Genomic DNA, 57671 nt, shown 5'->3' with positions numbered 1-57671 from the left:
TGGACAAGACATCCCTGACCGAGCTCGCCGAGAAGAATCTCACCGAGGCTCGCAACGCTCACAGCGGGCGTAGCGCGCACACCGTGCACGGCGGGCACGCCAGCACGTTGCGCCAGACGCTGATCGCATTGATCGCCGGGCAACGGCTGGACGAGCACGAGAACCCGGGCGAGGCGACGCTGTACGTGCTGACCGGGCGGGTGCGGCTGACCTCGGGCGACGACGGCCAGGACGCGGGCGCCGGTGACCTGCTCATCATTCCGGACGCGCGGCACGCGCTCGAAGCCCTTCAGGACAGCGTCGTGCTGCTGACGGTGGCCAAACTGCCCTGATTAGGGTGGTGGGGTGACCCCATCGGAGGCCCTTCGGGTGGCGGCGGCGCTCGGGCCCTACTTCGCTTGGGAGCCGTGGGACGGCGGTAAGGAATGGCGTCCGCTGAGCGAGTTGCTCGACGCCGACGTCGTGGCGGAGCGGGTGGGGGTCGCCCGGCGGACGCTGGTGCGGATGTCTGGGCTGAGCGTGGACGAGATCGGCGAGCGTGAGGTCGCGTCGATCACGTTTCTCGGCTGGGCGTCGCGGCTGGTGTCGCCGCCGCTGGGGGCGGTGGCTCGCACGGGGGTGCTGCCCCGGGCGGAAATCGGGCAGCTGTGGTGGCGGCCGGTCGAAGGCGGGCCGCTGCCCGTCGCGTACGAGTCGGCCGGTGTCGGGGATTTTGATTTTTCCGCTGTCGAGGCGCTGCTGCAGGTGGTGAGCAAGCGGTTCTCGTTGCCGGAACACCTGCTCTGGGGAAACGTCGCGTCGGCCCTGGGCGGGGCCGCGGGGATGATCGCGGACGCGGCGCCGGAGCATGCGGGGCGCGCGGCGGCGGTGGTGGAGGCGCTGCTGGAAAAGGTGCCCCTCCACGGAACCGCGGTGTTGGAACGGCCCGACCCGGAGTGGGAGCGGTGGTTCCTGGTGCGGCGGAACTGCTGTTTGTACTACCGGATTCCCGGTGGCGGGAAATGCGGGGACTGCGTGCTGACGCCGGAAGAGGTCCGGCGTCAGCACTGGGATCGCCTGCTCAGAAATCGTCGTCGAAGCTGACCGAGCCGGTCACTCCCACCTGGTACGCCGAGACGCGGCGCTCGAAGAAGTTGGAAAGCTCCTGGACGTCCTGCAGCTCCATGAAGGCGAACGGGTTCTTGCTGCCGTAGAGCGGCTCGATGCCCAGGACGGCCAGGCGGCGGTCGGCCACGTGCTGCAGGTATTCGCGCATGTCGGCGAGGGACATGCCGGAGACGCCCTGCTCCAGAAGGTCCGCGGCGAACTGGACCTCGCAGTCGACGGCCTCGGCCAGCATGTTCCGCACCTGGGTTTCCAGGTCGGCGTCGAAAAGGTCGGGCTCCTCGGCGCGTACCTGGTCGACCACGTCGAAGGCGAAGGCCATGTGCATGGACTCGTCGCGGAAAACCCAGTTGGTGCCGCTCGCCAGGCCGTTCAGCAGGCCCCGGGAGCGCAGGAAGTAGACGTACGCGAAAGCGCCGTAGAAGAACAGGCCCTCGATGCACGCGGCGAAACAGATCAGGTTGAGCAGGAAAGCCCGGCGGTCGTCCTTCGACGACAGCGAGCGCAGCTCGAAGATCGAGTCGATCCACGTGAAGCAGAACTCGGCCTTGCGGGCGATCGACGGGATGTTCTCGACGGCGGCGAAAGCCTCGAATCTTTCGGATTCCGACGGGACGTAGGTGTCGAGCAGGTTCAGATAGAACTGGACGTGCACGGCCTCCTCGAAAAGTTGCCGCGAAAGGTAGAGGCGGCCCTCGGGCGAGTTGACGTGCTGGTAGAGGTTGAGCACCAGGTTGTTCGTCACGATCGTGTCGCCGGTCGCGAAGAACGCGACCAGGCGCGAAACCAGGTGCTGCTCGGCGGAGGAGAGGCGGGAGAGGTCGGCCAGGTCGGAGTGCAGGTCGACCTCCTCCACGGTCCAGGTGTTCTTGATGGCGTCCTTGTAGCGGTCGAAGAAGTGCGGGTACTTCATCGGCCGCAGGGTCAGGTCCATTCCGGGGTCGAGCAGCATTACTGGCAGGCCTCACATGACTCGGGGTTTTCCAGGGAACAGGCGACCGCCTCGACCGGCGCGATGGACACCGTCGCCTGCTGTATGCGCGTCGCGGGGCGCGAGCGCAGGTAGTACGTGGTTTTCAGGCCGGATTTCCAGGCGTGCAGGTACATCGACGAAAGACGGCCGATGGTGGGCGCGCTCAGGAACAGGTTCAGCGACTGCGACTGGTCGATGTAGGGGGCGCGGGCGGCGGCCAGGTCGATCAGGGCACGCTGCGGAAGCTCCCACGCGGTGCGGAAAATTTCGCGTACGTCGGCCGGCAGATCGGCGATGCCCTGCACGGAACCCTCGGCCCGCTTGATCTGCTCTCGGATCGGCGCCGTCCACAGGTTGCGCGTCTTCAGCTCGCGTACCAGATAGGTGTTGATCTGGAGAAACTCGCCGGACATGGTTTCGCGTTTGAACAGGTTGGACACCTGCGGCTCGATGCATTCGTAGCAGCCGGCGATCGAGGCGATGGTCGCGGTCGGGGCGATCGCGACCAGCAGGGAGTTTCGCAGGCCGGTCTCGGCAACTTTCGCTTTCAGCGCCGCCCACCGGTCGGTTTGGACGGGCGAGACTCCCCACAGGTCCGGGTGCAGATCACCCTGGGCGGCGCGGGTTTTCTCGTACGCGGGGTTGGCGCCGAATTCCGTGGCCAGAGCCGCCGAGGTTTCCAGGGCGGTGAGGAAAATTTCCTCCTGCACCCGGGTCGAAAGCTCGTTCGCATCCGCGGAGTCGAACGGCAGGCGCAGCGTGAAGAACGCGTCCTGCAGGCCCATGAGGCCGAGGCCGACCGGGCGCCAGCGGGGGTTCGAGGCGGCGGCCTGCGGCGACGGGTAGTAGTTGATGTCGATGACCCGGTCGAGAAAGACAACCGCGGTCCGGACCGTCGAACGCAACCTTTCCCAGTCGACGCCGTCGGCGGTCACGTGGGCGCCGAGGTTGATCGAGCCGAGGTTGCAGACCGCGGTCTCGTCGTCGCTGTTCACCTCGAGAATCTCGGTGCACAGGTTGGAAAGGTGGATGGTGTTGCCCGGCGCGCCCGTCTGGTTGGACAGCGCGTTGGAGCGGTCCTTGAAGGTCATCCAGCCGTTGCCGGTCTGGGCCAGGGTGCGCATCATCCGGCCGTACAGATCTCGGGCCTTGACGGTTTTTACGGCCTTTTTCTCGGCGTTGCGGTAGGCGAGGTCGAACTCCTCGCCGAACAGGTCGGGGAGCTCGGGCGCGTCGGAGGGGTCGATCAGCGACCAGTCCTCGTCGGCCTCGACCCGGCGCATGAACTCGTCGGGGATCCAGTTGGCCAGGTTCAGGTTGTGCGTGCGGCGGGAGTCCTCGCCGGTGTTGTCGCGCAGCTCCAGAAACTCCTCGATGTCCGGGTGCCACGGCTCGAGGTAGACGCAGGCCGCGCCCTTGCGGCGGCCGCCCTGGTTGACCGCGGCCACGCCGGCGTCGAGCGTCTTGAGGAACGGGACGATGCCGTTGGACTTGCCGTTCGTGCCGCGGATCAGCGCGCCCCGGCCCCGCACGCGGGTCCAGGAGATGCCGATGCCGCCGGAGAACTTGGAAAGTTTCGCGACCTGGTGGTAGCGCTCGTAGATCGAGTCGAGCTCGTCGCGCGGCGAGTCGACCAGGAAGCAGGACGACATCTGGGTGTGCCGGGTGCCGGCGTTGAACAACGTCGGTGAGCTGGGCAGATACGCCAGCGACGACATGAGGCGGTAGAAGCCGATCGCCTCGGCCGGTGTCTCGGACAGGCCGCAGGCGACGCGCAGCAGCCAGTACTGCGGCGTCTCGACGACGGTGCGCAGCTGGGGATGGCGCAGCAGGTAGCGGTCGGCCACGGTGCGCAGGCCGAAGTATTCGAACCTCCGATCCGCTGCCGGGTCGATCGCGTCGTCGAGCTTTCGCGCGTTGCGGGCCACGAACTCAGCGGTCGCGTCGCCGATCAGGCCCAGGCCGTGGCCGTAGCGGATCGACTGGCTGAAGCTGGCCACGCCTTGCAGCCGCACTTCCTTGTCGACGTACGCCGAAAGCAGGCGCGCCGCGAGCCGCGAGTACTGTGGCTCCTCGCCGATCAGCTCGGCGGCCGTCTGGATGGAAAGTTTGTCGAGCTCGGCGGTGGTGGCGCCGTCGTAGAGCCCGCTGATCGTCTTGGTCGCGACCCGCAGCGGATCGACCTCGTCCAGGCCGGCCACCCACCGCTCGACCGCCCGCACGATCTTGTTGACGTCGACCGGTTCCAGGTCGCCGTTGCGCTTGCGCACCTGCATGTCCGTCCCCCTCGTCGTGGTGAAGGACGCGCAGGAGGACGCCACCGGCAACGAAAGCCGGCTGATGGCGTCGGCCGTCCCGCGCGGCCTTCGACCGCCGCATACCGGGCGGCATGCGGCGCGCTGGCAGGTCTTCGGACTCGTGGGCATGACACGTACGCCTACCGGCCGTCGCTTCCCAGGCCCGGGCCCAGTGCTCGTGACGGCTTTCGTTCCCACTTACCGCTGCGGGGCAGTCCCGGATTTCCACCGGGTTCCCTCTTGCCTCGACCCTCCGCATCGGAGGGCCGAACCAGCTGCGAGAGACACCATATATGGGTACGGGGGTGCCAGTGCAACCCCAGATGATGTGTCGGCGTGTCGCGTCATGGAGATCACCGCGCGTGTGCGAAGCTCGGGCATCCGGTAACTGGGGGAGGGCACGACGTGACCGACGAGAGGCCTCCGCTGAGGAGATCGGCCGTCATCTCGCGGGGGCGGGCGGCAGGGTCGAAACGGTACAGTTTCACCCGTCGTTCTCCTACGAGGACTTCATCGAAGGGCTGCGGCCGGTGCCGGGCGATGGTGGCCTGCCGTACCTGACCGAGTACTGGTTCGAGCATCGGTCGCGGCTGAACGACCTCGACGCGAGCGTCGCCAAGATGCTGTCCGAGGAAGCCTGACCGTGGAGGTGGTGGAGTACCGGGCGGCGGCCCTGCCGTTGGCGCCGGCTGAGCTCGACTACCTGCTCGGTCTCGTGCGCGCTGCCTCCGGGCAGCGCGTTCTGCAGAGCATCGCGCCCACCCGCGAGCCGGGCATCTTCGAGGTGACACCCGGGCCGTTCGTCGGCCGGCTCGGCCTGCCCTCTGGGCGATGGATCGACTTCCGGAGCCGGTTTCCGCTGACCGACGTCGTCGAGCTCATCCGCCAGTCCGGCCGGCGGCCCGTCCTGGCCGGCACCTTGCCCGCGGACGCCGTCGCGAGCCGGTTCCTCGCCGACGCCATCGCGCTCGCGTTCGCCCGGGAGGTCGAGCACCTGGTCGGCCGGGGCCTGGCCAAGGGGTACGTTCCGGTGCGCCACGTGCGCCCGCCGTACCCGGGGCGCCTCGATGTCGCCCATCACCTCGGGAGGCTGGGCGCCAGGCCGGACAAACTCGCCACGATCGCCCGGCGTCTCACCGTCGACGTCAAGGAGAACCGGGCGCTCGCGGCGGCGCTGGACGTTCTCGTGCGGGTCCCCCTCGCCCGGGAGTCCGCGACGCGGCTGGCCGCGCTCGGGCCGGCGTTCGGCCGGGTCTCGCGCGAGCCATGGCGGGCGGACGACGTCGGCCGTATGCATTTGACGAACCTGACCGCGCACTACCGGAACGCGCTCGCGCTGGCCGAGACGATTCTGCGGTCCCAGTCGATGGCGCCCGCGTCGTCGGGGCTCGCGGGCGGCTCGCTGCTGTTCCACATGCCCAAAGTCTGGGAGACCTACGTCGCGCAGTGGCTTCGCCGGAAATGGCCGCACCACGATGTGCGCGCACCGTATTCGTTCCCGCTGACGAAAGACGGGCAGAATGCGGAGGCCGACGCGACGGTCTGGGATGGCGACCGGCTCGTCGCGCTCTACGACGCCAAGTACAAGTGGCCCGACCACGCGCCCGACCGGGCCGACGTCTACCAGATGGTCACCTACTGCGAGCGGCTCGCTCTCGCCGAGTGCACGCTGGTCTATCCGGTCGAGGCGGCCCGGCCGGCCGTGACCGTCGGCTCGCGGACGGTTCACGTGCTCGGGCTGATGCCGAGCCTGGAGCACGGCCTAGCTCAGCCGGACCCGCACACCGGCGGTGAGGAACGAGTCGCGTAGCTCGACCGCGGTCAGTTTCGTGCCGGTCGGGACGTCGAAGACCAGCGTTCCCTTCGCCGAGCGTCCGGGGCCGATCTGTTCCAGGAACGCCTGGACGCCCGGGTTGACCGGGAACTCGGCGCTGTCGTCGTTCGGGTACGCGACGTTCTTCGCGTCCAGCGCTGTCTGCGAGCCGCCGGCGAACGTTCGCGCCTCGATTCCGAGGTTCTTGACCGTCACGCCCACCAGGCAGTACTCGCCACGCGCTCGCCGCACGACGGCGTCATCGCCCAGGGTCCTGCTGCCGCAGGCGGCCTGGGTGACGGTGAACTCGAGTTTTCCGTCCCGGACCGGGGTGTTCATGCCGGCCGACTTCGGCTCGGGCCTCGGCGCGGAGACCGGCTCGGAAAGTGAATGGAAATTCGCCAGCGCTACGCCAGACACGCTCAGGGCGAAAAGGACGGCGACGGCGACGATCAGGAGCGGGTCCCTCTTCCGCTTCGGCTGCGGCTCTTGCGACACGACGATGGCTCCATGCGGGCCGGTGCAGGGCTGGTGAGCGCGGCCGGCCACCAGCCCTGGAGACCGGCCGCACATACGCCCAACGGCGTTCGTCGCTGCCGGGGAGTCGCCCTAACGGCTGACTTCGCGTGCCGTCTGTCGGAGGCGGGCGTGAATGCCCTCGTACGCGTCCACGCCGCCGAGATACTTCTTCCGGACCTTCGCCAGCATCGTGTAGTTCGGGTCGCACACGTTTCCGACGGGAGCGGTGCCGGCCTGGCTGATCAGTTGATAGGCGTCGAGGGTGTCGAGGCCGGTCATCTCCGCGGTCCAGGTGATCAGGTCGTGCTGGCTCATGCGGTAGGCGTCCTCCAGCGGGCGTGCGGAGCCGGCCGACATCAGCGCATCGTCGGTTTCGAAACGCGGCGTCGGTGTGGCCGCGCCCTTGATGACGTCGAGGATCACCACCGTGTTCATGGCGGCCTCGACGGCCGTGCCGCACACCTCGCCGTCGCCCTGGCGGCAATGGCCGTCGCCGAGGGCGAACAACGCGCCGGGCACGTTGACGCCGAAATACGCGGTGGTGCCCGCCCGTAGCTCCGGCGTGTCCATGTTTCCGCCGTGCACGTCGGGGACGATCGTCATCCTCGACTCGAACGCGGCCGGCGCCACTCCCGCCGTACCGTGCATGGGATCCAGCGGAAGCTCCATGCTGAAGTCGCCGCGCCGGGCGTGATAGCGCACCCAGCCGGCGTCGACGTCCACGTCGTAGCGCCAGACCACCTCGTCGAGCGGCGGATGCAACGTGGCCGTGGTGTGGGTGCCGGTGAGCGCGCCGAAATGCGGAAATGTCGACGAGACCGCCCAGTCCCGGGCCGGCGTGATGGCGACGAAATGCACCGCGAGGGTGTCGCCGGGCTCGGCGCCCTCGACGAAGAACGGGCCGGTCACCGGGTTGAGATAGGGAAACTCGCAGACCACCGACGGCAGGTCGGTGACGTCCCGGACGAGGCCGCCGAAGCAGTCCTCGGTGTACAGCTCGACGATCGTGCCGGGCTTCACGCTGCGGACCGGCTCGCGCCCACCGAACGTGTACGACAACTCTGAAACATCGGGTACGTACTTCACGACTCGCTCCCTTGCGAGAGACCGGCGAGCTGCGGGCGCCGGCCGCTGACGTAGAACGAGATCAGCACTATCACGCCGATGCCCAGCCAGATGAAACCGAGCGTCTGCGCCGCGATGTCCGCGTTGATCACCACGTAGAGCAGGATCAGGAAGCCGAGCACCGGGACGACCAGGTGCCGCAGCCAGTCGCGGCTGTGCTGCCGCACCACGTAGTGCACCACCACGGCGACGTGCAGCGCCAGGAAAGCCGTCATCGCGCCGAAATTCACCAGGGTGGACAGCAGCGAGATGCCGTCGTCGCGCGACGCCATGTAGAGGCCAAGCGCCAGGGAGACCGCGGCCACCAGCAGCGTGGCGTTGGCGGGAACCTTGTGACGCTCGTTGATTTTCGCGAGGAAACGCGGCATCTGGCGGTCGCGGGCCATCGCGTAGAGCAGGCGGCTCGTGGCGGCCTGCGCGACCAGTGAGTTGGCGAAACCCCAGGCTATCGCGGTGGCCAGGGCGGTCAGGCTGGCAAGCCAGCCACCGCCGGCGGCACGGGCCGCGTCGTAGAAAGCGGTCCCCTCGGGGTCACCGTTCGCCAGAAGACCAGGAGCATCGGGTACGAGCAGAGCGGCCACCCAGGTCTGCACGATGAACAGGGTGCCGGCCAGCAGGAGGGCGCCGACCATGGCGCGGCCGATCTGGCGCGCGTCCTCGCGGCTTTCTTCGGCGAGCATCGAGATGCCGTCGAAACCGAGGAACGAAAGTACGGCGATGGAGACCGCCCCGAAGACGACCGACCATTCGAAGGTGTCGGCGTTGAACAGCGGCGCCCAGAAACCCGCATCCGCGTGGACCTTCCCGGAGAACAGGGCCCACAGGCCCACGACCAGGAAGATCGCAAGGATGATCAGCTCGGCCACCAGCATCAGCTTGTTGACGCGGGCGGTCATCTGGATGCCCAGATAGTTGACGACGGTGTTGAGCAGGACGAACGCGACCAGCCACAGCCACACCGGTATCCCCGGCACCAGCGAGTGCATGGCCACGCTCGCGACCAGATAGAGCAGGCCGGGGACCAGCACGTAGTCGAGCAGGATCACCCACCCCGCCAGGAAACCGACGGGAGGCGCGATGCCGCGCCCCGCGTAGCTGTAGACCGAGCCGGCCATGGGAAAGGCGCGGACCATCTGCGAATAGGAGAGCGCCGTGAACATCATCGCGATCATGCCGATGACGTACGCGAGCGCGACCATGCCGCCGGAGCCGCTGTAGACGCTTCCGAAGATCCCGAATGGTGCGATCGGCACCATGAAGATCAGCCCGTAGATCAGCAGGTCGGTGAAGCTCAGCGATCGGCTGAGCTCCTGCCTGTAACCGAACTGCTCGAGTTCTGCCACGGCGTGAACATTATTGCAAATGTTTCGATGGGTCACGCGTCCCTTCGGTTGAAAAGGATCAGCGCCGCGGCCAGCGAAAAGGCGGTGAAGGCGGCGAACACGGCGGCCGACGGCCAGCGGGAGAGCATGTCCAGCTCGGTGGCGCTGCCGCCGGACGCCTCGCCCGCGAAAGTCACCAGCTGCATGCCCGCGGTGAACGGCAGAAACCTGGCGTACGGCGCCACCCAGTCGAACGACGGGACGAACTGCAGCCGCAGGATCACCTGCTCGACCAGCATCGGGACCGCCAGCATCACCACCAGCGGGCCGGGCACGCCGCGGAACAGCTGGCCCAGCGCCACGCCGACGACCGACCAGAGCAGCGTGAGCAGCACGTATCCGGTCAGGATCTGGCCCAGCGGCGGCTCGGTCAGGTCGGGGAAGTGGTGCCACGCCAGGATGCCGGCGGCGAGGTTCAGCGCCAGCGAGGCGAGGGCGACCAGCACGGCCGTGGCGCCGACCACGAACACTTTCGCGACCAGCAGCGGGGTGCGTCGCGGCATCGCGGTCAGCGTCGGCTGGATCGTTCCGTACCGGTAGTCGTGGCCGGTGGCGAGGATGCCGACGGCCGCGACGAACGCGGCCAGCAGGGGGATGGGCAGCGAGGCGCCGCCGGCCGCGGCCACGTCGGCGACGATCTCGGGGGTCAGGGGAAGGGTGCGCGACCCGTACGCGAAAAGCAGCGATGCCAGCGCGCTCAGCGCAAGCCCCGAAGCGAGAAGCCAATAGGTGGACCGGAGGGTGCGCAGCCGCACCAGCTCGTAACGCAGCGCCTCGCTCATAGCGTGTCGTCTCCCGTGGCGGTCATGAACGCGGCCTCGAGCGAGGCCGTGCGGGTGGTCAGCTCGTGCAGGACGATCCCGGCGCGGAACGCGGCCTCGCCCACCTCGGACGCCTCGATGCCGGAAACCCGCAGCGCTCCATCCTCGAAAGTTTCTGCGGCGACGCCCTCCGCGCTCAGCGCGGCGACAAGTGAATCGGCATTCGGGCTGCGCACGACGACGGTCGAGCGGGTGAACTCGCGGACGAAACCGTCCACGTCGCCCTGGTAGATCATCCGGCCGCGCCCGATCACCACGAGCCGGTCGGCCATCAACGCCATCTCGGGCAGCAGGTGGCTGGACACGAAAACCGTGCGGCCCTCGGCGGCCAGCGACTTGAGGATGTCGCGCAGCCATTGGATGCCGTGCGGGTCCAGGCCGTTCGCCGGCTCGTCCAGGACCAGCGTCGCGGGGTCGCCGAGCATCGCCTGGGCCAGGCCGAGCCGCTGGGCCATGCCGAGCGAGAAACTTCTCGGCTGGTGCCGGGCCACGTCGGCCAGGCCGACCATCTCGAGGACCTCGTCGACCCGGGCATAGTCGATGCCGCTGCCGGCCGCGAGCATGCGCAGGTGATTGCGGGCGCTGCGGGTCGGGTGAAACGCGCGCGCCTCGAGCACCGTGCCGATCTCCCGCATCGGCCGCCGGATGGTGGCGAACCGGCGGCCGTCGAACAGCGTCTCGCCCTCGCCGTGGTCGAGGCCGAGCATCAGCCGCATGGTGGTGGACTTGCCGGCCCCGTTCGGGCCGAGGAACCCGGTCACCGTGCCGGGCGTCACCTCGAAGGAGAGGTCGTCGACGGCGGCCCGGTCGCCGTACCTCTTCGCGAGCTTCGTTGCCGTGATCATAGGGGCGACGGTAGGGAGGCCGGGTGGTCGCGGGCATCGGTCCGTCGGCAGGCACGGCCCCTTACTTTCGTCAGGTTCGCGGGCGCCCGGCGGCTTTGTATCGTGAGGTGATGTGGCTGTTCACGCTGGTCGTCGCGGCCGGGCTGGCGCTGGGAAGCCTGCTGCCGGTGAGCACCGGATGGGCGCCTTTCGTGATGGTCGTGCTCGCCTACGCGGCCGGCCGCCGACTGGCGTCGCTGGCGCGGGCGGTCGCGGTGTTCACGGCCGTCGCGGTCGCCGGGCTGGCACTGGCTGTCGCGCGGACCAGCGAGCCGATCTCGGCGTGGTCGACGATGGCGCTGGTCGAGCTGTTCGCCGCGGTGCTGCCCTGGTGGGCCGGGCGCTACCAGCGGCTGAACGCCGAGCGGCGGGAACGCGAGCACGGGATCGTCGCCGAGCAGGCGCGGTTGCGCGAACGGGCCCGGATCGCCCAGGACATGCACGACACCATCGGGCACGAGCTCGCGCTGATCGCGCTGCACTCCGGCGCCCTCGAGGTCGGCGCGGGCCTGACCGACGCGCAGCGCAAGACCGCCGGCGAGCTGCGATCGCATGCGGTCCGTGCCACCGAGCGGTTGCATGATCTCGTACGGGTGCTGGGCAGCTCCGACGCGGCGGCCGGCCAGGTGCCGCCGGACGAAAGCATCGAGGACCTGGTGGGGCGGTCGGCGGCGGCCGGGATGCCGGTGCGGCTCGTGCACGAGGGCGCGGCGCCGCAATGGCCGCCGATGACCCGGCAGGCCGCGCACCGGGTGGTGCGGGAGGCGCTGACCAACGCGGCACGGCACGCTCCGGGCGCTGCCGTGGTCGTGACCGTCGCGGCGGATCGGATCGCGGTGGAGAACGAGGAGGGACCCTCTGCGCGCGGCCGCGCCGGGAGCGGACAGGGGCTGATCGGGCTGGCCGAGCGGGTCCGGCTGGTGGGCGGGCAACTGTCGGCGGGACCTCGGCCCGGCGGCGGCTGGCTCGTGCGCGCGACGCTGCCGGCCGACTCCGCGCCGGCCCGGCCGGCCTCCTTCGACGTGGCTGTCAGCCGGCGGATCACCCGGCGCCGGCTGCTCCAGACCGCGGCGCTGCCGGTGGGCGTCGTGCTCGCTCTGCTTGCGGCCCTGGTCGCCGGGCAGGTGGCGACGGTCCGGCGCACCGGGCTCGCCGACGACCGGTACGCCTCGCTGCGCATCGGGCAACCGCAGGCGCAGGTGGAGCCGCTGCTGCCGCCCGAGGTCGCGCAACGGTTCCGGCTGGTCGACGAGCCGACGGCGCCGGCCGGCTCGACCTGCCGCTACTACCACGCCGGGGACGCGCTGACCGACCTCGAGCCGCAGGTCTACCGGCTGTGCTTCGCCGGGGGCGTGCTGGTCGCCAAAAACCGGCTGGACAGGGCCTGAGCACGGTGACTCCGGAAAGTGCGCCGCATGCCGTGCCCCTGATTCGCGTGCTGATCGCCGACGACGAAGCGATGATCCGGGCCGGCGTGCGGGCGATCCTCGCCTCCGACGACGGCATCGAGGTGATCGGGGAGGCGGCGGACGGGCGGGCAGCCGTGGAGCTGGTCCGGGCGCACCGGCCCGACGTGGTGCTGCTCGACATCCGGATGCCGGGGCTGGACGGGCTGCGGGCCGCCGAGGAGATCGCGACCGTGGCGCCGGGCACGGCCGTGGTCATCCTGACCACGTTCGGCGACGACGAGAACATCGGGCGGGCCCTCGCCGGCGGGGCGGCCGGCTTCCTGCTCAAGGCGTCCGACCCACGCGAGCTGATCGGCGCGGTGCACGCGGTCGCGGGCGGGGCGGCGTTCCTGTCGCCGATGATCGCGCGGCGGGTCATCGACGGCTACAGCGACGCCGCCCGCGCCGCCACGGCGCGGGCGCGGCGGCGGGTCGAAGGGCTCACCGATCGCGAGCGGGAAGTGCTGGCGCTGCTCGGCGCGGGGCACTCCAACGGCGAGATCGGCAAGGCCCTGCATCTGGTCGAGGGAACCGTGAAGGCGCACGTCAGCTCGATCCTGATCAAGCTGGACGCGCGCAACCGGGTGCAGGCCGCGGTCGTCGCCCACGAAGCCGGGCTGGTCTGACATCGTCTGGCGATAGACGCGCACTTTTGATGACCGGCGGGGCATTCGGCCCCGCCGGCCGTTGACTCTTGACGTATTTCGATGTTTGGATCTGTTCAGGAGGTGTGCGGTGATGTTTGTACGAGTGGGAATGGTTGCTGCCCTTGCGGGGGCATTGCTCTGCGCTCCCGATGCTCCGGCCGGGTCGATCGTCGACCATGGCGCGCTGCTCGGGGACGCGCCGGACAAGGCGTGGTACGAGGCCAACATCCCGTTCGTGGACGTGCCGGACTCGGCGATCCGCGACACCTACTACTACCGGTGGCGCACCTTCAAGGAGGCGCTCAAGTACACCGGGCCGGCCGACGGGTGGATCGTCTCGGAGTTCCTCGGGCCGGTCGGCTACTCGGCGCCGTACGGCGGGATCGACGCGGCCGCCGGGCATCACCTCTACGAGGGACGGTGGCTGCGCGACCAGCGCTACCTGGACGACTACCTCGACTACTGGCTGACCGGGCCGGGGTCGGGCGCGAAACCGGCCACTGAGGAGCTGAACAAGAACACCACGGACTGGGCGCATCAATACTCGTTCTGGGCGGTCGACGCGGCGGTGGCGCGGGCCTCGGTCAGCGGGGACTGGAAATTCCTCACCGACCGGCTGCCGGCGCTGCGCAAACAGTACGAGGGGTGGAAGGCCACCAACTTCGACAGCGCCAAGGGGTTGTACTGGCAGACGCCGGTCTGGGACGCCATGGAGTTCACGGCGAGCTCGTATCAGAGCTCCGACCCGTACCACGGTGGCGACGGCTACCGGCCGACCATCAACGCCTATCAGTACGGGGACGCGCGGGCGCTGGCGGCGGTTTCGCGCAAGGCCGGTGATTCCTCCGCGGCAGCGAGGTATGACGCCGAGGCCGCCCGCCTGCGTTCCGCCACCGAGAAGGCGCTCTGGAATGGAGACTTCTACAAGCACGTGATGCTCGACGGTCGTGTCATTGCCGATCGGGAGGAGATCGGCTTTGTTCCGTGGTATTTCCACATGCCGCCGGCCTCGGACGCCGTCGCGTGGGCGCAGCTGACCGACCCACAGGGTTTCGCCGCGCCGTACGGGCCGACGACCACCGAACGGCGCAGCCCGTGGTTCATGCACGAGGCGTTGAACGGGTGCTGCCGGTGGGACGGGCCGTCGTGGCCGTTCGCGACGAGCCAGACGTTGACGGCGCTGGCCAACCAGTTGCTCGACTACCCGGCCCAGTCTTATGTGGACGTCGATGATTACGTCAACCTTTTGCACGGGTACGCCTTGACGCAGCGCAAGAACGGGAAGTCGTACGTCGCCGAGGCGCACCACCCCGACGAGGATCGCTGGATCTACGACAGCGCGGGGCACAGCGAGGACTACAACCACTCGACTTTCGCAGATCTCGTGCTGTCCGGGCTGCTCGGGATTCGCCCGCAGACCGGGGACTCGATCCGGATCGCGCCGCTGGTGCCCTCCGACTGGTCGCACTTCGCGGTGGAGAACCTCGCGTATCACGGCCATGACCTCACGATGATCTGGGATCGCGACGGCAGCGCGTACGGGAAAGGCAGTGGTTTTCAGGTCTTTGTCGACGGCGTCCAGAAACTGCGCCGCGCGACGCTGGGCGATGTGACGCTGGCGGTGCCTTATGTGAATCGCGGTTCGCAGCCGGTGCTGGTCGACGACGCGGCGAACGTGACCGAGACCGGCTACCCGGCGGCGACGGCGTCCTACACGTGGCGCGGGGACAGCGCGGCGAACGCGATCGACGGGCAGGACTTCCACCTGGACCAGCCGTCCACCCGGTGGACGAGCTATGGATCGCCGAACCGCAGTGACTGGCTCGCGGTGGATTTCGGGGCGGCGACGGCGGTCTCCGATGTGCGAATCGACTTTTACGACGACGGCGGCGGGGTGCGGGTGCCGGACTCGTTTGCGCTGCAGTACCAGGACGCGGCCGGGGCATGGCTCGACGTTCCCGGGCAGACCCGTGACCCGGCCGCGCCGGTGGCCCGCGCCATCAACCGGATCAGGATCTCGCCCCCGCTCACCACCGACCGGCTGCGGGTGGTGACGTCGCGGGCCGACGGGGGAGCGGTCGGGATCACCGCCCTGCAGGCGTGGCGGCAGCCGGATCCGCGCGTGACGGCCGCCTTCACGGCGCCGAGCCTCGCCGTCGACGCGGGGAAGACGGTGACGGTGCAGGCTCGGGTGACCGGGCCGGTCACGCGGACGAGCCTTCAGGTGCCGCGCGGCTGGACGGCCCGCCCGGTCGGCGCCACGACGTGGCAGGTGACGCTGCCGGCGGACACGGATCCCACCGCCGGCCTGCCGATCCGGCTGCTGGCCTGGTCCCGCGACGGGGTGACGAGCGCCTTGCTGCCCACCCGCTACCAGTTCGACCCCACGGACTACCCGACGGTGACCTGGGACGACGACTTCTCGGCCGACCGGCTGGCCTCGTACCGGATCGACCACCCGGCGGCCGAGCCGTCACCGCGCCTGGCGGTGGGCGATGGCGTGCTGACCGCGTCCGCCGACGCGCGCGCCTTCGCCGTGCTGGCGGCCCCGGCGGCGGGCGAGGCGCTGATCGTCGAGCCGGCCCGCTTCTCCGGGGCGTCGCCCGAGGACAGCCTGTTCCTGGGCTTCTCCAGCGGCGACCGGGACAATGCTTTGGCCTGGTACAACAACCACTACGGTTCGTCGGGCGTGGACGTGCAGGTGGGCGGCGTGTCGCAGCCTTCGTCGACCGGCGGCTGCTGCGCCGCGGTTCGCTGGTCGCCGGATGATCGATTCGCGGTGCTGTCCCAGTCGGGCAAGCTGATGACCTGGGCCGAACACGACGGGAAGTGGGCGCTCATTCACACCGCCCCGGTCAACGCGCAGGGGTCGCCGGCCTTCGGTCTGCGGTTGGACGGCGGCTCGATCGCGATCGACCGGGTCACCGTCCGGAGCCGGTGAAGGCGTCGCGGAAGCGCTGCAGGGCCGCCTCGGGGTCGCCCGAGGCCCAGGCCTCCATCGCGACGACACCGTTGTAGTTCAGACGGCGCAGGGCGGCGGCGATCGCGGGGTAGTGGATTTCGCCGGTGCCGGGCTCCTGGCGGGTGGGCACGTCGGCGACCTGGATCTCGCCGATCAGGGCGATTGCCCGCTCGACGAGGCGGATCAGGTCGCCCTCGCCGATCTGGGCGTGGTAGAGGTCGAGGTTGAGCCGCAGGTGGGGACTGCCGACCGCCTCGACGAGAGCGATGGTGTCGGCGGCACGCCAGAACGGCGTGCCGGGGTGGTCGACGAGGTTGAGGTTCTCCAGGGTGAAGACGCGGCCGGCGCGCTCGCCCAGGGCGGCCAGGCTGGTCAGGGTGCGGGCGGCGGTCAGCCACATCTGCGGAGTCACCGTCCCGGCCGGGATGACCGGGAGGCCGCGATCGTCGAGGCCGGTGCCGTGGAGGTTCAGCCGGGCGCAGTCGAGGCGGTCGGCCGCCTCGAGGGATCTCTGCGCCGTGCGCAGCAGCTCGGCGGCGCCGTCCTCGTCGGCGAGTGTGCCGGTCACGTAGCCGGTCATCGAAGAGATGGTCGCGCCGGTCTTGGCGAGCGCGTCGAGATCCTTGGTGTGCCAGTTCCAGATCTCGACCTCGAAGCCCTCCGCGGCGATGCGGCGGACCCGCTCGGGGAACGGCAGGTCCAGGAAGAGCATCTCGGCGCAGGCGGCGAGCCTCACTTCGCCACCGCCGACGGCCTGCCGGTGCTCGCGGACTCGGCGGCGGCCAGGGCGATGGCCAGCGCGGCGCGGGCGTCCTCGCCGGTCACGGTGGGCGGGGTTCCGGTGCGGACCGCATGGGCGAAGGCCGCCAGCTCGGCGGTGTAGGCGTCGCCGAACAGCTCCTGATCGCTGCGAGCGGTCTCGACCAGGCGACCCTCGGGGCCGGAGAAGGCCAGGCCGGTGCGGCGGCCGTCGCCCATGGTGGCCATGCCGGCGGCGCCCAGGACCTCACCGCGTACGTCATAGCCGTAGCTCGCCTCGAAGCAGGCCTCCGCGGTGCCGATGGCGCCGTTGTCGAAGCGGACGGTCACCGCGGCGGTGTCCAGGAGGCCTCGGTCGCGCCAGGCGGGTTCCACCAGGGCGTCGGCTGCGGCGTAGACCTCGACGGCGGTGGCGCCGGGATTCAGGAAGCGCAGCGTGTCGAAGTCGTGGATCAGGGTCTCGAGGAAGATCGTGTTGGCGGCGACGCGGGACGGGTCGAAGCCGCCGGGGTCGCGGGTCAGGGAGCGGAGCAGGCGGGGTGTGCCGATCTTGCCGGCGTCGATCAGGGCGCGGGCGGCCGCCCAGTCGGGGGCGAAGCGGCGGTTGAAGCCGATCTGCAGGTGCACGCCGGCGGTGCGGCAGGCGTCGATGGCGCGGTCGGCGTCGGCCAGGGTGATGGCCATCGGCTTCTCGCCGAAGACGTGCTTGCCCGCCCGGGCGGCGGCGACGATCAGGTCGGTGTGGAAGCGGGCGGGGGCGGCGATCACCACGGCGTCGATCTCGGGGTCGGACCAGACCTGGGCGGGGTCGGTGTAGGCGCGGGTGGCGCCCAGGTCGCGGGCGAGCCGGTCGGCGGCGCCGGGTGCGGGGTCGGCGACGGCCACGAGGCGGGCGCCGGGCAGGCGCCGGCTCAGGGTCCGGCCGTGGAAGGAACCCATCCGGCCCGAGCCGATCAACGCGAATCCACTGGAACGTTCCATACGAACGAGGCTGCGTTCCCGTGCGTGGCGGCGTCAAGATGTGGGCTGGAACGTTCCAGTATTTGTCACTACGCTGATTCCCGTGCGAGCGGAACGCAGGCCGACGCTGTCCGATGTGGCCGCCCGGGCGGGGGTCTCCAAGTCGCTGGTGTCGCTGGTCATGCGCGACGAGCCGGGGGCGGGCGCCGAGACCCGCCGGCGGGTGGTCGAGGCGGCCGGCGAGCTGGGTTATCACCCCGACAGCCGGGCTCGGTTGCTGCGCAGCGGGCGCACCAAGCTGCTCGGCGTCGTGTTCGGCATTCAGCACGCGTTCCACGCCGATCTGGTCACCGACCTTTACACGGCCGCCCGTGAGACCGGCTACGAGCTGGCGCTGAGCGCCGTCACCCCGGATCGCGACGAGGCGGAGGCAGTCACCGGGCTGCTCCAGGACCGCTGCGAGGCGCTGATCCTGCTCGGGCCGCAGTCCCCGGCCGCGGCGCTGGGCCGGCTGGCCGAGCGGATGCCGGTGGTCGTCCTGGCTCGCGACGTGCGCGCTTCGGTGGTCGACGTCATCCGCAACAACGATGCCGACGGCCTCCGCCTGGCGGTCGAGCATTTGGTCGGTCTGGGCCACCGCCGGATCGTCCACATCGACGGCGGCCGTGCCCCGGGTGCGGCCGAGCGTCGCCGTGGCTATCGAAGCGCGATGAGCCACCACGGCCTTGCCGACCACGAGGGATTCATCCGGGGCGGCCTGACCGAGGAGGACGGCGCGGCGGCGGCGCGGCAGTTGCTCGACGATCCGCCGACCGCGGTCACCGTCTTCAACGACCGCTGCGCGACCGGAGTCCTGGACGTGCTCACCCGCGAACGGGTGGCGGTGCCGGGCGACCTGAGCGTCGTCGGCTACGACGACAGCCACCTCGCCCGCCTGGCCCACATCAACCTGACGACGATCGCCCAGGACACCGCCACGCTGACAAGGCTGGCCGTGGCCCGGGCGGTCGACCGCGTCGAGGGGAACCCGGTCGACCGCCGCGAGATCGTCGTCCCGCCGCGCCTGGTGGTCCGCGGGACGACCGGCCCGGCTCAGTAGGGTCAGTCGGAAACCCGGGGCGGTGGGGCGTCCAGGGCGCCGTGCGGCGGGTGCAGCTTCTGCTGACGCGTACGGTTGCCGATCGTGACAGCCGCGAGGCCGCCCGCCAGCACGCAGAGGACCGCACAGATCATCGAGGCGGTGTGGAAGCCGCTGGAGAACGTGGCCGGCTCCAGGTAGGCGTCGCCGGTCAGACCGGCCGCGGCCGGGAGCACGGCGACCGCGATCAGCGCGGCCGCGCGGGCCACGTCGTTGTTGACCGCCGAGGCGACGCCGGCGTGCTCGGAGGGAACCGCGGCCAGCACGGTCGAGGTCAGCGGCGCCACGGCTACCGCCAGGCCCAGGCCCAGCACGGTGACGGCCGGGAAGACCTGGGTGAGGTAGTCGCCGCTCGCGTCGATCCGGGTGAACAGGGCCAGCCCGAGGCCGACGAGAACCGGGCCGACGCTCATCTGCAGGCGCGGGCCGATCCGGGCCGCCAGGGCGCCCGAGCGCGACGAGAGCAGCAGCATGAGCACCGTCACCGGCAGCAGCGTGAGCCCGGCCTCGATCGGCGAATAACCGGAGACCTGCTGCAGCGCGATCGGCAGCAGGAACAACGCGCCGCCGAGCGCCGCGTAGACCGCGAACGTCACCACGTTGGCCGCGGTGAACTGGATGGACGCGAACAGGCGCAGCGGCAGGATCGGCCTTTTCGTATGGCGCTCCCATGCGACGAATACCGCCAGCAACAGGCCGCCGACGGTGATCGTGGGCCAGCCGTCTCCGCCCTGGATGAGACCGTAGGTCAGGCTGACCAGGCCGAGCGTGACCAGCACGCCGCCGGTCAGGTCGACCCGGCCGGTGGCGTTCGGGTCGCGCGACTCGGGCACGTGCCGGCGGGCGATGAGGCCCACGGCCACCGCGATCGGCAGGTTGACCAGGAAGATGTACCGCCAGGACGCGGACTGCACGAGCCAGCCGCCCAGGAACGGGCCGAGCGCCCCGGCCACGCCGCTCAGCCCCGACCACGCGCCGATTGCCTTGGCGCGCTCGCCGGGGGCGAACGAGGCCTCCAGGATCGCGAGGCTGCCCGGGGTGAGCAGGGCCGCGCCGACGCCCTGCAGGGCACGGCAGGCGATCAGTGTCTCCGCGGTCGGCGCGATGCTGCTCAGCACCGAGGCGACGGCGAACCAGAACACGCCGATCGTGAAGATCCGGCGGCGGCCGTACCGGTCGCCGAGCGCGCCGGCCACCAGCAGCAGACCGGCCAGGGTCAGCGTGTAGGCGGTGAACACCCACTGCAGCGGAGCCAGCTCGGTCTGGAAGTCGCGGCCGATCGCCGGCAGCGCGATCCCGACGGCGTTCGCGTCGACCTGGGTGATCACCGAGCCGCCGATGCACGCGGCGAGGACCCAGCGGCCCCGGGCGCTGCGGCTGGTCAGGCCCTGGTCCGGGGCGAGCGTGGCGGTCATCGGGAGACCTCGCGGATCGCGTCGGCGAACGCCTCCGGCGCTTCCTGGGGAAGGTTGTGGCCCGCGTCGTGAACCTGGCGGTGCACGCGGCGGCCGGTGAAATGGGCGGCGCCCGCGCTGCCGTCGGTGGCCGGGAAGTTGCCGTCGGCCGTGCCGTCGAGGGTCACGGTGGGCACGCCGATCGGCGGCAACTGCGCGAGTGCCGCTTCGGCCGCCGCATATTCCTGCGCGCCGAGGGCGCGGCCGAGCCGATGACGGTACGAGTGGATGACGACGTCCACGTAGTCGGGGTTGTCGAACGCCGCCGCGGCCCGGTCGAGCTCCGCGTCCCCGAACGTCCACTTGGGCGAGTTCCGCCGCCAGATCACCTCGGCGATCTCCCGCCGGTTGGCCGTCAGGCCCGCCCGGCCGCGCTCGGTGAGGAAGTAGAAGAAGTACCAGAAGCCGGCCTCGAGCTCGGCCGGCAGCGGGTTCGCCGACGCGGCGATGTCCTGGATGAGGTAGCCGTTGACGGAGACCAGCCCGGAGACCCGCTCCGGATGCAACGCGGCGGCGACACAGGCGGCCCGGCCACCCCAGTCGTAGCCGGCGAGGATCGCGCTCGGGATCTGCAGCGCGTCCAGCAGGGCGATGACATCGGCGCCCAGCGCGGCCTGCTGGCCCGAGCGCGGCGTGGCCGGGCTGAGGAAGCGGGTCGGGCCGTGCCCGCGCAGGTAGGGCACGATCACCCGGTAGCCGCTGTTCGCGAGCATCGGGGCCACGTCGGCGTAGCTGTGGATGTCGTAGGGGAAACCGTGCAGGAGGACCACGGGCCGCCCGTCGGCGGGGCCTGCCTCGTGGTAGGCCACCTCGAGCAGGTCCGTGGTGACGCGCCGAATCGGAAGGTTGGTCATGCCCCTTCGACCGGGCCGCGGCCCGATCTGTGACAACGGATCATAATGTCGCGGTGAGTGAGACCCCCTCGGCGCCGAAGGCGATGTCCGCGGAACGGCTGGTGTTCTTCACCGATGCCGTGGCCGCCATCGCGATCACCCTGCTCATCCTGCCGCTCATGGAGAGCGTCTCGGAGGCCGCCGGCGAGGAGAGCTTCGGCGAGTTCGTGCGCCATCACGTCGGCCAGTTCGGGGCGTTCGCGCTGAGCTTCGCGGTGATCTTCCGGCTCTGGTGGGCGCACCACAACGTGTTCCGGCACGTGCAGTCGCTGCACGGATGGATCGTGCGGTGGAGCCTGCTCTGGACGTTCGCGATCGTGCTGCTGCCGATCCCGACGGCGCTCATCACCGCGTACCGGCCGACCGCGGGCACCGTCGCCCTCTACGGCGGGGCGCTGTGCCTGGCCAGCGGGTCGTTGACGATGCTGGGCTGGTATGCGCACCGGCACCCGGAGCTCAGCGAGGACGGGTTGCCGGTGACCCGCGAGCAGGTGCTGGGCTCGGCGGTGGCGTTCGGCACCGAGCTGGTCGCCACGGTCATCGGCTCGGTCTTCGCCGGGACGATCAACTTCTGGGCGTTCCTGCTGATGTTCCTGGCCGGGCCGATCCAGGGCGTGGTCAAGTCGCGGTGGCGTCGCGCCGATCCCTGAGCGCCCCCTCGGGCCCGCGGATCGCCACCGTGACGACGTTGCGGGCGAAGATCCGGAAGGAGATCGGATCGTCGAGCGCGTAGTCGTCGGGCAGCAGATCGGTGTACCGGGCCATCAGGAGTCCCCGGCGGACCCGCCCTACCGAACGGTCGGTAACCAGACGCACGAACAGCTCGCCGGCGGCGCGGCTGTCGAGCAGCTCGAGCTGGTCGATCGCGGCGACCCGGATGGACATCGACTCGCGGCTCAGCGCGATCCCGGTGAGGGTGGCGATCGCCTCGTCGTCGGGCTGGAACGGCGCGGCCGCCGCGCGTACCCGGGCCGGCGTCCGGTCGTCGGCCGCGAGCGCTTCGAGGCCCGCGACCAGCGCGGGTGGCAGGTTTGCTCGTACCTGGGCGAGGGCCTCGACACCCCCGGCCCGTAGCTTGGCCGGCGCGGCCCGGTCGAGGGCGATGCCGGCCAGGGGCCGCTCCGAGCCGGCTGCGCCCAGCGCGACGGTGGCACTGCGCAACCGCAGCCCCGACGGCGAGCCGGGCTGGGCTAGGCGGGTCAGCAGCCGCAGCCCGGCGGACGGGTCGATCGCGGTGAGGCCCGAGGCGGCCCGCATGCGGGAGCGCTGCCGGCGAACCGGCCGGGAGGCGATGTGCCGCAACCGGTCCGGCCCGACGGGATCGCCGAGCACCGTCAGCGCCACCGCCGCCTCGACCGTCATGCTCGACGCCAGCTGTCGACGTGCCCGGCGGCGAAGGAAATCGCGCGACCGCTCGTCGCCGCGGGCCGCGAGCAGGTAGCGCAGCTGGGTGTGCCGGAACGACCGCACGCCTCGCCCGTCGAGCAGCCGGCGCAGCCGGGACTGCGCCTCGGCGTCGCCGGCCTCCAGCAGCCCGGCGAGCGCGGTCGCCTCGAGCCCGGGCGCCATCGGCTCGTCGAGCAGCCGGCGCAGCCCACGGAGGTCGCCGAGCCGGGCAAGCAGCAGCGCCGCGTTCAGCCGTACATGGATCTCGCCGGGCCGGCGGGCCAGCCCGATCAGGGCATCCGTGTCGCCGAGCTCGGCGCAGCGGGCGGCCGCGCCGTACGCCATCGGCAACGTGGGATGCTTGCCGGCCACGGCGCTCAGGGCCTCGGCCGCGCCCGGGTCGCGCCGCTCGAACAGGTCGAGAGCCGCCGCGTACATGGCCTGCGGAGTCTCGGCGAGGCCGCCGGCGAGGTCGCGGAGCATGCCGGGCTCACCGGCGTCGGCCAGCGCCGCCGCCAGCTGCACCCGGTGGGTCGGGTCGAGGTCGGCGTCCGAAGCCATCGCCGTCAGCGGGCCGAGGTCACCGCTCACCGCCAGCTGGCGGGCCGCCGCCACCCGCTCGGACCCGCTGGCCCGCGCGTCGGCGAGCCGCTTGGTGAGCGCCTGCCGGGCCAGCGCCCCCAGCGGCCGGTTGGCCGGCACCGTGTCGGCGGCGAGCGGCACGCGCAGGTTCGGGTCGAACCGTCCGCCCCGCTCGTCCAGCGTGTCCGCGATCCACGAGCGCACCACCTCGTCCGCGTGCTCGGCGACCGCGCGCAGCGTCGCGTGCCCGGTCGCCACGTCGATGTCGGCGATCCGGTCCGCCACCAGGGCCCGGGTCCAGAACGACGCCTCCGGGTCGCGGGCCACCTCGGCCATCCGGTCGAGCACGTCGGCGTCGAGGCTCAGCTCACCGAGGATGCGCAGCGCTTCCGGCGCCGCCTCGCTCTCGCCGGCCACCTCGTCGAGCAGGACGCCGATCACCGATGAGCGGGTCGCCGGCCGCACCGGGATCCCGTCGGCGAGCAGGTCACCGGCCGCGAGCGGGTCGGTCAGACCGGCGACCAGCGCGTCCGAGTCCGGCCGGCGGGCGGCCGCGAACGCCGCCAGACTGCGGGTGGCGGGCTCGGCGGCCCATACCGCCCAGACCGACGTCTCGAAGCGCGCGGCGAAGGAGTACGCCGCGAAGTACTCGGCGAAGCTCTGGTGCGCGAACACCACCCGGTTCCGGCGCAGCGTACAAACGCCGGTGACGAGCAGCAGTTCGCGTACGAGCCGGTCGCTCGACGGCCCGAGGCCGTGCGGCGAGTGCGCGTCGATCCACGACGCGGCGACCTCGGTGAGCAGCACATCGGGATCGGCCAGCCAGGCCGCGCCGCACGCGCGCAGCACCCCACCGACGTGCTGCCTGATGTCGGAGCACAGCCAGGCCGCAACCTCCGCGCCCGAAGGCCCGCGCGAGAGCAGCTCGGGCTCCACGGCCTCGCGGAAGCGTTCCAGCGAGCGGCGCCCGTCGAGCAGGTGGTCGACGAACCGGTCGTAGAGGGCCGCCCGGCTCGACGGCAGCGTCCGGTCGTCCGCCGACTCGTACACGAGGGCTGCGATCGTGGCCAGCAGGGGCACCCGGGCCACCGGACCGAGCCGGGCGCCCGCCACCCGGGCCAGGAAGCGGCCGGCGGTCCGGTCGGCGCGCGGCCGGTCGTCGGGGAACCGGGCGGCGAACCAGCGGTGGGCGAACTCGTCGAGTTCCCGCCGGTCGAAGGGCCGCAGGTCGTACACGCCGACGTTCGGCCCGTGCAGCTCGGCCAGCTCGGCCGCGGCGAGCGGGCGGCAGGTCACCACCAGGCGGTACGGCCCGGGATCGGCGAACAGCCCCCGGATCCGCCACAGCACCTCGGACCGGCTCTCCGGCGCGACCACCTCGTCGAGCCCGTCGACCAGCACCCGCCAGACCCCGCCGGGCGGCGGCTTCTCGAAGAGGGCGGCCGGCACCTCGACGGCGAGGTCCCGTCCCGCGGCCCGCGCGAGCGCCTCGGGCAGCCGCCGCCCGACCAGATCGGCGGCCGGCAGGACCACCGCGATCTCGCCGCGCCCGCGCCGCCGCTGCGCCCGGCCGGCGAGCTCCGCGGCGACCGTGGCGAGGAACGTGGACTTGCCGGCGCCGGCGTCGCCGAGCAGCACGGCGTGGCGGTGCGCGGCGAGGATCCGTCCGGCCTCGATCGTGCGGGGGGTGTCGCCGCTCTCGAGGGTGGCGCGGGACCGCACGTACAGATCGGTCAGCGCCGGAACGTGCTCGCCGAAGAACCGGTACCGGTGCTGCCGCGCGTCGGCGACCTGCGCGGCGAGCAGTGCGGTCACGCCGGAGTCGGGCCGCCGCCGGAAGAGCCGGCGGCGGGCGAACCAGATCGCGGCCAGCCCGGCCGCCGCGCCCGCTATGGACGCGACCTTGTCGCCGGTGTCCAGGAAAGAACCGAGCGAGGCCATCGCCGCGATCCTAGCGACAGCTGATCGAGCAGGCTCTCCACCGCGAGCTTGCCCACAACCGGTCGGTTGACCGATGCGATGCGGTCGTTCGGCCGTAGCGTTCGGATCGCACTTCACTGTGATTCGATCGGGAGGAACAACCATGGACCTGGGTCTGGCGGGCAAGCGGGTGGTGGTCACCGGCGCGGGCCGTGGCATCGGGCTGGCGATCGTGCGGGGCTTCGTGGCCGAGGGCGCCGCGGTGGTGGCCGGGTCGCGGCGGGCCACCAAGGAGCTGGCGGAGCTGGACGGCGTGACGGTCGTCGAGGTGGATCTGGCCGACGCGGCGGGGCCGGCGGATCTGATCGCCGCGGCCGGGGAGCGGATCGACGTGCTGGTCAACAACGTCGGGATCGCGCCGCCGCGGACGCATGGATTCCTCGACGTCACCGACAACATGTGGGCGGACACCTGGAACCTCAACGTGATGGCCGCGGTCCGCGCCACCCGGGCCGCTCTGCCGGTCATGCTGGCCGGCGGGGGAGGGGCGATCGTCAACACCGGTTCCGTGAACTCGCGCCTCGCCGACCCGCTGGTGATCGACTACTCGGCGTCGAAGGCGGCGCTGGCCAGCTTCACCAAATCACTGTCCAAGGAGTTCGGCCCGCGCGGCATCCGGGTCAACTCGGTCGCGCCCGGCCCGGTCGCCACCGACCTCTGGCTCGGCGACGGCGGCGTCGCCGCGACCGTCGGCGCAGCCCAGGGCATAGCCCCGTCCGATGTCGAGGCCGGCGCGAAGGCCGCCATGGTGACCGGCCGCTTCACCCGGCCCGAGGAGGTCGCCACCCTGGTGTTGCTGCTGGCCAGTGCGCGCATCCCCAATGTGACGGGCGCCGACTTCGCGATCGACGGCGGCATGCTCACGGCGCTCTGAGGCTACGGGCGGGGATTTCCCGGACTGGGTTCAAAGTTTGCAAAGAACTGTCTCGATATTGCGTGACTGTGTCGCGGACGTTACGGTCGGCCTAGTTCCTCAGGTTCCCCGCTCCATGCGTCCCGGTCTGGCGTCCCCTCTGCCAGATCGGTCCTCGGCATGGGCGACATTCCCCGGTCGTCCGTCGAAAGCGAGCAACACCAATGACCAGACGAAGGCTTGGCGCCGGACTTGTCGGCGCCGCGCTGATCGGCTCTCTCCTGTACGGGAGCCCGGCCCTCGCCGCCACCGGCGGTGTGGGCGCGACTCTGCCCTATGTGGAGGTTCAGGCCGAGAACGCCACCACGAACGGCACGATCATCGGGCCGTCGGCGGCCTACAACACGCTCCCGTCGGAGGCGTCCTACCGCAAGGCGGTGACCCTCGGGGCGGGGCAGTACGTCGAGTTCACCTCGCCGATCGCGACCAACTCGATCGTGTTCCGGTACAGCATCCCGGACTCCGGGGGCGGCTCCGTCTACACGACACCGATCAACTTCTCGATCAACGGGGCCGGGTCGACGGCGTTCACCCTCACCAACGCCTACAGCTGGTTCTACGGCGGTTATCCGTTCACCAACTCGCCGGGCAGCAACCCGCACCACTTCTACGACGAGGCGCACCGGCTCTTCCCGACCTCCTACCCGGCCGGCACCAAGTTCCGGCTGACCGCCACCACGACCACCACGATCGACCTCGCCGACTTCGAGAGCGTCGCGAGCGCGATCGGCCAGCCGTCCGGCTCGGTCTCGGTGACCAGCAAGGGCGCCGACGCGACGGGCGCGGCCGACTCGACGGCGGCGTTCAACTCGGCGATCCAGTCCGCCGGCGCGGGCGGCACGGTGTGGATCCCGGAAGGCACCTTCAAGATCCCTGGGCACATCGCGGTCAACAATGTGACGATCAAGGGCGCGGGCATGTGGCGCTCGACCGTGGTCGGCGCGGCGCCGGGCTTCTACGGCAACGACGCGCCGAACGCGAGCACGAACGTGCGCCTCGCCGACTTCGCGATCTTCGGTGACGTCCAGGAGCGCAACGACGGCGCCCAGGTCAACGCGGTCGGCGGGGCGATGAGCAACTCCACCGTGGACCGGCTCTGGATCGAGCACCTCAAGGTCGGCGCCTGGATGGACGGCCCGATGGACAACCTCGTCTTCTCGGGCATGCGCATCCGCAACGTCACCGCCGACGGCGTCAACTTCCACAAGGGCGTGACGAACTCCAAGGTCACCAACTCGGACATCCGCAACACCGGCGACGACGGCCTGGCGACCTGGTCGGAGGCGGTGGCCGACGCGAACGACTCGTTCGACCACAACACCGTGCAGTACCCGATCCTCGCCAACGGCATCGCCATCTACGGCGGTCACGACAACTTCGTCACCGACAACCGGGTGATCGACTCCGGCCTCACCCAGGGTGGCGGCATCCACGTCGCGCAGCGTTTCGCGTCCACGACCCTCGGGCGCACCGACGTCCTGCGCAACACGATCATCCGGTCCGGCAGCCTCGACCCGAACTGGCAGTTCGGCGTCGGCGCTCTCTGGTTCGACGCCCGCGACGGCGCGATGACCGGCCTCACCAACATCGACAACATCCTCATCCAGCAGAGCCCGTTCGAGGCCATCCAGTTCGTGTCCGGCTCGCAGATCTCCAACGTGAAGATCAACAACGCGACGATCCAGAACACCGGCTCGTACGTGGTGCAGGAGCAGGTCGGCGGCTCGGCCACGATCAGCAACAGCACCGCGACCGGCATGCTGGGCCCGGCGGCGGTCTACAACTGCGGCGTGGGCTTCACGCTCACCGACGGCGGCGGCAACTCCGGGATCTTCGGGTCTTCGGCCTGCACCCAGGTCACGAACCCGCCCTTCCCGCCCTACCTGCCGGACAACGGGTCGCTGATCTCGATCAGCCCGACGACGCTCGGGTTCGGAACCGTGGCGACCGGCTCGACCAGCGCCGCGCAGACGGTCACGGTCACCAACTCGGGCACCGCCGCGGCGCCGGTCAGCGGAGTCTCCATCACCGGCGATTTCTCGCAGACCAACACGTGCGGTAGCTCCATCGCGGGCGGCGGCTCATGCACCGTGAGCGTCCGCTTCGCACCGACCGTGGCCGGCTCACGCACCGGCAACCTCACGGTCACGGCGTCCGGCATCACCAGCACGATCCCGCTGTCCGGCACCGGCGTCGCCCCCGGCCCGATCCTGTCGGCCAGCCCGTCGAGCCTGTCGTTCCCCGGCACGGTCGTCGGCGCCACCAGCGCCGGGCAGACGGTCACGGTCACCAACTCGGGCACCGCGACCGCGACCGTCTCGGCGGTCACCGCGAGCGGTGACTTCGCGCAGACCAACACCTGCGGGTCCCTCACCGTGGGTGCATCGTGCATGGTCACCGTCACCTTCAAACCCACCACCTCGGGTACGCGTGCCGGCAGCGTCACCCTGACCAGCAACGCCAACAACAACCCCGCCACGATCGCCCTCACCGGCAGCGGGATCGGCAGCGCCACCAACATCGCGGCCGGGCGCCCGGCCACGGCGAGCTCGCAGGTCAACGCGACGCAGGCGCCCACGACCGCCACGGACGGCGACGCGAACACCTATTGGGAGAGCGTGAACGGCGCGTTCCCGCAGTGGCTTCAGGTCGACCTCGGCACGGCGTACGCGATCGGGAAGGTGACCCTGAAGCTGCCGCCGGCCTCCGCCTGGGCGACCCGCACCCAGACGCTGTCGGTGCAGACCAGCACCGACGGCTCGAGCTTCGGCACCGCGGTGGGCTCGGCCACGTACACCTTCAACCCGGCGTCCGGCAACACGGCCAGCATCACCGTGCCCGGCGCCAGCGCCCGCTACGTGCGGGTCAACATCACCGCGAACTCGGGCTGGCCGGCCGGCCAGGTCTCCGAGCTCGAGGTCTATCCCTCGGGCGGCGGCTCCACTCCGGCTCCGGCACTGTCGGCCAGCCCGGGCTCGCTCACGTTCGGTTCGCAGGCGCTGAACACCACCAGCGCCGGCCAGCAGGTCACCGTCACCAACAGTGGCAACGCCGCGGCCACCTCGTTCGCGGTAGCGGTCACCGGCGACTACGCCCAGTCCACCACTTGCGGCACGTCGCTGGCGGCCGGCGCCTCCTGCACGGTCACCGTGACCTTCCGGCCCACCGCCTCCGGCACGCGGACCGGCACCCTCACCGCCTCCGGCGGCGGCGCGAGCACCACGGTCGCCCTGACCGGCACCGGTGCGGGTGCCACCGGCACCAACCTGGCCGCCGGCAGGCCCACCAGCGAGTCCAGCCACAACGACGTCTACCCGTCCGGCAACGTCACCGACGCCGACCAGAACACCTACTGGGAGAGCATCAACAACGCCTTCCCGCAGTGGGTGCAGGTCGACCTAGGCTCGGCGCAAAGCGCCTCCCGCGTCGTGCTGCAGCTGCCGGTCGGCTGGGGCGCCCGCACCGAGACCCTGTCGGTGCAGGGCAGCACCGACGGCTCGAACTGGTCGACCGTGAAGGCGTCGGCCGGCTACACCTTCAACCCGTCCGCCAACAACACCGTGACCATCACCTTCACGGCGACCACCCAGCGATACTTCCGGCTGAACATCACCGGCAACACCGGCTGGCCGGCCGGCCAGATCTCCAGCTTCCAGGTCTGGAACAGCTGACGATCGGGCGCCCCGGAGCCGATCCAGGCTCCGGGGCGCCATCGCTCAGAAACCGGCGCCGGCCACGATGACGACCGCGGCTGTCGTGCCCACAATGCCCCGGCGGCTGGCGGAGATCACGATGCCGCTCCCTCAGAGCTGCGGCGGCCAGCTGCGCCAGCGATCGGCGGTCGGCGGCGCCGCCTCGATCACCTCGCGCAGCATCTGCGCCACCTCGCGAAGGAACTGCAGCGCAGCCGCGTCGGACGTGTCGTCGAGCACCCAGTTGGCATCCCACGCGACGAGGCGTGCGAGAGCGCCCGGCTCGGCCGGCGGATCGGCGATGACTCGCTCGAGCGCCCACAGTTCCCGCTGATGCGAGCGGATGTTCACCTGCGCCAGCTGCGCGAGGCTGTCGCGGGCTTCCTCGAAGTCGGCGGCGTCGCCGATCTCGGTCGCGAGAAAGCCGCGGACGGTCTCCAGCGGCGGCTCCGCCAGGAGCTCTTCGGCCCGCCTTCGTAGCTGCTCGCGGATCTGCGAGGAATCCATGCAATCACCCTAACGCCGCGGGGAATGAGGTCTTGATGTACACGTCCGGCGGATCGGAGCCGGGAACGACCTTGATGACGAGGCGCACGACGCTGGTCGTGACGTACTGCGCCTCGCGGGAACCGGCGCCGCCCATTCCCCGGTTGACGAAGCCCTCGCCGATGCGGTGCCCGGCGTCGAAGACGGCCTCGTGCTTTCCCTCGATCGCCAGGTCGGAGCGAATCTGCGCCCAGTTGCCGCGGACGTATTCGTTGATCGTCCGATTCATCGTCGACGGGTCGGACCACTTGGTCGACGCATTCGCCGCGTGCCGCCATCCGGAGTCGCCGTGGATGCGGCCCTCGACGGTCTTCACGTCCGGAATGCTTCGCAGCGGGAGCTGCGGACCGTGGTCGCGGACGGTGTGGGCCTTCTGGGCGCTGTGGGCGTCGTCGTTGACGGCGACGTTGAACTTCAGCGGTTCATCGCTGAGGTGGTCGTAGTTGTTCTCCCATCGGCTCAGCGTGATGTCGTCGTCGCCGCGAACCGGAGGTGCACCGGCGGACGGCGCCGAAGAGGGCCCAGCGGGGAAGGGGCCGGCGCCGCCTTCGGCGATGGAGCGGCCGTGGCGGCACAACTCGGCGACCGCGTTTTCGGCTTCGGCGACGTTTCGGAAGCCTCCGCTGCCTCCGGCGCCATGAGGTCGCGGCGGTGACCCGCCGTCGTCCGGTGGGTCGCCGCCGCCGCCGTGGAGTGAACGCGGGCGGGGAGGCATCGACAGATAACGCTAGGTATATCTGTCAAGCGCGTTGAGCTACGGCCCCTCCCGGAGAGGGCGGTAGTTGGCCTGGAACATGCGCCCCCCGAACAGCCGCAGCACCAGGTTGCGCATCGGCCCCGGCAGTGAGCGGCTCCGGTCGCGGCGATGGGTCTGGGCCCGCACCCACTCCGTACGCGGGCGCCGTCGCTCCTCGAACAACCTCAGCGCCGACTCGATCGTGTCGGCCTGTGACAGCGTCGATGCCAGCACCAGCGCGTCCTCGACCGCCATCGCCGCGCCCTGGGCCATGTTCGGCGAGGTGGCGTGGGCCGCGTCGCCGATCAGCGTGACCAGGCCGCGCGACCAGTGGGGGAGTGCCACCTCCTCGATCGGCGCGCGGTGGGCGTCGGGCGCGTTGGCCAGCAGCTTCGGCACCGGGTCGGCGAAGCCGTCCACGTCGCCCTCGGCGTAGCAGTACACCTGCTCCTCGCCGATCGGGATGGTGAGGAACGCGGCGTTGCGGCCCAGCATCAGCGACCAGAACGGCGACGGCTCCGCCCACGGCACCACGAACCGGCGGGAGTCGAAGCCCAGCGGCCGTGCGGCTACCCCGAACAGGATCTGCCGCACCGAGGAGTGCACGCCGTCCGCGCCGATGACCAGGTCGTACTGCGACGTGCTGCCGTCGGCGAAGACGACCGACCCGGCGGAGTCGACGGAGGAGACCGTGCAGGACCAGCGCACCGGCACATCGGCGAGGAGGATGCGGTGCAGGTCGGCCCGGTGCGTCGCCAGGCAGGGGCCGACGCCGTGCCACAGCGCCTCCACCGGCAGGTCCATCAGGGGCCGGCCCCGGTGATCGCTGATCCGCTGCCGCGTGATCTGTGCGGCTCGGAAGCCCGTGACGCCCAGGTCGGTGAGCGCCCGCACCGCGTTCCCGGGCAGATAGATCCCCGCGCCCTCGGTGCGTGCGGCCGGCGCCCGCTCGACGACCTCGACCTCGGCGCCCCACCTTCGTAGCGTCCGCGCCGTCGCCAGACCGGCGATCCCGGCCCCCACCACCAGCACTTGCACCCCGTGTCCTCGCATGCGACCGAAGCTAGGCGGGACGCCTTCCCGAATCCTTATCCGAGATCTTCCGTGGGCGACCCGACGAGGTCTTCTGCCAGCGACGCGATCGCCCGGTCCAGGCCCGCGGCGGCGCCGTCACGCCAGGCCGCGTCGAAGGCCGCCACGGGGAGCGCGTCGCGCGCGGCGGCCACGAGCGCTTCGAACCAAACCTTGAGGAAGGGCATCCATCCGGCCGCGACCGACTCGCGCGCCGTCTCGGCCGAGGCCGCAAGCCATATCGTACGGGATAAATCGCCCCGAAACGCAGCGACCTCCGCCCCCATTTGCAGGCAGATCGACAGTCCCCACCGATGGTCGAGGCTGCGGAACCCGGAGATCGCGGCCCGCAGCTCGGTGACGCCGCGGGCCCGGTCGCCCGTGCGCCACGCCGCCCCGCAGCGCACGATGTGGATCCACGCCAGCCCCTCGGGATCTCCGGCGGCGCGCAGATCGGCCTCGCCCTCGTCGCACCGCGCGAAGGCCGCCACGAACCGCGACCGGGCGAGATCGGTCGCGCCGAGGTACATCAGCGCGAACCCGGCCTGGCCGCGGTCCCCGGCCGCCCGCGCCTGCCGCACCGACTCCTCCAGCACGTCGACCGCCCGGGTGTCCCCGGCATAGAAGAGAGCCAGCCCGGACGTCGTCAGCGCCCGTGCGGCCCCGGCCGGATCGCCGGCCGCTCGGCTCAGCGAGGCCGACTCCTCGGCCGCCGCGGCCCCCGCCGCGAAATCACCTTGAATCACCGCAAGCCCCGCCGCACTGTCCAGCGCCCTGGCCCGCACCAGCGGCGGCACCCCGGGCCGCAGCGCCAGTGCCCGGGCCAGCCATTCGCGTCCCTCGCGGTAGTGGCCGTGCCGATCCCACAGCGGATACAGCGACCCGGCCAGCCGCACCGCCGTCCCCGCGTCGCCCCGCTGCAGGGACCATTCGAGGGCCGCCCGGATGTTGCCGTGCTCCGCCTCGAGCCGCCGCAGCCACACCGGCTCCTGCACACCGCGCAGGGCGCGTCGCGCGGAGGACACCACCCCCAACGTGTACGCCGCATGGCGGTCCCGCAGGTCGGCGTCGTCGCCGAGGTGTTCGAGCGCGTAGGCCCGGACGGTTTCCAGCAGCCGGTAGCGAGACCCGTCACCGGTCACCAGAGACTTCTCGACGAGCGCCGCCAGCGACCAGGCAACCGGCGGCTCCCCCTCGACCGCGCCGACCGCCTCGGCCGCTTCGAGGGTGAAGCCGCCGACGAAGACCGCGAGCCGGTCGAACAGCCGTCGCACCGGCGGGTCGAGCAGGTCGTAGCTCCAGTCGAGGACCGCGCGCAGCGTGCGGTGCCGCGGCGAGGCCGTCCTGCTCTCCGCGCCGAGCACGCCGAACCGGTCGTCGAGGCGCTCGGCGACCTGGTCCGCACCCAGCGCGGCGACCGCGGCGGCGGTCAGCTCGATCGCGAGCGGCAGCCCGTCGAGCCGCCGGCAGATCTGGGCGGCCGCCCCATCGGCGGCGCTGTCGGCGGTGATGTCCGGGCGGATCGCCGCGACGCGCGCGGCCAGCAGGAGCAGGGAGGAGGCCGGGTCGAGGCCGTCCACCGGCCATACCTGTTCGCCGGCGATGCCGAGACGCTCCCGGCCGGTGGCGAGGATCCGCAAGCGGGGGCAGTCAGCCAGCAATTGCCCGGCGAGGGCGGCGACCCCGTCGAGCAGGTGTTCGCAGTTGTCCAGCACGAGCAGGCCGGCCGTGTCATGCAGTCGCTCCGCCAGCAGGGCGGCGAGCATTCGCTGTGGACGTTCCCGGACCCGCAGCGCGGCGGCCACCGCGGGCGCCACCTGATCGGGGTGCGAGAGCGGGGCCAGCTCGACGAGCCAGGCCGTTCGGCCCGTGGCGACCTCGACGGCGAGGCGGCTCTTGCCGGCGCCGCCCGCGCCGGTGAGCGTGACCAGGCGGCCGGCGCGCAGGCGGGCGCGGATCTCGGCGAGGTCGCGGTCGCGGCCGACGAAGCTGGTCAGGGGAGTGGCGATCGGCGGGGGCAGGTCGAGCGCGGGGTCCCGGCGCAGGATCGCCGTGTGCAGCCGGGTGAGGGCGGGAGCCGGGTCGACGCCCAGCTCTTCGGCGAAGATCTCGCGCCCCTCCTCGTACGCGTGCAATGCCTCTGCCTGGCGCCCGCACCGATGGAGCGCGAGCATCAGTCGCTCGCGCAACCCCTCGCGCAGCGGATGGTCGGTGACCAGCGCGCTCAGCTCGGCCACGACGGCGGCCTGCCGCCCGAGAGCGAGGTCGGCGGCGATCCGGTCCTCGAGCGCCTGCAACCGCAGCGCCTCCAGCCGGACGGCCTCGGCCCGCGCGAACGGCTCGGCGGCGAACTCCCCGAACGCGGGACCGCGCCACTTGGTCAGCGCGCCGGCCAGGCGGTCGCGAGCCGCGGTTACATCACCGGCCGTTAGCGCCTCACTGCCCGAAGTGACGAGGCGCGCGAAAGTGCGGGCGTCCAGCTCGTCGTCGGCGACATCCAGGCGATAGCCGCCGTCACCCGACACGGGACCGGGATGGGCCGGCCGGAGCGCGGCGCGCAGCTCGCTCATCCGTACGTGAATCATCTCGCCCGCGCTGCGCGGCGGATCGTCGCCCCACAGCGCCTCGGTCAGCCGGTCGGCCGAGACGGTCTCGCCGGCCTGCGCCAGCAGCGCGGCCAGGAGCCGGCGGTGCCGCGGACCACCGAGCGGAAGCGGCGATCCGGCCTCCACCGCCCGCACCGTCCCAAGGACCTGGAACTCCACGGTGCGAGCCTAGAGGTTCAGCTCTCGGTGAGGATGCCGTCCGATTCGCGGTATTCGGCGCTGGTGGAAGGGCAGACCCACAGGCCGTCGCCCTTGGCGGTGAGCGGGCGGCCGGCGCGGCCGACCCAGCCGATGCGGCGGGCCGGTACGCCGACGACCAGCGCGAAGTCGGGAACGTCCTTGGTGACGACCGCGCCCGCAGCGACCAGGGCCCAGCGGCCCACGGTGACCGGGGCGACGCACACCGCGCGGGCGCCGATCGCCGCGCCCTCGCCGATCGTCACGCCGACCGCATGCCAGTCGTCGCCGGTCTTGAGGCGGCCCTCGGGGGTGACGGCGCGCGGGTACTCGTCGTTGGTCAGCACCGCGGCCGGGCCGATGAAGACGCCGTCGGCGAGGCGGGCCGGCTCGTAGACCAGCGCGTGGTTCTGCAGCTTCACGTTGTCGCCGATGACGACGCCGGGACCGACGTAGGCGCCGCGGCCGATGTTGCAGTTCGCGCCGAGCGTCGCGTCCTCGCGGATCTGGGCGAGATGCCAGATACGGGTGCCTTCGCCGATCTCGGCCCGGGGATCCACGTCGGCCGTGGGCGCGATGGTCATGCGGCGATCCTTCCAGGTGCGGGACGAACCGGCTCAGGCTAGTGTCCCGTACCGCGCCACCGCGCGGGCCGAAGGGACCGCGGCATCGGCTGAACCGGTGACCCTTCCACCGGACCGGCCATTGGTGGGTGGCTCTCCGTTTCAACCCCTTGTTCGGAACTCGACAAACACAACAGCTGGCACCACGGTGCTCTATAGCATCTAGCCGTTCCGGGGGCTCGGAACGTGAAACGGGTGGGGGGATACACGCCAGTGGGGACAAACCAATTCACTCGTGACGTCGTCATCATCGGCGGCTGCGGACGGGTGGGCCTGCCGCTGGGCATAGCGCTCGCTTCGCGTGGCCAGACGGTGACGCTGTACGACATCAACGAGGCAGCGGTGTCCACCGTGAACGACGCCCGGATGCCGTTCGACGAGGACGGCGCGGACGCGCTGCTCGCCGAGGTGGTGGCGGCCGGCCGGCTGAACGCCACCGCCGATCCGGCGAGCGTCAGCACCGCGGAGAACCTGATCGTCGTGGTCGGCACGCCGGTCGACGAGCACCTCAACCCCGATCTGGGTGTCGTGCCGCGGGCGCTCGAGCGCTGCGCCGCGCACCTGGTGCCGGGCCAGCTGGTCGTGCTGCGCAGCACGGTCTACCCGGGCGTCACCGCGCTGACCGAGAAGATGCTGCGCAACCGGGGCATCGAGGTCGACCTCGCGTTCTGCCCCGAGCGGATCGCCGAGGGCAAGGCGCTGACCGAGCTGTTCGACCTGCCGCAGATCGTGGCCGCGCGCAGCCCCGAGGTGTCGCAGCGGGCCGAGAAGCTGTTCCGCAACCTCACCGAGCAGATCGTCCAGGTCGCTCCCGAAGAGGCCGAGCTCGCCAAGCTGTTCACCAACACTTGGCGTTACATCAAGTTCGCGACCGCCAACCAGTTCTGGATGATGGCCAACGATTACGGATTGGACTACAGCCGGATCCGGCACGCCATCACCTTCGACTACCCGCGCGCGGCCGACGTGCCGATGCCCGGCTTCGCCGCCGGCCCGTGCCTGCTGAAGGACACGATGCAGCTGGCCGCGTTCAACCAGAACAACTTCGTGCTCGGCCACGCGGCCATGCTCATCAACGAGGGCCTGCCGAACTACCTGGTGTCCAAGGTGGAAGATCGCTTCGACATCTCCGAGATGACGGTCGGCGTGCTGGGCATGGCGTTCAAGGCCGGCAGCGACGACTCCCGCGAGAGCCTCGCGTACAAGCTCCGGAAGATCCTCACGATGAAGGCGAAATCGGTCATCTGCACCGACCCGAACATCGTCGACGACCGGTTCGCCCCGCTGGACGAGGTGCTGGCCAAGGCGGACATCCTGATCATCGCCACCCCGCACGCCGAGTACGCGGACCTCGACACCGAGCTTCCCCTGATCGACATGTGGGGGCTGACCCGGCGCGGGGTGCTGGTATGAGGCCCCGGGTCACGGTCGTCATCCCCGTCTACAACGAGGGGGAAGCGATCATGCAGCACATGGAGCGCATCCTGCGCGACGTGCTGCTGCCCGCCGAGATCCTGCTGGTGCACGACACCCCCGACGACACGACGGTGCCGTACGCGGAGAAGCTGGCCATGGCCGACCCGCGGGTCCGCCCGGTCCTCAACACGTACGGCCGGGGGCCGGCCAACGCGATCCGCTTCGGCATCGACACCGCGATCGCGCCGGTCGTGGTCGTCACGATGGCCGACGGCTGCGACGACCCGCGGCAGATCGACAGCCTGGCCATGCTGGTCGAGCGGGGTGTGGTGGTCGCCGCGGCGTCGCGCTACATGCCCAGCGGCCAGCAGGTCGGCGGCCCGTTCCTCAAGCGCCTGATGTCGCGCTGGGCCGGCCGCAGCCTGTACATGTTCACCCGGGTCGGCACCCGCGACGCCACCAACAGCTTCAAGGCGTACAGCGCCGAGTTCGTGCGCACGGTTGGCATCGAATCCCGTGCGGGCTTCGAGATCGGCCTCGAGCTGACCGCGAAGGCGAGCCGGGCCCGCCTGCCCGTCGCCGAGCTGCCCACGATCTGGCTCGACCGTCAGCTCGGCGAGTCGCACTTCGACCTCGGCCGGTTCCTGCCCAGCTACCTGAAGTGGTACAGGTTCGCCTACGGCCGCCGGCTCACCCTCGACCAGCTCGCCGCGCGCCGGGAGCGCGTCGAGGCGGCCGAGCTCGCCGCCACCCCGCCCGCCGTACCGCTCAATTCCAACATTTAGGAGAGACCGTGTCCAAAGTTCTCGTCACCGGCTCCGCCGGCTTCATCGGCGGCTATGTCGTTGAGGAGTTGCTGTCACGTGGGCACGAGGTCGTCGGGTTGGACAACTACTCGAAGTACGGGCCCGTGTCGCGTTCCTACGACAGCCACCCGCGCTACCACTTCACCGAGGGCGACGCCCGCGATGTCGAGCTGGTCACCGAGCTGCTGGCCGACTGTGACCATCTGATCGCCGGCGCGGCCATGATCGGTGGCATCTCCTACTTCCACGCGTACGCCTACGACCTGCTCGCCACCAACGAGCGGATCATGGCCTCGACGTGCGACGCCGCCATCAAGGCCCACCAGAACGGCAAGCTCAGGAAGGTCACGTACCTGTCGTCGTCGATGGTCTTCGAGTCGACCGAGCACTGGCCGTCCGCCGAGGGCGACGAGCGCAAGATCCCGCCGCCGCTGTCGTCGTACGGCTTCCAGAAGCTCGCCGTCGAGTACTACGCGAAGGCCGCCTGGGACCAGTACAAGCTCCCGTACACGATCGTGCGCCCGTTCAACTGCGTGGGCGTCGGCGAGGGCCGGGCGCTGGGCGAGGTCGAGGTGCTCTCCGGCAACGTCAAGCTCGCGATGTCGCACGTCGTGCCCGACCTCGTGCAGAAGGTTCTCAAGGGCCAGGACCCGCTGCACATCCTGGGCGACGGCAGCCAGGTGCGCCACTACACGTACGGCGGCGACCTGGCCCGTGGCATCGTCGTGGCGATGGAGTCCGACGCTGCCCACAACGAGGACTTCAACATCTCCACCGCCGAGTCGACCACGGTCCGCGACCTGGCCGCGGTGATCTGGCGGAAGATCAAGGGTGCGGACGTCCCGCTGTCGCTGGTCTCCGACGACCCCTACGAGTACGACGTGCAGAAGCGCGTCCCGGACGTCAGCAAGTCGCAGAAGGTGCTCGGCTTCGAGGCGACCACGTCCCTGGACGAGATGCTCGACGAGGTGATCCCGTGGGTTACTCAGGCGGTGGCCGAGGGTCGGCTCTGATCTCACGAGCCCCCGCGGCGGCGAAAGACCTTTTCGCCGCCGCACCGGCCAAGTCGGTCACCACGGGTAAAGCGGTCCTGGCGGTGGTCGCGATCGCGGCCGCCGTCACGGTCGGGCTGCTCCGGCAGCCCGGGCCGGGCGCGCTCAACACGATCTGGGCCGAGGACGGCAGCATCTTCTACGCCGAGGCCGTGGACAAGGGCCCCTGGGCGGCGCTGACCACCTCGTACGCGGGCTATTTCCATGCGGTCCCGCGTCTGCTCGCCGCGATCGCCTCGGTCTTTCCGCCGAGCGCCGCCGCGACGGTGCTGGCCGCCGGCGCCGCTTTGATCGTTGCCCTGCTGGCGCTGCTGGTCTACGTGACCAGCGCCGCCCACCTTTCGTCGACGGTGGCCCGGGTCGTCGTGTCGGCGCTGGTCGTCGTGGTGCCGGTCGCCCAGGACGAGGTGCTCAACTCGGTCGCCAACTTCCACTGGTACGGCCTGTACGTGCTGTTCTGGGTGTTCCTGTGGAGCCCGCGCAGCCGGATCGGCCAGGTGGTCGCGGTGGCGACCGTGCTGCTCGTGGCGACCAGTGACATCCTCGTGCTCGCCTACGTGCCGCTGGCGCTCTTCCGCTTCTTCCACAAGGAGGAGGGCCGGCTAGGAAAGATCCTGGGCGGCGCCCTGGCGCTCGGCCTGGTTGTGCAGCTCATCGGCCTGGCCACCGGTTCCAGCGAGCGCGAGCTCGACCCCAACCCGGTTCGCGCGGCCGTCGGCTATCTTCTGCGAGCCGTCCCCGCCCCGCTGATCGGCCAGCGCTGGCTCGGCCATCAGATCGGCGCCCGCTGGGTGGCTCTCGCCGCCGTGGCCTGGCTGCTGGTGGCCGTGGCGTTCGTGGTCGCCCTGCGCGGCCTGACCCGCCCGGCGTGGGTCCTGGCCGGCGCGGCCGTGATCCAGAGCGCCGCGCTGTACGTGCTGCCGGTGGTGCTCTCCGGCGTGGCCGCCCCGCGGTACGCCGTCGCCCCGGCCCTGCTGGTGGTGGTGGCCCTGGTCGCCCTGCTGCAACCCCGGCCGGGCAACGCCGTCCCGCTCTACGTGCTGGCCGGGTTCCTGGCGGTCATCGCGCTGATCAACCTGCGGATCGACAACCCGCGCGCGCACGGACCCGCATGGGACGCCGAGCTCGACAAGGCCCGGGCCACGTGCGTCGCGGGCGCGACCGCGGCCATCCCGATCGCCCCGGTGGAGACGCCGCCGTGGCTGGTCCAGGTGACGTGCGAGAAGCTGAACTGACCTCAGCCGAGCAGGAACAGCTCCGCATCGGCGCCGGCCGCCGCGAGCACGCCCGGCGGCAGGCTCGCCCAGGGCTCGCCGTCGGGAACGCCCGCCGGCCGGCGCAGCTGCGACTCGTGCGCGTCGAGCGCGTGCAGCTTGCTCTTCAGGTGATCGCCGGCGCGCACCTTCACCGCCCGCCGCCGCGCGATCGAGCCGGCCGCGTTCAGCGTGGACCCCAGCCGGTCGCCGCGGCGCAGCGGCCACGAGCCCCACAGCCACACCGGGTACTCGAGGACCCGGCTCCCGGAAGAGGCGGCCGCGGCCCGCACGGCCCGGCCCAGGGCGGCGTGGTCGGGGTGGGGCTCGTCCGCCGAGGTCGTGTACACGTCGTCGGGACGCACTTCGGCGAGCAGCTCTGCGACGTACGCGAAAAGGTCTTTTTCTTGAGAAGAGAGAGTGCCGTCCTCGAACCCACCCCACCGCACGGCATCGGGGTCCAGCCCCAACCGGCCCGCCGCCGAGGACATCTCGGCCCGGCGCAGGGCGGCCAGGGAATCGGGGCTCAGATGCTCGCTGCGGTGCGAATGCCGCCCGTCGGTCACCACGGCCACCGTCACCGGCGTTCCCGCCGCAACCTTGCGCAGGATCGTCGCGCCGCAGCCGAGCGTCTCGTCGTCGGGATGAGGGGCCAGCACGAGGGCGCTGCGCCCGCCCACGGTGTCGGTCTCGTCGCGGGCGGAGCTCAGCAAGCCCGCCCGGGCAATCCCGCGCAGACGCGGAAGCAGCTCGGTCATCTGGGTCCTCTCATGGCGCGAGTCAGGCTAAAGGCAATGACAGTCCGGTGGCCACCCGAAATCAGGCAGTTCGGCGGTTCTGCCCGACGGTCGGTGCCGATGCCGTCCGAGCGTCGTAAGGGCGTTGACCGAAGGTACGGCTTGCCCTCCCGGCTCCGCCGGAAATCCGTCAGAGCTCTGGCTTCCCGACCGAGCCGATCGGTAACTTGCGCCACGGGCGCGCTAGGCGCTGCCCGGTCCGCACATGTCTAAAGAAGCAAGGCTTCCCGAGCGAAACGGACATCCGTGACTTCTCCGCAGCCCGTGACCGAGCCGATCGGCATTGCCGTCGTGGGGGCCGGTTACTGGGGCCCGAACCTCGTCCGCAACTTCCAGGGCGCGCCCGCCTTCCGCCTGCGCTGGCTCTGCGACCTCGATGTCGAGCGCGCCGAACGGGTCCTCGGCGGCTACTCGACCGTCAAGGTCTCGGCCGACCTCGACGAGGTGCTCGCCGATCCCGAGGTCCAGGCGGTCGCGATCGCGACCCCGGCCGGCACGCACCTGCCGGTCGCCCTCGCCGCCCTGCGCGCCGGCAAGCACGTGCTGGTCGAGAAGCCCCTGGCCGCGACCCACGAGGAAGGCCTCCAACTGGTGGAGGAGGCCGACAAGCGCGGCCTGACGCTGATGACCGACCACACCTTCTGCTACACGCCGGTGGTGCTGCGGATCCGCGAGATGCTCCACTCCGGCGAGCTGGGCGACCTGCACTTCCTCGACTCCGTACGGATCAATCTCGGTCTCGTGCAGCGCGACATCGACGTGGTCTGGGACCTCGCCCCGCACGACCTCTCGATCCTCGACTTCGTGCTCCCGCCGGGCGTGCGCCCGGTGGCCGTCGCCGCACACGGCGCCGACGGGATCGGGGCCGGCCGGGCCTGCGTGGCGTATCTCACGCTCCAGCTCAACACCGGCGCGATCGCGCACATCCACGTCAACTGGCTGTCCCCGGTGAAGATCCGTACGGCGATCTTCGGCGGCTCGAAGCGGACGCTGGTGTGGGACGACCTCAACCCCAGCCAGCGCCTCGCGATCTACGATCGGGGCGTCGACGTGGCCTCGCCCGACGAGCTCGGCGACGAGCAGCGCCGCGACATTCTCGTCTCCTACCGATCCGGCGACATGGTCGCCCCCGCGCTGGTCGAGCGCGAGGCGTTGCGCACCATGGTCGACGAGTACGCACGGGCCATCACCACCGGCACGCCGGCCCTGACCGACGGCCGGGCCGGGCTGCGGGTGCTCGAGATCCTCCAGGCCGCCTCGCGCAGCCTGGCCGAAGGCGGAACGATGATCAAGCTCGACGAAGGGCACATGGCGTGACGGGCGTACAGATCGAGGGCTCGCGGGCCCTCGTCACCGGCGGTGCGGGCACGATCGGCTCGCACGTCGTCGACGAACTCATCCGGGGCGGGGCGGCCGAGGTCGTCGTGCTCGACAACTTCGTGCGCGGCCGCCGGGAGAACCTGGCCTGGGCCGACGCGAACGGCCCGGTGACCCTGGTCGAGGGCGACATTCGCGACCAGGCGCTCGTCCGCGAGGTGACCGCCGGCAAGGACCTGGTCTTCCACCTCGCCGCGATCCGCATCACCCAGTGCGCCGAGGAGCCGCGGCTGGCCAACGAGGTGCTCGTCGACGGCACGTTCAACGTCGTCGAGGCCGCGGCCGAGGAGGGCGTCAAGAAGCTGATCGCCTCGTCGTCCGCCTCCGTCTACGGCCTGGCCGAGCAGTTCCCGACCACCGAGCGGCACCACCCGTACAACAACGACACGTTCTACGGCGCCGCCAAGGCCTTCAACGAGGCCACCCTGCGCAGCTTCCACGCCATGAAGGGCCTCGACTACGTCGCCCTGCGCTACTTCAACGTGTACGGCCCGCGGATGGACATCTACGGCCTGTACACCGAGGTGCTGATCCGCTGGATGGAGCGCATCGAGTCGGGCACGCCGCCGCTGATCCTCGGCGACGGCCTGCAGACCATGGACTTCGTCCACGTCGCCGACATCGCCCGCGCCAACATCCTGGCCGCGAAGGCCGACGTCACCGACGAGGTGTTCAACATCGCCAGCGGCGAGGAGACCAGCCTCAAGGAGCTCGCCCAGGCGCTCAGCGACGTCATGAAGTCCGACCTCGCCCCCGAGCACGGCCCGGCCCGCGCGGTCAACGGCGTCACCCGCCGCCTCGCCAGCACGGCCGCCGCCGAACAGAAGCTGGGCTTCCGCGCCGAGCTGAGCCTCAACGAGGGCCTGCAGGGCCTGGTCGACTGGTGGCGAGGGTCGAAATGAGCGACCGCAAGATTCCCGTCATGATCCCCATGCTGGGCGAGGAGGAGGCCGAGGCCGCGGCCGAGGCCGTCCGGTCCGGCTGGGTCGCCCAAGGTCCTCGGGTCGCCAAGTTCGAGCAGGAGTTCGCGACTCTGGTCGGCGCCTGCCACGGCGTCGCGGTCAGTTCCTGCACGACCGGCCTGCACCTGGCGCTGGTGCTGCTCGGCATCGGCCCCGGCGACGAGGTGATCGTGCCGTCGCTGTCGTTCATCGCGACGGCGAACGCGGTCCGCTACGTCGGCGGGACCCCGGTCTTCGCCGACGTCGACCTGGCCACCGGCAACCTCACCGTCGAGACCATCGACGCGGTCCGCACCGCGCGCACCAAGGCGGTCATCGCCGTGCACCAGGGCGGCGTCCCGTTCGATACGGTCGCGCTGCGCAAGGCCACCGAGGGCTGGGGGATCGGCCTGGTCGAGGACGCCGCCTGCGCGGCGGGCTCGACCGCGTACGGCCAGCCGGCCGGCGCCGGGGCCGCGATCGCCGCCTGGTCGTTCCACCCCCGCAAGGTCATCACGACCGGCGAGGGCGGCATGATCACCGTCGACGACGCAGACCACGCCGCGCGCCTGCGCCGGCTGCGCGAGCACGGCATGAACGTCTCCGCCGCCGACCGGCACGCCAGCAAGCAGCCGGTGCTCGAGGCGTACCTGGAGACCGCCTACAACTACCGGATGACCGACATCCAGGCCGCCGTCGGGCTCGTGCAGCTCGGCCGGCTGCCCGGCCTGGTCGCCCAGCGGCGCGAGCTCGCGGCCCGTTACCACGAGCTGCTGGCCGGCATCGACGGCCTCGTTCCGGTCAAGGACCCGGCCTACGGGCAGACCAACTACCAGTCGTTCTGGGTGCTGCTCGACGGCTTCCCGGCCGGCCGCGACGAGGTGCTCGCCGAGCTCGCCGCCCGGGGCGTCTCGGCCCGGCGGGGCATCATGGCCGCCCATCTCGAACCCGCGTACGCCGACATGGCGCCGGTCCCGCTGCCGGTGACCGAGCGGATCACCCGCGAGTCGCTGATCCTGCCGCTGCACCACGCGCTGACCGCCGACGACCAGGACTACATCGCCGGCATCCTCCGCGAGCTCGCCGGGAGCCGCGCATGACGGCGCCCGGCCTCTCCACCGACCGGCTGCTGCGGCTGATGCGCCGCTCGGTCGCGGAGACCCGGCTCGACCTGTCCGGCAAGGTCGTGCTGACCGAGGCCGCGACCGGCCCGTACGCGGTCACCCCGGTGCTCGCGGCGCTGGGCGGCGCGGCCGAGGTGATCGCGTTCACCCGCTCGACCCGCTACGGCACGGCCGCCGAGGTGACCGCGCGGACTCTCGCGCTCGCCGAGGCGGCCGGCGTGCCCGGCCGCATCCGGGTCACGACCGAGCGCCGGCCCGACGACATCTCGCGCGCCGACGTGGTCACCAACTCGGGGCACGTGCGCCCGATCGACCAGGCGATGGTCGACCTCATGAAGCCCACGGCCGTCGTGCCGCTGATGTTCGAAGCGTGGGAGGCCGAGGCCGGACGCTCCGATCTGGACATCCCGGCGCTGCGCAAGCGCGGCATCGAGGTGGCCGGCACCAACGAGCGGCACCCGGCGGTCGACGTCTTCTCCTACCTCGGGTTGATGGCGGTCAAGTTGCTGCTCGACGCGGGCGTCCCGGCGTACCGCAGCCGGATCGCGCTGCTCTGCGACAACCCGTTCAACGACTTCATGGTGCGCGGCCTCGCCGGTGCGGGCGCCGAGGTGACCGCGGCGGCGACGCTGGCCGGGCTGCTCGACGGCCCGCAACCCGAGGCGCTGGTCGTCTCGATGCGGCCCACCGGCGGCCCGGTCCTCACCCCGGCCGAGCTGGACGCGCTGGCCGCGCGCTGGCCCGGCTGCCTCGTCGGGCAGTACTGGGGCGACCTCGACCGGGACGGCCTCGCCGCGCGGGGACTGCCGGTGTCGCCGGCGGCCGAGCCCGGCGCCGGCCACATGGGCGTGCTGCCGTCGGCCGTCGGCCCCGACCCGATCGTCCGCCTGCAGACCGGTGGCCTCAAGGTGGCCGAGGTGCTGCTGCGCCCGGCGGCCGAGCGCACCGCCGAGGATCGGGAGTTCGTGGATGAGCTCGCCTGACCAACCCCGGCTCGTGCTGGTCGGGATCGGGCCCACCACGGCTACCGCGCTGGCCGGCCTCGTCGACGACTTCGCCATCGCGGCGCTGCTGCGGCCGGGCGACGACGACGTGACCGCGCTCGCCGTCAAGCACGGCATCCCGGTGGTCGCCGACACCACGGTGGCTTCGCTGCGCGAGGTCGTCGCCCGCGAGCGTCCCGACGCCGTGGTGGTCTCGTCGTACGACCGGATCCTGCCCGGCGACATGCTGGCGGACATCCCGTTCGTCAACGTGCACTACGCGCCGCTGCCCCGGTACCGCGGGCGGGCCACGGTCAACTGGGCCCTCATCAACGGCGAGCCGGACGCGTACATCTCGCTGCACTGCCTCGAACCCGAGCTGGACGCCGGGGGAGTGCTCTACTCCGGCAGCGTCCCGATCGGCCCTGCCGACACCGTGTCCACGCTCTACGACCGCCTCAACGAGCTGCAGCGCCTGCACATCGCCGACGCGGTCCGCCGCCGGATCGGCGGCGACCTGGGCGCGGCGCAGGACGAGAGCGAGGCCACCTACTGCTGCACCCGGCTGCCCGAGGACGGCGAGATCCGCTGGGCCGAACCGGCGGCGAGCCTCGACCGCCTCGTCCGGGCGCTCCGGCCGCCGTTCCCGGCGGCCTACACGTACCTCGGCCTGCGCCGCTTGCGAGTGCACCACGCCGAGGTGCGGCACGACGCGCCCCGCTTCGAGGGACGGATCGCCGGCCGCCCGGTCGGCCGCTCGTCCGCCGAGGGCTGGGTCGACGTGCTCACCGGCGACGGCGTGCTCAGGCTGCACACGGTGGAGCTCGACGGTGACGGGCCGGTACCGGCCGCCGCCGTGATCCGCTCGGTCAAGCAGACCCTCGGCCTGCGCACCCAGGACCTCCTCGCGAAGATCGCCGGCCTGGAAGCCCGGCTGGCGACAACGAAACCCGACCCGGCAGGAGTAGCACCAGCATGAACAAGATCCCGCTCGTCGACCTGGCCGCCGCCCACGCGGAGGTGGCCGAGGAGGTCGAGACCGGCTTCAAGCGCGTCATCGCCGAGACCGCGTTCATCGGCGGCGCCGAGGTGGCCGCGTTCGAGCAGGAGTACGCCGCGTTCTCCGGCGTGCCGCACTGCATCGGCGTCGCCAACGGCACCGACGCCCTCGAGCTCGCGTTCCGCGCGGTCGGGGTCGGCCCGGGCGCCGAGGTGATCCTGCCGGCCAACACGTTCATCGCGACGGCCGAGGCGGTCGTGCGCACAGGCGGCCGCGTCGTTCTGGTCGACTGCGATCCCCGTACGTATCTCATCGATGTCGAAGCCGCGCTCGCGGCAGTCACCCCGGCCACCCGCGCGATCGCGCCCGTGCACCTCTACGGCCAGATGGCGCCGGTCGAGCAGCTGAAGGCCGGACTCGGCGGCCGGGACATCGCGATCGTCGAGGACGCCGCGCAGTCGCAGGGCGCCAAGCGGCACGGCATCGGCGCCGGCGTCGACGGCATCGCCGCCACCAGCTTCTACCCGGGCAAGAACCTCGGCGCCTACGGTGACGCCGGCGCGGTCGTCACCGCGAACGAGCAGTGGGCCGAGACGGTCCGCACGCTGGGCAGCCACGGCGGGCTCAAGAAGTACCACCACGACCTGATCGGTGTGAACAGCCGCCTCGACGGGCTGCAGGCCGTCGTGCTGCGCGCCAAGCTGGCCCGCCTCGACGACTGGAACGCCCGCCGCCGGGCCGCCGCGGCCCGTTACGCGGAGCTGCTGTCCGGCCTCGACGTCATCACGCCGGTGACGCTGGACGGCAACGAGCACGTGTGGCACATCTACTGCGTGCGGGTCCAGCGCCGGGACGAGGTGCTCGCCAAGCTCAACGCCGCCGGGATCGGCGCGGGCATCCACTACCCGTTCCCCATCCACAAGACCGGCGCGTTCGGCTACCTGGGCGGCTCGTTCCCGAACGCCGAGCGGACCGCGCCCGAGATCCTGTCGCTGCCGATCTACCCGCAGATCACTCCCGACCAGCAGGCCCGCGTGGCGGAGGCCTTCACCGCCGCCCTGGCCTGAACGTCGTAATTCGTACCGCCCGAACTGGTACCAGTTCGGGCGGAACGGGCCAGAGACCCGGCCGGGCGGTATCGATAGCGTATTGCCGGACCGGCTGGGGAAGTGGGGAAACACCGTGTATGTGACGTTGCGAGACCGCCCCGGCGCCGACGAGCCGGCCGGCGCCGGCAAGGCGGTCAAGCGGGTCTCCTCGGTCGTCCTGCTGCTCGGCACGGTGAGCCTGCTGACCGACATCTCCTCCGAGATGGTCTCCTCGGTCCTCCCGCTGTACCTGACCGTGGCGGTCGGCCTCAGCCCCGTCGCCTACGGCTTCCTCGACGGCATGTACCAGGGCGTCAGCGCGCTCGTGCGGATCGGCGGCGGCTACGCGGCCGACCGCGGTGGTCACCCCAAGTGGGTGGCGGTGGTCGGGTACGGCGCGTCGGCCGTCAGCCGCCTCGCCATGATCCCGGCCGCGGGCTTCGCCGCCATCACCGGCGTGGTGACCGCCGACCGGCTCGGCAAGGGCCTGCGCACCGCGCCCCGCGACTCGCTCATCGCCGAGGCCTCCGACCCCACGATGCTCGGCCGCGCGTTCGGCGTGCACCGCACCCTCGACACGATCGGCGCGGCGATCGGCCCGCTCGTCGCGTTCGCGATCCTGGCCAGCGTGCCCGGCAGCTACGACTCGATCTGGGTGGTGTCGGCCGCGTTCGCCCTGGTCGGCGTCGCCGTCCTGGTGCTGTTCGTGCCCAATCTGCGCACCACCGTGAACACCGCCCGGGTCGGCCTGCGCACGGTGATGAAGGAGGTCGGCGGCAAGCGGCTGCGCGGGCCCCTGATCGCCGCGACGGTGCTGGGTCTGTTCACGGTCGGCGACGGGTTCCTCTACCTGTCCCTGCAGGAGCGCGACGACTTCGCCGCCAAGTACTTCCCGCTGCTCTACGTCGGTACGAACATCGCGTACCTGGCGCTTGCCATCCCGCTCGGCCGGCTCTCCGACCGGGTCGGCCGCGGCAAGGTCCTCGTGGCCGGGCACGGCGCGCTGATCGCCTGCTACGTGCTGGCGGCGCTGCCGGCCGGCGGCCTCGGGCTGACCTTCGCCACGCTCGCGTTGCTCGGCGTCTTCTACGCCGCGACCGACGGCGTGCTGCCCGCCCTGATCAGCCGGCTGGTCTCCGCGGACAGCCGCGGCAGCGGCATCGCCGCCGCCCAGACCGTCCAGGCCATCGCCCGCTTCGCCTCCTCGGTCGTCTTCGGCCTGCTCTGGAGCGTGCAGGGCCCGAGCAAGTCGCTGGTGCTGTTCGCGGTGCTGCTGGCCGCCGGGGTGCCGGTGGCGGCCCGGCTGCTGCGCGGCATCGACCGTCCTTCGGCCGCGGAGGTCTCGGCGTGACCGTGCGGCAGCGAATCTCCGTGCTCGCCGCGATCCTGGTGCTCGCCGCGCTCGGCTCCGTCGCGTACGTGTGGAACGTGCACAAGGACCAGGCCAAGACCCTGTCCTCGGCGCCCGCGGTGGCCACCGGCGGCGACCTCGCGGCCGTCGGCAAGCAGCCCCGGCTGGTCTTCCGCAGCACCGCGCTGGGCAGCGAATACGGCAAGGTCGCCATGGTGCCGCTGTCCGCGCCGGGCGGGCCGCGCACGTTCACGCCGATGTCCTGCGAGCGGGTGTACGCCTCCGCCGCCGACGCGATCTGCCTCTCCGCCGACCGGGGCCTCGTGACCACGTACAAGTCGCAGATCGTCGACAGCGCGTGGTCGCCGGCGCACGACCTGCCGCTCACCGGCCTGCCCAGCCGGGCCCGGCTGTCTCCCGACGGCTCCCTGGCCGCCACCACCACGTTCGTGTTCGGCGACTCCTACGCCAACCCCGGCAAGTTCTCCACCCGCACGGTGGTGAGCCGCAAGGACGGCGTCACCATCGGCGACATCGAGAAGTTCAAGCTCACGGTCGACGGCAAGGTCATCACGGCGGCCGACAAGAACCTGTGGGGCGTCACCTTCGCCGACAACGACAACACCTTCTACGCCACGGCCGCCTCCGGCGGAAAGACCTGGCTGGTCAAGGGCAGCCTGTCGGCCAAGACGGTCACCTCCATCCGCGGCGACGTGGAATGCCCTTCGCTCTCACCCGACGGCACCCGCGTCGCCTTCAAGAAGCACGGCGACCTGCCCGCCGGCAAGTGGCGGCTCGCGGTCTACGACCTCACCACCGGCAAGGAGACGTTGCTGGCCGAGACCCACAGCGTCGACGACCAGGCCGAGTGGCTCGACAACGACACCGTCCTCTACGGCCTGCCCCGCCAGGGCACCAGCACGGCCAGCAGCGACATCTGGCAGGTCCCGGCCGACGGCTCGGGCAAGCCCACCGTGCTGGTCGCCGACGCGTGGTCGCCGACGGTCGTGCGATAGCGCCGGCTCGTTCGCGCTGCTCGCGCGCCGATGCAGCCGCGCGCGGGTGCGTACGGCTGCATCGGCGGGGGACACAGGTCAGAGCTGCCCGAGCAGGGCCAGCAGGAAGTTGAGGATCGCGGCCAGCGACCCGGCGCCGGGGTTCTGGTCGAGCAGGTGCGTGATCGCGCAGAGCAGGTTGCCGAGCAGGTTCCCCGGCCCCGGCACCGCGTTGATGGTCAAGTGCACCTGGTTCAGGTCCACCACCAGGCCGAGCAGGTCCAGGTGCAGCGGGCCGAGAGTGAGGTCCAGAACCCGGCACGTCGCCTGGGCAACGGCGGCGGGCATGCTGACGGTCTGGGTGACCGTGCCGACGGCGCCGCCGGCCGCGTCGGTGAGGGTGCCGGTCAGCGTGCCGGTAGCCAGGAGGCTTCCGTTCTGCGCCGCGAAGCTCGTGGGAGTGAAGCTACCGGCGAAAGTGCCGGTACCGCCCGTGGCGTCCGTGAAGGCGCCGGTGACCGGGATGCTGGGGACGGCGGTGGTCGCGGGTGGCGCGGCTGCCTGGGCGCTCGGGGCGGCGGCGGCCGGGTTCGCGCCCGCGGTGGCCAGCCCCAGCGCCGCGAGCAGAGTTACGGCGATCATCGAGAGCCGTTGCCGGTGCGTCATCGTTCCTCCTGCGGATAGGAATTCCTTTCACCGACAAGCCTCGATGTATGCGGGGGCCCGGCCCAGTGAGCGTTGTCATCGGCTGATGTGAGAGGAGTCAGGAAGGACCGCTGACAAAAGTCACGAGTCATGCGAGCCAGCCCGCGTCCTCGGCGACGCGCACCGCCTCCAGCCGGTTGCGCGCGCCGGTCTTGCGCAGGATCACCGAGATGTAGTTGCGGACGGTGCCGGCGGTCAGGTGCAACTTGGCGGCGACCTCCGCGGACGGCACCCCGGACGCGGCGACGCTCAGCACGTCCAGCTCTCGCGCCGACAGCGGGCTGCGCGGTGCGGCGACGATGGCGACGGCCAGCCCGGCGTCGATGACACGCTCGCCCCGGGCCAGCCGGCGGATGCTGCGCACCAGCTCACACGGCGCGGCCTGGGTGCCGACGACGCCGCGGACGTGGACGTCCAGCGCACGGTGGAGCGTCCCCGGGACGTCCGGGCCGGCCAGCACCAGCGTGGCGCAGCCGGGCTGCTCCACGCTGAGCCGGGTGAACAGGCGCAGGCCGTCCCCGGCCAGCAGCCCGACGTTGACGACCGCCACGTCCGGCAGCACGGCGCCTGCCATGTCCAGCGCCTCGCCGAGGCCGCCCAGTTCGGCGACCACGGCCAAGTCCTCTTCCATCGACAAGGTCGCGGCCAGGGCGCCGCGCAGCAGATTCATGGGTTCGACGAGCAGAATGCGGATCACGATGGCCTCCCAGCCAGGGTCAAGCTTCGCGGTGGGAATGCCGGCGTCCGATGGGCCTTACTCGAATCTCCGGAGGCCGGCTGATGGCCGCGTCGCCGGGTCGGTGCACCGGCGTCGGCCCGATTCCGGACCGCGGGATCAGCTGGGAGGACCGCAATACCGGACGATTCGTCCGGAAGTGTTCGCATTCGCGGGTGAGAGGGCTGCGGCGGCCGCGATATCCGGCCACCAAGACGACGGGAGGGTGCCCATCGGGGGTGCGCCGCCGCCGCCGGAGTCGCGGAACTGAGCGTCGGCGGACCGGTCACCCGGGTGCGGCGGCGAAGCCGGTGGTGGCTTGGCCGGCGAGGGGCTCAGCCCGACCGTGCGGGGCCGTTCGGCGAGGTCATGGTGAACGTGCGCCGCCGACACGCCGGCCACCGTGGACCGTGGCGCCGCCATCGGCACGGAGGCCGGGATTGCAACGGCCTGCCATCCGGTCAGTGTCGCCGCCGGCTGAGCCAGCGGCGGCTGGGCCACCAGCGGCTGAGCCACCGGCGGCTGGGCCACCAGCGGCTGAGCCACCAGCGGCTGAGCCACCGGCGGCTGGGCCAACGGCGGCTGCGCCACCGGCAGGTCGGCCAACGGCGGCGATGAGGGGACCGACGGCACCTGCGGAAGCGGGACGGACGGCACCGTCGGGAGGGGCGGCAGGGCAGGCGGCTCCGGCAACTTCAGATCCGAGACCACCCGCGTCACCACCGGGGTCTCGACCGCAGGAGCGGGAATCGCCAGCTTCCTGGCCGGCAGAACCGCGGCCTTCCGCCGGCGGAGGCCGACACCAGTTTCGCGCTTTCGGCGGCAGCCGCACCGAGAGCTAGTCGCGGCGGAGGCCGCGCAGGACCGGCGCCGCTCGGTGGCGGGCCGTTTCCACGGCGCGCAACGCCAAACCGTCCACCCCGCCCAGCACCTTGGTCACCGGGCGGTTGCGGAACACCGGGGTGAACGCGCCGGCCGCGAGCGCCCGTTCCACCGCGGCGCGGTCGACCACCGGGCCGTCGAGGGTCAGCTCCACCGCGAGCGGGAACAGCTGTCGCCGGGTGTGGAAGTCGACCGCGGCGAACGGCCGCAGCCCCTCCCGCTTGGCCAGGGCGAAGGCGTGGCGGTTGGGGGAGAGGCCGTCGTACTTGCGGTTCCAGATCTCGACCCCGGCCAGCAGCGGCGTCCACGCCGGGTCGTACCGCTTCCACGCCTCGCGCCGCCACGGGTGGGCGAGCACCGCGATCCCCCCGTCCGCGGCGACCTTGCCGAGCAGCTCGCCGATGCCGGGCGTGGCGCCGTAGAAGGGCACCTGTCCCCACACCGGCACGTGCACGACGTTGTCCGGGTCGTTGTACTCGATGCCCGGCACGAGCAGCACGTCGCCGGTCGAGGCCGCCGCGCACTCCGCCGCGTACTCGTCGAGCCGCGACGCCTCGAACTCACGGCTGTGATCGGCCAGCAGCACCACCCGGAAGCCGCGCTCGCCGAAGGCCGCCGCGATGTCCGGCAGCTTCCACGTCGCGTCGTCCGACCATCGCGAATGGACGTGGGCCGCCGCCCGTACCTTGGTCACCTATCGCCTCCGCAGCTGCCCGGCGACCGTCTGCCAGGTATCCCGTGCCAGCACCGCGGATTCTCCCCGGCGCGCGTTGTACCAGCGCGTCCGGCCCGCCGGTCGCAGCATCGCGGCCAGCGTCGCGCCGCGCGACGGCCATCGCCCGGCGTCCGCCCCGCGCGCTCCCCGCATCACCGCGAGCAGGTGCACGATCTCGCGGCCCAGGTGGCGGCTGAGCAGGTGTGGCGCCGGCGGCGTCGCAGGCGGCCGGAACTCCGGGTCGAGCGTTCCTCGCAAGGCCCATTCCGGGTACGCGAGACCGCGCGCCCGGGCGAGCGCCATGCTGCCCCAGGTGCGTCCGTTGAGCTCCATGAACCACGCGTTGCCGGCGTCGTCGACGAGCAGTTCGATCATGAAGATGCCGTTCCAGCCGGCCAGCTCGCAGAAATGGGCGACCGCGGCGGCCAGCTGAGGGTCGACGTCGATGGAGCGGCACGCGCTCGAGCCGGACCCGCGCGGGTTCATCATCCGCACCCGGCGGTGGGCCGACAGGGCGAACACCTGGCCCCCGGCCGCATACCCGAAAATGCCCTCGCCGACGCCGTCGACCAACCGCTGCACCAACGCCGGCGCACCGATTTCCGCCGCGATCTCGTGCGCCTCTGACGAGGTGCGGGCGATGCCCCCGGACGGGCGCGTGAGCTTGCCGTCCCGCTCGACCTCCGCCTCGGCGCATTTGACCATCCACGGTCCGGCGCCCGGCAGCTCGGCCTTCTCGCCCGGCCTGATGATCGCGGTGTCGGGCACGGCGAAACCGGCCTTGGCGGCGAGCTCGAGCTGCTCGCTCTTGTCGAGCGCGAGCGCGGCATTCGCCCCCGTCGGGCCGGCGACCTTCACGATGTCGGCAAGCCGGTCGGTGAGCAGCAGGGCCGCGTCGTCGAACGGCATGGCCGCGACGGCCTTCTCCTCGGCCACGAGGGCGCGGAGAGCGGCAAGCGAGGCGGTCAGGTCACGCTCCGGCGAGGGCACTTCCACCACGCGTACGCCCTTGGCCGCGGCCACGGCGGGACGGCGGCCTTCCCGGGTGAACGCGACCACCCGGAAGCCCGCGTCGCGCAGCGACCACACGGACTCGATGGCCGCGAGCGACTCGGCGAATCCCACGAGGACGGTCATCGCCATCGCTTCACCGTCCCGACCGCGAGGGCGCGGGCCCGGGCCGGCAGCGGCGCGGGCGCCAGCACCTCGGCCCGCAGCGACTCCGGGGTGTCGTGGCGGCGGACGCTGTACCGCGGCTGCAGCCACGAACCGGCGCGGGCGGGCCGCCGGTCACTGGTGTAGACCCGGGTGTAGCCGCGGCCGCGCAGCTCGGCCAGCACCCGCCGGTCGTAGCGGCCGAGCGGGCAGGCCGCCGAGTCGACGGCGCCGCCGGCGGCGCGGGAGAGCACGGCGCGCGCGGTGTCGAACTCGGCCTCGCGCTCCTTCGCGTCGAGCCCACGCCACGACCGGTGCGCCATGCCGTGCGAGCCGACCCGCATGCCGGCCGCCCGCAGCTCGCCGACGCCCGTGGTGCTGACGCTGCCCGGTGTGTCCAGGCGGCCCGCCAGCAGGAAGAACTCGCCGGAGAGATTGCGCTCGACCAGTGCCGGCAGGCCGATCTCGACGTCGGACGCGTTGCCGTCGTCGAAGCTGAGCCGCACCGGCGCCGTCCACGAGGCGACCTCGTCGAGAATCGCCTCGAACTGGTCGGTCTTCACCCAGTAGACGTCCTCGCCGGGCTCCATCTCGCGTTTCGGCTCGCCGACGCCGTGGAAGCAGATATTGCGTACCCTGTCGCTGCTCATGGTTCTCCTGGCTCAGCCGGCCTGCCGGGACGGCTCGGCACGGGTCGACTCGTCGCGTCCCCACACCGCGTCGCTCTGCCCGCGCGCCTTGCGCGCGGCGACGAGGGTCAGGGCCACGTAACAGACGGCGGCGGGCGCGAGCCACGGTCGCGGAACCACGACGTCGCGCAGCCACGAGGAACGAACCGATTTGCGTACGCCCGCGGGCGCGTCACCCCGGGCGGCGGCCGCGCGCATCGCCGCGTTGCCGGCCCGCACCCGCACCAGGCGCCGGACGAGGTCGCGGGTGCGCAGCGGAGTGGCCACTGTGGACACCGCCGCGGGCACCTCGCGCTTCTCGTCCGCGGTGAACAACGAGTCGAGGAAGAGGTCGTCGGCGACCATCCCCGGGAAGGTGCCGAACCGCGCCCGGCCCTTCTCGGACAGGACGATCGCTCCACGCCCGAACAGCGCGTTGTGATAGGCCGGCAGCCGCGAGTTGATGGCGAAGTAGCCCCGGACGGCGAGCGGCCGGCCGCTCAGGTCGAGCTTGCGCCGCGGCACGACGGCAAGCGGCCCGTTCTCCAGGGCGTCCGCCAGAGCGCGCAGCGAGCCGTGCGGCAGCACGATGTCGGCGTCGAGATAGAGCCGGGGGAACCCGGTCGTGACCGCGTCGCCGGCGTTGAGCGCGCCCGCCTTGCCGGGCTCGGGCAGGTCGAGCACCCGCACGCCGCTGCGCTGAGCGGCCACCGCGGCGGTGTCGTCGGTGCAGCCGTTGGCCACCACGGTGATCTCGAGCGGCGGGGCGGTGGGGTCGGACAGCAGCGCGTCGAGGCACCGGCCGATGACCGAGGCCTCGTTGTGCGCCGCGATGACGATGCCGACGGTCACTCTGCCTTCTCCAACGGCGCGTTCTCGAGCTGGGCCTCGCGCGGCTTCGGCACCGCGACGCCGGCCCGCAGCTTGCGCTTGGCCAGCAGCCGGTCCCAGACCGTGATGTACGGGCCCTCCTGGCGCTCCCAGGCGAGCAGCTCGTCGAAGCGGGCCAGGCCCTCCTTGCGCATCCGCGCGGACCGCTCGGGGTCGTCGAAGAGCTCGGTGACGGCGGCCGCGAACTCCTCGGGCGTGCCGGTCGGCACGTAGGCCGCGGTGTCGCCGGCGGTGCGCCGGGTCTCGATGAGGTCGACGGCCACCACCGGCACGCCGCGGCCGAGGTATTCCACTGTCTTGGCCATCGTCGAGAGCTGGTTCATCTTGGTGGGCAGGTCGGGCTGGATCGCCACGGTGGCCTCGCGCAGCAGCTTGTCGACGCCCTCGGCGTCCAGCCAGCCGGTGAACTCGACGACGTCGCCGAGGCCGCGCTCGGAGACCAGCTTCTGCAGGCCGGGCAGGCTCTCGCCGTCGCCGGCCACGGTCAGCCGCCAGTCGGCGCGGCCGCGCAGCCGGGTCAGCTCGTCGGCGGCCAGCACGGCGCCCTCGACGTTGTCCTGCGGGCCGAGCACGCCCAGGTAGACCAGGTGGTGCGGGGTGCGTCCGGTGTGGATCGGGTCGTCGGCGCCGGTGGTGGCGATCTCGCTGGCGGCCGGGCCGTTGCGCACGACGGTGACCTTACCGGCCTTGACGCCGCGGGCGAGGGCGTTCTCCCGGTACGACTCGTTGGTGGCGAAGACGGCGCTCGCGGTGCGCAGGGTCAGCCACTCGAAGGCGACCAGCGTCTTGAAGACCACGGGGTTGGGCCGGCCGTCGCCGGCACGGGTCACGTAGATCTCGGGGCAGAGGTCGTGGTGGTCGAACACCCACGGCCGGCCCAGCGCGCGGATGACCAGCGCGAGCGGCCAGTAGACGTCCGGCGGGTTGCAGACCTGCACGGCGTGCGCCCGCCCGGACAGCACCTCGCCGGCGAGCCGCACGGCGATGCACAGGAACGACCAGACGAACTCGAAGGCGAACGACAGCACGCCGGCGCCCAGGACGTAGACCGGGTACGGCTTGAGCCGGGTGTTGCGGCTGCCGGGGAGCGTCTTCAGCGCACGGTCACCGCGCGGTGCGATTACGGTGACGTCGTAGCCGTTCCTTTCCAGGGAAAGGCATTCGCGTATGACCCGTCGGTCTCGTTCGGCAGGCAAATTGGCGATGAGGATGGTGACCTGAGGCCGCTTTTTCTGCATACGCCGCGCTCTTCCTTTTTCGGACATCCCGAACAATTGCCACGCCGGAAACGGCGCAGTTTGCCAGGGACGACTCTTCCGGCGCGGGGCGCTAGCGGCAATGGAACAAGTGGCGGCAACCCGTGTCGAATGTCTTACACCGACTCCGGAAAGCCGGTGAAAAAAGCAGTTCGGCCGATTGACGGCGCTCGAGCTAATCGGAAAAAATCGGGCTATAAAGGGCGACGAGATCCTGGCGCAGGCCATCCTCGTCGTATCGCTTCAGCACCCGGCTCGCCGCGGCGGCGCCGGCGGCGGCGAGGCCCGCGGGGTCGGTGTCGTAACGGCATACCGCGTCCTCCACCGCCGTGGCGAAGGCGAGCAGGTCGGAATCAGGCACGGGGCCGCTGTCGGCCGGGTCGAAGTACTCGCGGCCGCCCAGCCCGGAGTAGCCCACCACGAAGCAGCCGGTGGCCATCGCCTCGACCGGGGGCAGGCCAAAGCCCTCGCGCTCGCTGAAGCTCAGGAACAGCGCGCTCGACCGCATCAGCTCGGCGGTCTGCGCCTCGGTGCGGCCCTCGATGGCGCACAGCTCCCAGCCGTCGAGCACGCCGCGGGCGCGCAGCATGTGGAACAGCTGGCGGCGGTCGAGCGGGCGGCGGCGGGGCACGAACGAGATGCGGCGACCGGACGGGCGGCCCTCGGGGTGGAACAGCGTGCGGTTGATGACGGCCCGTGCCTGGTGCACCGTGATGCCGGGGAAGGTGTAGCGCAGCAGCGCGGCGCTGTCGTCCGAGACCGTGAGGATGCCGAGCAGGTTGGGCACCTGCGTGTACGGCGCGCCCGGGGCGCCGTCGTCCTCGGCGTAGTCGAACGTGTGGTACGCGCCCTGGTTGAAGATGATCTTGCGAGCCTCGCGGGGCAGCGTGTCGAACCCGGAGGCGTAGAACTCCGGCACCACGAGGACGTCGTCCGGCCCGAGGGTGATCTCGGGGGCCGCGGCGACCCGGGTCTTGTTCTCGAACCACGAGACCTCGAAGCCCGGCCGG

The 57671-nt window shown here is 71.5% G+C and carries 50 protein-coding genes and 1 riboswitch (2 of these 51 cut by a window edge); of the genes, 23 read left to right on the top strand and 27 right to left on the bottom strand.

The genetic code is table 11. The features are described 5' to 3' along the window. Positions 1-332, top strand: the 3' portion of a protein-coding gene (locus ACIA5D_RS41455) for a cupin domain-containing protein (RefSeq protein ID WP_396036049.1). Its footprint begins 1 nt before the window's first position; 332 of the gene's 333 nt are visible here — the last part of the coding sequence; the start codon is cut by the window's left edge — 2 of its three bases fall inside, at positions 1-2; it ends in the stop codon at positions 330-332. Between the two features lie 37 nt (positions 333-369). Then, on the top strand, positions 370-1083 hold the full coding sequence (locus tag ACIA5D_RS41450) for a (2Fe-2S)-binding protein (protein WP_396036048.1): 714 nt from the start codon (positions 370-372) through the stop codon (positions 1081-1083). On the opposite strand, the gene ACIA5D_RS41445 is transcribed toward ACIA5D_RS41450, so the two are convergent. Then, positions 1061-2056, bottom strand: coding sequence for a ribonucleotide-diphosphate reductase subunit beta (locus tag ACIA5D_RS41445; RefSeq protein ID WP_396036047.1), 996 nt, complete (start codon positions 2054-2056; stop codon positions 1061-1063). The genes ACIA5D_RS41450 and ACIA5D_RS41445 overlap by 23 nt on opposite strands. After that, the gene (locus ACIA5D_RS41440; RefSeq protein ID WP_396036046.1) at positions 2056-4353 is read right to left on the bottom strand and encodes a ribonucleoside-diphosphate reductase subunit alpha; all 2298 of its coding nucleotides are present in this window, start codon (positions 4351-4353) and stop codon (positions 2056-2058) included. Before ACIA5D_RS41440 ends, ACIA5D_RS41445 begins: the two co-directional genes overlap by 1 nt. 107 nt (positions 4354-4460) lie before the next feature. Then, positions 4461-4665: riboswitch (cobalamin riboswitch) on the bottom strand. Positions 4666-4736: 71 nt separating this feature from the next. Here ACIA5D_RS41440 and ACIA5D_RS41435 point away from each other — a divergent pair. Together ACIA5D_RS41435 and ACIA5D_RS41430 are read left to right on the top strand one after the other, a co-directional pair. Next, positions 4737-5015: a hypothetical protein gene (locus ACIA5D_RS41435; RefSeq protein WP_396036045.1), complete on the top strand. Its 279-nt coding sequence runs from the start codon at positions 4737-4739 to the stop codon at positions 5013-5015. 2 nt (positions 5016-5017) lie between these two features. Beyond that, entirely contained in the window at positions 5018-6184 is a 1167-nt protein-coding gene (locus tag ACIA5D_RS41430; protein ID WP_396036044.1) for an McrC family protein, read from the top strand. Here the strand turns inward: ACIA5D_RS41430 and ACIA5D_RS41425 are convergent. From ACIA5D_RS41425 to ACIA5D_RS41405, 5 genes are all read right to left on the bottom strand, one after another. Beyond that, positions 6137-6685, bottom strand: coding sequence for a DUF4352 domain-containing protein (locus ACIA5D_RS41425; RefSeq protein ID WP_396036043.1), 549 nt, complete (start codon positions 6683-6685; stop codon positions 6137-6139). The two genes, ACIA5D_RS41430 and ACIA5D_RS41425, sit on opposite strands and share 48 nt — an antisense overlap. Positions 6686-6796: 111 nt before the next feature. Further along, on the bottom strand, positions 6797-7792 hold the full coding sequence (locus ACIA5D_RS41420) for an acetamidase/formamidase family protein (protein WP_396036042.1): 996 nt from the start codon (positions 7790-7792) through the stop codon (positions 6797-6799). After that, positions 7789-9174, bottom strand: a complete 1386-nt coding sequence (locus tag ACIA5D_RS41415; RefSeq protein ID WP_396036041.1) for an APC family permease — start codon at positions 9172-9174, stop codon at positions 7789-7791. The genes ACIA5D_RS41420 and ACIA5D_RS41415 overlap by 4 nt, the downstream gene beginning before the upstream one ends. A 32-nt stretch (positions 9175-9206) precedes the next feature. Then, positions 9207-9995, bottom strand: a complete 789-nt coding sequence (locus ACIA5D_RS41410) for a hypothetical protein (protein ID WP_396036040.1) — start codon at positions 9993-9995, stop codon at positions 9207-9209. Next, positions 9992-10879: an ATP-binding cassette domain-containing protein gene (locus ACIA5D_RS41405; RefSeq protein ID WP_396036039.1), complete on the bottom strand. Its 888-nt coding sequence runs from the start codon at positions 10877-10879 to the stop codon at positions 9992-9994. The genes ACIA5D_RS41410 and ACIA5D_RS41405 overlap by 4 nt, the downstream gene beginning before the upstream one ends. Before the next feature lie 110 nt (positions 10880-10989). Between ACIA5D_RS41405 and ACIA5D_RS41400 the strand changes: the two genes are divergently transcribed. The 3 genes from ACIA5D_RS41400 (at position 10990) to ACIA5D_RS41390 (ending at position 15954) form a co-directional block, all read left to right on the top strand. Further along, positions 10990-12306 carry a sensor histidine kinase gene (locus tag ACIA5D_RS41400; protein WP_396036038.1) on the top strand — a complete coding sequence of 439 codons (1317 nt, stop codon included), beginning with the start codon at positions 10990-10992 and terminating at the stop codon, positions 12304-12306. Between the two features lie 38 nt (positions 12307-12344). Then, entirely contained in the window at positions 12345-12992 is a 648-nt protein-coding gene (locus tag ACIA5D_RS41395; RefSeq protein WP_396036067.1) for a response regulator transcription factor, read from the top strand. A 130-nt stretch (positions 12993-13122) separates the two neighbouring features. Further along, positions 13123-15954, top strand: coding sequence for an MGH1-like glycoside hydrolase domain-containing protein (locus tag ACIA5D_RS41390; protein ID WP_396036037.1), 2832 nt, complete (start codon positions 13123-13125; stop codon positions 15952-15954). Here the strand turns inward: ACIA5D_RS41390 and ACIA5D_RS41385 are convergent. Both ACIA5D_RS41385 and ACIA5D_RS41380 read right to left on the bottom strand, forming a co-directional pair. Beyond that, positions 15935-16711 (bottom strand): TIM barrel protein, encoded by a 777-nt coding sequence (locus tag ACIA5D_RS41385; RefSeq protein WP_396036036.1) that lies wholly within the window; start codon positions 16709-16711, stop codon positions 15935-15937. The two genes, ACIA5D_RS41390 and ACIA5D_RS41385, sit on opposite strands and share 20 nt — an antisense overlap. After that, positions 16708-17715: a Gfo/Idh/MocA family oxidoreductase gene (locus tag ACIA5D_RS41380; protein WP_396036035.1), complete on the bottom strand. Its 1008-nt coding sequence runs from the start codon at positions 17713-17715 to the stop codon at positions 16708-16710. The genes ACIA5D_RS41385 and ACIA5D_RS41380 overlap by 4 nt, the downstream gene beginning before the upstream one ends. Positions 17716-17797: 82 nt before the next feature. Between ACIA5D_RS41380 and ACIA5D_RS41375 the strand changes: the two genes are divergently transcribed. After that, entirely contained in the window at positions 17798-18793 is a 996-nt protein-coding gene (locus tag ACIA5D_RS41375; RefSeq protein WP_396036034.1) for a LacI family DNA-binding transcriptional regulator, read from the top strand. Positions 18794-18795: 2 nt separating this feature from the next. On the opposite strand, the gene ACIA5D_RS41370 is transcribed toward ACIA5D_RS41375, so the two are convergent. Continuing rightward, positions 18796-20247 carry an MFS transporter gene (locus tag ACIA5D_RS41370; protein WP_396036033.1) on the bottom strand — a complete coding sequence of 484 codons (1452 nt, stop codon included), beginning with the start codon at positions 20245-20247 and terminating at the stop codon, positions 18796-18798. Next, a complete protein-coding gene (locus ACIA5D_RS41365) occupies positions 20244-21140 on the bottom strand; it encodes an alpha/beta fold hydrolase (protein WP_396036031.1) in 897 nt (298 codons plus the stop codon). The genes ACIA5D_RS41370 and ACIA5D_RS41365 overlap by 4 nt, the downstream gene beginning before the upstream one ends. A 53-nt stretch (positions 21141-21193) precedes the next feature. Between ACIA5D_RS41365 and ACIA5D_RS41360 the strand changes: the two genes are divergently transcribed. Beyond that, entirely contained in the window at positions 21194-21829 is a 636-nt protein-coding gene (locus ACIA5D_RS41360; protein WP_396036030.1) for a TMEM175 family protein, read from the top strand. On the opposite strand, the gene ACIA5D_RS41355 is transcribed toward ACIA5D_RS41360, so the two are convergent. Then, positions 21798-25088 carry an NACHT domain-containing protein gene (locus ACIA5D_RS41355; protein WP_396036029.1) on the bottom strand — a complete coding sequence of 1097 codons (3291 nt, stop codon included), beginning with the start codon at positions 25086-25088 and terminating at the stop codon, positions 21798-21800. The genes ACIA5D_RS41360 and ACIA5D_RS41355 overlap by 32 nt on opposite strands. Before the next feature lie 142 nt (positions 25089-25230). Between ACIA5D_RS41355 and ACIA5D_RS41350 the strand changes: the two genes are divergently transcribed. Both ACIA5D_RS41350 and ACIA5D_RS41345 read left to right on the top strand, forming a co-directional pair. Then, positions 25231-26001: an SDR family NAD(P)-dependent oxidoreductase gene (locus ACIA5D_RS41350; protein WP_396036028.1), complete on the top strand. Its 771-nt coding sequence runs from the start codon at positions 25231-25233 to the stop codon at positions 25999-26001. 203 nt (positions 26002-26204) lie between these two features. Continuing rightward, positions 26205-29711: a choice-of-anchor D domain-containing protein gene (locus tag ACIA5D_RS41345; protein ID WP_396036027.1), complete on the top strand. Its 3507-nt coding sequence runs from the start codon at positions 26205-26207 to the stop codon at positions 29709-29711. A gap of 132 nt (positions 29712-29843) precedes the next feature. Here ACIA5D_RS41345 and ACIA5D_RS41340 read toward each other — a convergent pair whose 3' ends face one another. The 5 genes from ACIA5D_RS41340 to ACIA5D_RS41320 all read right to left on the bottom strand — a co-directional run bounded on the left by ACIA5D_RS41340 (position 29844) and on the right by ACIA5D_RS41320 (position 35452). Continuing rightward, on the bottom strand, positions 29844-30239 hold the full coding sequence (locus tag ACIA5D_RS41340) for a hypothetical protein (RefSeq protein WP_396036025.1): 396 nt from the start codon (positions 30237-30239) through the stop codon (positions 29844-29846). A gap of 4 nt (positions 30240-30243) precedes the next feature. After that, positions 30244-30855, bottom strand: a complete 612-nt coding sequence (locus ACIA5D_RS41335; RefSeq protein ID WP_396036024.1) for a hypothetical protein — start codon at positions 30853-30855, stop codon at positions 30244-30246. Positions 30856-31032: 177 nt separating this feature from the next. Next, on the bottom strand, positions 31033-32067 hold the full coding sequence (locus tag ACIA5D_RS41330) for an FAD-dependent oxidoreductase (protein WP_396036023.1): 1035 nt from the start codon (positions 32065-32067) through the stop codon (positions 31033-31035). A gap of 35 nt (positions 32068-32102) precedes the next feature. Continuing rightward, positions 32103-34850, bottom strand: coding sequence for an ATP-binding protein (locus ACIA5D_RS41325; protein WP_396036022.1), 2748 nt, complete (start codon positions 34848-34850; stop codon positions 32103-32105). 17 nt (positions 34851-34867) lie between these two features. Next, entirely contained in the window at positions 34868-35452 is a 585-nt protein-coding gene (locus tag ACIA5D_RS41320; protein ID WP_396036020.1) for an acyltransferase, read from the bottom strand. A 252-nt stretch (positions 35453-35704) separates the two neighbouring features. On the opposite strand from ACIA5D_RS41320, the gene ACIA5D_RS41315 reads away from it, so the two are divergent. From ACIA5D_RS41315 to ACIA5D_RS41300, 4 genes are read left to right on the top strand one after another with little or no spacing between them, the layout of a single operon-like run. Continuing rightward, positions 35705-36904, top strand: a complete 1200-nt coding sequence (locus tag ACIA5D_RS41315) for a nucleotide sugar dehydrogenase (RefSeq protein ID WP_396036019.1) — start codon at positions 35705-35707, stop codon at positions 36902-36904. Further along, positions 36901-37692 carry a glycosyltransferase family 2 protein gene (locus ACIA5D_RS41310; protein ID WP_396036017.1) on the top strand — a complete coding sequence of 264 codons (792 nt, stop codon included), beginning with the start codon at positions 36901-36903 and terminating at the stop codon, positions 37690-37692. The genes ACIA5D_RS41315 and ACIA5D_RS41310 overlap by 4 nt, the downstream gene beginning before the upstream one ends. An 8-nt stretch (positions 37693-37700) precedes the next feature. After that, positions 37701-38726, top strand: coding sequence for an NAD-dependent epimerase/dehydratase family protein (locus tag ACIA5D_RS41305; RefSeq protein ID WP_396036015.1), 1026 nt, complete (start codon positions 37701-37703; stop codon positions 38724-38726). Then, a complete protein-coding gene (locus ACIA5D_RS41300) occupies positions 38690-40000 on the top strand; it encodes a hypothetical protein (protein ID WP_396036013.1) in 1311 nt (436 codons plus the stop codon). The genes ACIA5D_RS41305 and ACIA5D_RS41300 overlap by 37 nt, the downstream gene beginning before the upstream one ends. Before the next feature lie 2 nt (positions 40001-40002). On the opposite strand, the gene ACIA5D_RS41295 is transcribed toward ACIA5D_RS41300, so the two are convergent. After that, positions 40003-40776 carry a PIG-L deacetylase family protein gene (locus ACIA5D_RS41295; RefSeq protein ID WP_396036011.1) on the bottom strand — a complete coding sequence of 258 codons (774 nt, stop codon included), beginning with the start codon at positions 40774-40776 and terminating at the stop codon, positions 40003-40005. Positions 40777-41061: 285 nt separating this feature from the next. Between ACIA5D_RS41295 and ACIA5D_RS41290 the strand changes: the two genes are divergently transcribed. The 8 genes from ACIA5D_RS41290 (at position 41062) to ACIA5D_RS41255 (ending at position 49695) form a co-directional block, all read left to right on the top strand. Beyond that, positions 41062-42132, top strand: coding sequence for a Gfo/Idh/MocA family protein (locus ACIA5D_RS41290; protein ID WP_396036010.1), 1071 nt, complete (start codon positions 41062-41064; stop codon positions 42130-42132). Further along, entirely contained in the window at positions 42129-43094 is a 966-nt protein-coding gene (locus ACIA5D_RS41285) for an NAD-dependent epimerase/dehydratase family protein (protein WP_396036008.1), read from the top strand. The genes ACIA5D_RS41290 and ACIA5D_RS41285 overlap by 4 nt, the downstream gene beginning before the upstream one ends. Positions 43095-43114: 20 nt before the next feature. Next, the gene (locus ACIA5D_RS41280) at positions 43115-44233 is read left to right on the top strand and encodes a DegT/DnrJ/EryC1/StrS family aminotransferase (RefSeq protein ID WP_396036007.1); all 1119 of its coding nucleotides are present in this window, start codon (positions 43115-43117) and stop codon (positions 44231-44233) included. Beyond that, positions 44230-45240 carry a hypothetical protein gene (locus ACIA5D_RS41275; RefSeq protein ID WP_396036006.1) on the top strand — a complete coding sequence of 337 codons (1011 nt, stop codon included), beginning with the start codon at positions 44230-44232 and terminating at the stop codon, positions 45238-45240. Before ACIA5D_RS41280 ends, ACIA5D_RS41275 begins: the two co-directional genes overlap by 4 nt. Further along, positions 45227-46219 (top strand): methionyl-tRNA formyltransferase, encoded by a 993-nt coding sequence (locus ACIA5D_RS41270; RefSeq protein ID WP_396036005.1) that lies wholly within the window; start codon positions 45227-45229, stop codon positions 46217-46219. Before ACIA5D_RS41275 ends, ACIA5D_RS41270 begins: the two co-directional genes overlap by 14 nt. Then, positions 46216-47307, top strand: a complete 1092-nt coding sequence (locus ACIA5D_RS41265) for a DegT/DnrJ/EryC1/StrS family aminotransferase (RefSeq protein WP_396036004.1) — start codon at positions 46216-46218, stop codon at positions 47305-47307. The genes ACIA5D_RS41270 and ACIA5D_RS41265 overlap by 4 nt, the downstream gene beginning before the upstream one ends. A 121-nt stretch (positions 47308-47428) precedes the next feature. Then, positions 47429-48679: an MFS transporter gene (locus tag ACIA5D_RS41260; protein WP_396036003.1), complete on the top strand. Its 1251-nt coding sequence runs from the start codon at positions 47429-47431 to the stop codon at positions 48677-48679. Continuing rightward, a complete protein-coding gene (locus ACIA5D_RS41255) occupies positions 48676-49695 on the top strand; it encodes a TolB family protein (protein WP_396036002.1) in 1020 nt (339 codons plus the stop codon). The genes ACIA5D_RS41260 and ACIA5D_RS41255 overlap by 4 nt, the downstream gene beginning before the upstream one ends. A 78-nt stretch (positions 49696-49773) precedes the next feature. Here the strand turns inward: ACIA5D_RS41255 and ACIA5D_RS41250 are convergent, their stop codons facing one another. From ACIA5D_RS41250 to ACIA5D_RS41210, 9 genes are all read right to left on the bottom strand, one after another. After that, complete coding sequence (locus tag ACIA5D_RS41250; protein WP_396036001.1) at positions 49774-50340, bottom strand: hypothetical protein; 567 nt, start codon at positions 50338-50340, stop codon at positions 49774-49776. 127 nt (positions 50341-50467) lie between these two features. Then, on the bottom strand, positions 50468-51076 hold the full coding sequence (locus ACIA5D_RS41245; RefSeq protein ID WP_396036000.1) for a LuxR C-terminal-related transcriptional regulator: 609 nt from the start codon (positions 51074-51076) through the stop codon (positions 50468-50470). 138 nt (positions 51077-51214) lie between these two features. Next, positions 51215-51805, bottom strand: coding sequence for a hypothetical protein (locus ACIA5D_RS41240; RefSeq protein WP_396035999.1), 591 nt, complete (start codon positions 51803-51805; stop codon positions 51215-51217). Positions 51806-51932: 127 nt separating this feature from the next. After that, positions 51933-52670, bottom strand: coding sequence for a PHP domain-containing protein (locus ACIA5D_RS41235; protein ID WP_396035998.1), 738 nt, complete (start codon positions 52668-52670; stop codon positions 51933-51935). Beyond that, positions 52671-53834, bottom strand: coding sequence for a hypothetical protein (locus ACIA5D_RS41230; RefSeq protein ID WP_396035997.1), 1164 nt, complete (start codon positions 53832-53834; stop codon positions 52671-52673). It abuts the gene before it with no gap. Next, positions 53825-54496: a polysaccharide deacetylase family protein gene (locus tag ACIA5D_RS41225; RefSeq protein ID WP_396035996.1), complete on the bottom strand. Its 672-nt coding sequence runs from the start codon at positions 54494-54496 to the stop codon at positions 53825-53827. Before ACIA5D_RS41225 ends, ACIA5D_RS41230 begins: the two co-directional genes overlap by 10 nt. 12 nt (positions 54497-54508) lie before the next feature. Further along, the gene (locus ACIA5D_RS41220) at positions 54509-55366 is read right to left on the bottom strand and encodes a glycosyltransferase (RefSeq protein ID WP_396035995.1); all 858 of its coding nucleotides are present in this window, start codon (positions 55364-55366) and stop codon (positions 54509-54511) included. Beyond that, the gene (locus tag ACIA5D_RS41215; RefSeq protein WP_396035994.1) at positions 55363-56643 is read right to left on the bottom strand and encodes a glycosyltransferase family 4 protein; all 1281 of its coding nucleotides are present in this window, start codon (positions 56641-56643) and stop codon (positions 55363-55365) included. Before ACIA5D_RS41215 ends, ACIA5D_RS41220 begins: the two co-directional genes overlap by 4 nt. Before the next feature lie 193 nt (positions 56644-56836). Beyond that, positions 56837-57671, bottom strand: partial view of a glycosyltransferase gene (locus tag ACIA5D_RS41210; protein WP_396035993.1) — the 3' portion only. It continues 221 nt past the right edge of the window; the window shows 835 of its 1056 coding nt (coding positions 222-1056); the start codon falls outside the window, past its right edge — the gene reads right to left on this strand; it ends in the stop codon at positions 56837-56839.

The sequence above is a fragment of the Actinoplanes sp. NPDC051513 genome, assembly GCF_044454685.1.
GTDB lineage: Bacteria > Actinomycetota > Actinomycetes > Mycobacteriales > Micromonosporaceae > Actinoplanes.
This window is presented reverse-complemented; position numbering and strand designations above follow the sequence as displayed.

Coding starts and splice junctions, on each gene's coding strand:
- ACIA5D_RS41340 (WP_396036025.1), bottom strand. CDS start 30,239: ATGGATTCCTCGCAGATCCGCGAGCAGCTACGAAGGCGGGCCGAAGAG.
- ACIA5D_RS41270 (WP_396036005.1), top strand. CDS start 45,227: ATGAGCTCGCCTGACCAACCCCGGCTCGTGCTGGTCGGGATCGGGCCC.
- ACIA5D_RS41380 (WP_396036035.1), bottom strand. CDS start 17,715: ATGGAACGTTCCAGTGGATTCGCGTTGATCGGCTCGGGCCGGATGGGT.
- ACIA5D_RS41405 (WP_396036039.1), bottom strand. CDS start 10,879: ATGATCACGGCAACGAAGCTCGCGAAGAGGTACGGCGACCGGGCCGCC.
- ACIA5D_RS41265 (WP_396036004.1), top strand. CDS start 46,216: ATGAACAAGATCCCGCTCGTCGACCTGGCCGCCGCCCACGCGGAGGTG.
- ACIA5D_RS41250 (WP_396036001.1), bottom strand. CDS start 50,340: ATGACGCACCGGCAACGGCTCTCGATGATCGCCGTAACTCTGCTCGCG.
- ACIA5D_RS41330 (WP_396036023.1), bottom strand. CDS start 32,067: ATGCGAGGACACGGGGTGCAAGTGCTGGTGGTGGGGGCCGGGATCGCC.
- ACIA5D_RS41350 (WP_396036028.1), top strand. CDS start 25,231: ATGGACCTGGGTCTGGCGGGCAAGCGGGTGGTGGTCACCGGCGCGGGC.
- ACIA5D_RS41275 (WP_396036006.1), top strand. CDS start 44,230: ATGACGGCGCCCGGCCTCTCCACCGACCGGCTGCTGCGGCTGATGCGC.
- ACIA5D_RS41295 (WP_396036011.1), bottom strand. CDS start 40,776: ATGACCGAGCTGCTTCCGCGTCTGCGCGGGATTGCCCGGGCGGGCTTG.
- ACIA5D_RS41225 (WP_396035996.1), bottom strand. CDS start 54,496: ATGAGCAGCGACAGGGTACGCAATATCTGCTTCCACGGCGTCGGCGAG.
- ACIA5D_RS41370 (WP_396036033.1), bottom strand. CDS start 20,247: ATGACCGCCACGCTCGCCCCGGACCAGGGCCTGACCAGCCGCAGCGCC.
- ACIA5D_RS41280 (WP_396036007.1), top strand. CDS start 43,115: ATGATCCCCATGCTGGGCGAGGAGGAGGCCGAGGCCGCGGCCGAGGCC.
- ACIA5D_RS41365 (WP_396036031.1), bottom strand. CDS start 21,140: ATGACCAACCTTCCGATTCGGCGCGTCACCACGGACCTGCTCGAGGTG.
- ACIA5D_RS41410 (WP_396036040.1), bottom strand. CDS start 9,995: ATGAGCGAGGCGCTGCGTTACGAGCTGGTGCGGCTGCGCACCCTCCGG.
- ACIA5D_RS41310 (WP_396036017.1), top strand. CDS start 36,901: ATGAGGCCCCGGGTCACGGTCGTCATCCCCGTCTACAACGAGGGGGAA.
- ACIA5D_RS41445 (WP_396036047.1), bottom strand. CDS start 2,056: ATGCTGCTCGACCCCGGAATGGACCTGACCCTGCGGCCGATGAAGTAC.
- ACIA5D_RS41230 (WP_396035997.1), bottom strand. CDS start 53,834: ATGGCGATGACCGTCCTCGTGGGATTCGCCGAGTCGCTCGCGGCCATC.
- ACIA5D_RS41390 (WP_396036037.1), top strand. CDS start 13,123: ATGGTTGCTGCCCTTGCGGGGGCATTGCTCTGCGCTCCCGATGCTCCG.
- ACIA5D_RS41215 (WP_396035994.1), bottom strand. CDS start 56,643: ATGCAGAAAAAGCGGCCTCAGGTCACCATCCTCATCGCCAATTTGCCT.
- ACIA5D_RS41400 (WP_396036038.1), top strand. CDS start 10,990: ATGTGGCTGTTCACGCTGGTCGTCGCGGCCGGGCTGGCGCTGGGAAGC.
- ACIA5D_RS41440 (WP_396036046.1), bottom strand. CDS start 4,353: ATGCAGGTGCGCAAGCGCAACGGCGACCTGGAACCGGTCGACGTCAAC.
- ACIA5D_RS41320 (WP_396036020.1), bottom strand. CDS start 35,452: ATGACCATCGCGCCCACGGCCGACGTGGATCCCCGGGCCGAGATCGGC.
- ACIA5D_RS41355 (WP_396036029.1), bottom strand. CDS start 25,088: ATGGCCTCGCTCGGTTCTTTCCTGGACACCGGCGACAAGGTCGCGTCC.
- ACIA5D_RS41345 (WP_396036027.1), top strand. CDS start 26,205: ATGACCAGACGAAGGCTTGGCGCCGGACTTGTCGGCGCCGCGCTGATC.